Source organism: Faecalicatena orotica (genome assembly GCF_905197545.1).
Taxonomy (GTDB): domain Bacteria; phylum Bacillota; class Clostridia; order Lachnospirales; family Lachnospiraceae; genus Faecalicatena_A; species Faecalicatena_A orotica.
Map to the genome: position 1 here is coordinate 57,672 of NZ_CAJJZH010000012.1, position 57,671 is coordinate 115,342.

Sequence of the window (57,671 nt, forward strand, 5' to 3'; positions counted from 1 at the left end):
AGGACGAGATGGTAGAGCGCGCGATCATGGATATCAGAAGTGCAAATAAAATGGGATGTAAGGTCATCCGCCAGCAGTATCTGTTAAGTCCGAACGGACTGGCAAGAATTGCACCTTATGCAGAGGCATACGGCGTAAAAGTAGGAATAGAGATTCACAATCCGGAGACACCGAATACACCGGTTATTATGCAGTACAGGGAAGCAATTGATAAGAGCGGGTCTGATTATATCGGATTTGTACCGGATTTTGGATGCTTTGCAACGAAACCGAACAAACCACACTGGGATCAGGCACTGAAAGACGGAGCAGATTTAAAACTACTCGAGATGGCAAGAGACATGAGATATGATGCCGTACCAATGGAAGAGGCATATGCAAAGCTGACAGAAGCGGGGGCAACGAACAAAGAACTCGCGATCCTTCAGGAAATGTACGCATTCCTGCAGTTTAAGAAGGACTGCAAAGCAGAACTGGAAGGATTGAAGGAAATCATGCCGCATTGTTTCCATATGCACGGTAAGTTCCATTACCTGTATGAGAATCTGGAAGAGGCAAGCATTCCCTATCAGGAAATCATGAAGGTCATTAAAGAATCAGACTTTAGCGGATATATTGTTTCCGAATATGAAGACCATGAATCAGGTAATGCCTTATTAATGACGAAACGCCATCAGCAAATGATGAGAAATATTCTGAAACAGTAAGAGAGGAAAAGTGAAATGAACGAGATGAAGAGGGCGACAAAAGCGGCAGTTATATGTTATGGATTTGGAGATATGGCATCACAGTTTGTCTGGACATTCGTAGGCTCTTATTTAACTATTTTCTATACAGACGTAGTCGGACTGGCACCGGTTGTGATTTCTACAATTATGCTGGCTGCACGTATCTGGGATGCATTTAATGATCCAATGATGGGGGCGATTGCAGAGCGTTCACGTTCTAAGTTTGGACGGTTCAGGCCGTGGATCGCATTCGGCTGCCCTGTCCTTGCAGTATTCGGGGTACTTACATTTACAAACCCGTTCAGCGGCACATCAACCGCAGGAATACTCTGGGCGGCAGTTACATATATCATTGCCGGAATGCTTTACACATTAGTTAACATCCCTTATGGTGCACTTCCGGCAGTCATGAGTGAGGATGCAGGACAGAGAACAAAAATGAATGTTTCGAGAAACATCGGAATGAATGTCGGTATGTTAATTGTAAATGTAGCTACGGCAGGACTCGCGTTACATTTCTCCCAGGCAGGGGCAAAAGTGGCAGATGGTCATGGGTATATGATGACCGCAGTGGTATATGGCATTGTTTCCATCCCTCTGTTTCTGATTGTATTCTTTACAGCGAAAGAGGTCATTATGCCGACAGAAAAACCGGCAAAATTCTCAATGAAAGATACAGTCGGCAATCTGGTAAAAAATAAGTACCTGATGATTGTTTCCTTAGTTATGCTGCTTGTTATGACTGCTTATATGGGCAGGATTGCCGTAACGGCCTACTATGTAATCTATTGTTTAGGTTCTTATTCCCTGATTGCAGTAATTATGACGATTCCATCCATTGGCAGTATTATCGGTTCGCTGTTTGTCCCGATGCTGACAAAGAAATTCGGTAAGCGGAATATATTTATACTTTCTGCAATCGTAGATGGGATCGCCCTGCTTATTATTTACTTCATCCCATTTGATAATATGCCGCTGATTATCGCCGGCCACTGCCTGTTTGGTATATTTAATTTCGCTATGCCGTTATCTCTTTCAATGGTTGCAGATTCTGTAGATTATATGGAATATAAGACAGGTGTAAGAACGGATGGTACGGCATATGCAACTTACGGGCTGGCAACCAAAGTCGGCAATGCGATCGGAGGGAGCGCGGGTGTACTTTTACTTGCAGCATTTGGATATGTTGCAAATGCAGAACAAACCGTGGCAACTCAAAATGGAATTAATGTCGTTGTAAATCTTGCCCCTGCAATCTTATATTTCCTCGCGGCACTTGCATTGCTGCTTTGGAAGATGACGGATAAAGAGGCGGATGAAATGAGACAGGAATTATCAGAAAGAAGAAATAAGAAAAATGTGGAGGCTGCAAAATGAAATTAGGGTTTGTATCAGCTATTTTAGACCAGTCAACATTTGAAGAAATGATTGATCAGGCATCTGAACTGGGATATGAGTGTGTCGAAGCGGCCTGCTGGCCGGCTGGCAAAGCAGAGAGAAGGTATGCGGGAGTCAGCCATATTGATGTGAATAAAGTTATGGAAGATGATGCTTATGCAAAGTATGTGATGGATTACTGCAAAGAGAAGAACGTGGAGATTTCATCACTTGCATACTACCCGAACACGATGGATGCGGATTTAGAAAAACGCAAAGCAGCGGTGGAACATCTGAAGACATTAATTACCGCCAGCCATAAGCTTGGAATTGATATGGTTACGACGTTTATCGGACGTGACCAGTCAAAAACAGTAGAAGAAAATCTGGAGCTCGTAAAAGAAATCTGGCCGCCGGTCATGGAACTGGCCAAAGAAAACCATGTGAGAGTTGCGATTGAAAATTGCCCGATGTTATTCGGGCAGGACCAGTGGCCGGGTGGACAGAACCTCATGACAACACCGGCTGTCTGGAGAAAAGTGTTTGAGATACTGCCATATGACAATCTGGGTATCAATTATGACCCTTCCCATTTTGTATGGCAGATGATCGATTATATCAAACCGATCTATGAGTTTAAAGACAAGATTTTCCACGTGCATTATAAGGATATCAAGGTTTACAAAGACCGCTTAGACCAGGTAGGAATTATGGGATACCCGTTAGACTTCATGTCACCGAAGCTTCCCGGGTTAGGAGATGTGGACTGGGGAAAATATGTATCTGCACTGACGGATATAGGGTATGACGGATATACATGTATCGAAGTTGAGGATAAGGCTTTCGAGGGTACGGCAGAGGCCGTATTAAAATCATTGAAACTGAGCAAAAAATATATGGAGCAATTTGTGATTTAAGGGAATCCTTAATGATTTCCGATAGTTATGATTTTAGAAAGGAAGAAAAAAGATGAAAAAATTAAAGGTAGCAATCATTGGATGTGGAGGTATTGCCAACCAGAAACACCTCCCGGCACTTAAGAATAATGCGGATATGAACGACATCATTGCATTCTGCGATGTGATTGAAGAAAGAGCAGTAAAAGCTGCAGAGGAATTTGGTGCAGAAGGTGCAAAGGTTTATACTGATTACAACGAACTGCTTGCAAATCCAGATGTTGAGGTTGTACATATCTGTACACCGAATGTGTCACACAGCGAAATTGCAATCGCAGCATTTGCTGCAAAAAAACATGTATATTGTGAAAAGCCGATGTCACACAGCCCGGCCGAAGCAGAAAAGATGGTGGAGGCATGGAAAAAATCTGGCATGCAGTTTACGATCGGCTACCAGAACCGTTTCCGTGCAGAAGTACAGAATTTACATGCTGCATGTGAAAAAGGTGAGCTCGGAGATATTTACTATGGGAAAGCTCATGCAGTCCGCCGCAGGGCCGTTCCGACATGGGGCGTGTTCATGGATAAACAGCAGCAGGGCGGAGGGCCGCTGATTGATATCGGAACACATGCCCTTGATATTACACTCTGGTGTATGGACAACTACGATGTGGACAGTGTATCCGGTTCCGTATTCTATAAACTAGGCAACCTGCCACAGGCAACAGAAGGCAACTTATTCGGGGCATGGGACCCGGAGACATATGAAGTAGAAGACTCCGCGCTTGGCTTCATTAAAATGAAAAACGGGGCCACAATCAATCTGGAAGCAAGCTGGGCATTGAATATGCTGGATTCCAGAGAGGCATCCACGACACTCTGTGGAACAGAGGCCGGAGCAGAGATTCACTCTGGAATGAGCTACCCGAAGAATGAATTGATTTACAACCGCGGCAGAAACGGACAGCTGATGGAGGAGACAATCTCCCCGACGGGAAGTATTGCATACTTTGGCGGCGGCAGCGGTGAAGAAGGAACCATCGACTGCAAACAATGGCTGGAAGCCGTGGCAAATGGAACAGAGCCGCTCGTAAAACCAGAACAGGCACTGGCTGTAACTAAGATTCTGGATGCAATTTATAAATCAGCAGAGGAAAAAAGAGAGATTAAATTCTAATACTTTGTAGAATAGGGGATTGATTATGTTTCATTATGATAGAAAAGGACCGAAACGTGGAGTGGCATTATATAGTTATTCAGCTGAGTATGGCCTTACAAAAACATTGGAGGACTGCTTTGAGGATGTACATGATATGGGGGCCCACGGAATTGAGATTCTGGCAAACACCCACATCGAAAACTATCCGTATCCGACAGATGAATGGGTGGAAAACTGGTCCCGCCTCTGCGATAAATACGAGGTGGTCCCGGTGGAATACGGGAACTGGATTGATTCCCATGTGTTAGGCTTCAGGGACCTTACAACAGAGGAATCCTATGAGATGCTTGCCAGGGACATGCGTCTTGCACACAGGCTTGGATTCACAGTCATGAGAACAAAGATGCCGGTCATTACGGATGCACTCGATCCGGTGGCAAACTGGAAAGAAATTATAAAGATGGCTCTTCCGCTCGCAGAGGAACTGGGAATTCAGATGTGCCCTGAAATCCATACACCAACAAACCTGAAAAGCAAGATGGTAATGGATTATGTAGATTTTATGAAAGAAACCGGTACAAAAAATTTCGGCTTAAATATTGATTTCAGTGTTTTCCGCACAGAGTTTGGTGAAAATGACTATAAAGACCCGAACTATGTGGTGAACACCCCGGAAGACTTAATCCCATTACTCCCATATGTTTACTGCTGCCATGCAAAATTCATTCAGATGAACGACGAGTTCGAAGAGACAACGATCCCATATAAAGAAGTGATTCAAGTACTCAAAGACCATAACTGGGACGGATATCTCCTGAGTGAATATGAAGGGGCAGATAAATATGACCCCGGATATGAGGTTGGGCAGACGCTTCGCAGACAGCACATTATGCTGAAGAACTACATTGGGGATTAGGAGGAAATAAGATGGAACGAGAAGTAATCCAGTCAGTGGGATTTCGCAATATAAAAAAGGACGGGAAGATAACAGGCTTTCAAATGAAGATAAGGCTTCCTTATTACCGTGGAGTATTTTTAAGCCAGTTAAGGCCGGGCACCTTGATTGTAGACGGTCAAAGGTATGAAAAAGAAGACATCATCTGGAATATCAAAGGCGAAGACTATACTTATGAAGAAATGAAAACCAACTATGATACCCATTGGGCGGTTACCACACCTGCGGTATTAAAGGTTCAGAAAGAAGGCGGACTGGCACAGGGCTTTCATGATATTACATATGGCTTCTGTTTTACATCTTCATACATGCCTCCTATGATGCAGGATACACTGGACCCGGATGAAGAAAGTGAGATTTTTATGCCGGAATTCGGGCATCACGTGAACCACAGACATCTTCTGATTGTATAGGGTCAGGCAGCAGCATGCCTTTAACGGACAACATAAAATGATAGAAAGAAGGAAACAAAAATGAGTATAAAATTTGGTATTATCGGACACGGTTTTATGGGACACGAGCACGAGACCATGCTGACTCAGATGGATGGAATTGAAGTAACCGGAATCTGTGATATCCAGCCGAAACAGCTGGAAGATGTAAAGGAAGGAATCATCCGGTACAATTCAGCGGAAGAAATGCTTGCGAATCCGGATATACAGGTAGTGATCATTGCTGCCAACAATAACCAGCATCTTGACCTTGTAACAAAGGCAGCCAATGCGAAAAAAGATATTATCTGTGAAAAGCCGGTCGCTATGAGTGTAGCAGAGCTAGACGAGATGATGAAAGCTGTGAACGAAAATGGTGTGAAATTTACGGTACACCAGCAGAGAAGGTTCGATCCGGATTTCAGGACAATCAAAGAAATCTATGATCAAAAAGCGTTAGGCGATATCTTTACAATTAAGAACCAGTTATATGGATTCAACGGTAACATGCACGACTGGCACGTTTATATTTCAGAAGGCGGCGGAATGTTATTCGACTGGGGTGTTCACTTGTTAGACCAGCTTCTCTGGATGATCGATGCAAAAGTGACTTCTGTGTTTGCCACTATGAAGAATGTAATAAATGAAGAAGTGGACGACTTCTTTAATATTCAGCTTGTATTTGAAAATGGAATCACGGCAGAGGTTGAACTGGGAACTTACTACTTAAAAGATCAGCCGAAATGGTTCGAACGTCACTGGTTCTTGGGCGGAAACGAAGGTTCTGCTTATGTAGACGGGTTCGACCCGGAAGGCAGGATTGTCAGAACAACCGGACTGCTGACGAACGTCAAAGGCTCAAGGACAATGACGGCGGCAGGGCCAACGAGATCATTTGGCAATCCAAGAGAAGGCTTGATTGTAACAGAAGAACTGCCGGAGGTTCATACATGCCATGAAAACTATTTCGAGCAGTTTATAAAGGCTTACCACGGCGAAGAAGAATTTTTCGTGAAGGTTCCTGAAGTGCGGAGAGTGTTAAGGCTGATGGAAGCAGTCAGGGAGTCGGCGAGGACGAAGAAATCGGTTGATTTTGAATAGTGTAAAAAAGTGATAGCTGATCTCTTCCTTGCAAATGCTAAAACTCCAATGTAAAATAAATATAAGCTATTTTACAAAGGAGGCAGATCAATGGCAAAAGAAGACAGACCAATGAAAAATTGTTATGAGATGAAACTTTCTGACAGGAAATTTGGTGATTTATACTTATGCTTTTGCGGTTATGCGGATTGTTCCCCATTACATAGTTTCGGTCCGGCTGTGCGCCCTAACTACATTATTCATTACATATTAAAAGGAAGAGGATGTTATCATATAAGCAATACACGGTATGATTTGAAAGCAGGACAGGGCTTTTTGATTGTGCCTGATATTCAGACATTTTATCAGGCCGATGAAAAAGATCCCTGGTCCTATCTTTGGATTGGATTTGCAGGGAATAATGCGGAGGATTATTTAAGAGATTTGGGGCTGAATAGCAGCCAGCCTGTTTTTAGCTGCAGCAGGGGGGCTGAGTTAAAGCTTACGGTCCTGAATATGCTGAAGAATAACACTTCTACAATATCCAATCAATATCTTTTAGAAAGCCTGCTCTATTCTTTTTTTGCCATTTTGACAAAGGATATCGAAATCCCCTCTGGAAAAAAGGAAAGTAAAGAAAACAGGTATGTACGGCAGGCAATTGAGTATATACAAAATAATTATTCGAACCCGCTCCATATATCAGACATTGCAGACTATGTCTGCATAAACCGCAGTTATCTTTATACCCTGTTTCAGCAAAACCTTGGTATGTCTGTACAGGAGTATCTGACGAATTTCCGACTGACACGCGCAACAGAGCTTCTTGTCCTCACAGAACTTTCAATTGAGGGTGTTGCCATGTCCTGCGGTTACAAGGATGCCCTGATCTTTTCTAAAATGTTCAAAGCCCAAACCGGAATTACGCCTTCAAGCTATCGGCGCAATCACCGGCAGGAGGTCAAGGACAGCCTGATTAAAAATCGTGACAGGCTGGATGAACTGCAGACTCTTTTGTAGTCTGCAGTTATTTAACATTTTGACTGTTTTTCTTAACAAATCATTCTAACCCAATTCTAAAATCCTGTCTATAATTACCTATATCGAAGGAAATATGCGCAGTTTCCCCAATCATAATTTAAGAAATAGGATATGGAGGAAATTTTTATGAGTACAACAGGTAAACAGGCTTCTGTGCCGCAGTATAAACACGTATCTACACGTGAAAAGTTATGTTTCGGCGTCGGTGCCATCGGTAAGGATGCTATAGTGAATATGGTCGGTTCCTTTCTGATGCTATATTTAACGGATACACTGTACCTTGCACCGGCTTTCGTAGGCACACTCTTTTTTGTGGCACGTATCTGGGATGCTGTTAACGACCCGATTATGGGGATGATAGTTGATAATACCCGCACTAGATTCGGAAAATTCAGAATCTGGCTTATCGTCGGAACATTAGTTAATTCCGTAGTTTTTGTATTTTTGTTTACAAGCTGCGGGCTGAAGGGGACTGCCTTGTATGTCTATGTTGCCGTGGTTTATATAGTGTATGGGATGACTTATACCATTATGGATGTCCCTTACTGGTCATGGCTGCCTAATCTGACCAATGACCCCCGTGAACGTGAAAGGGTTTCCGTTATTCCCCGGTTTTTTGCAAGCTTTGCAGGATTTATTGTTGCTACATTTGGACTATATATCATCAATGGACTTAACAAATTGACTGGTAACGACAACCTGTACCATGAACAAGGGTTTACCATATTCGCGATTATCATTGCTGTTATATTTATCATAACCATTGGAATTACTGTTTTTAATGTAAAAGAAGATTCAACATTGGATTCTAACGTCCAAAAAACAAGCCTGCGCCAGGCACTGCACATCATCGTCAAGAATGACCAGCTCCTTGCATTCATCGGTTTGCTGCTGACATATAATCTCTGTACACAGATAGCCAAAGGTTTTGCGGTATATTATTTTAAAAATGTCTGCGGCAATGAATACCTTTACTCCATTTTTGGGTTTGCGATTATTGCAGAAATGCTCGGCCTTATCTGTTTTCCTAAAATCGCGGGGATGATCAGCCGGCAAAAAGTATTCGGACTCGCATGTATATTGCCGATTATTGGTCTTAGTGCCTTAGGAATCATGGGATTTATCGCACCCTCCAGTAAAATTGTAGTCATTATCTGCTGTGCGTTCCTTTTCTTCGGTTCTGGCTTATCTCTGGGAGTTACAACCTGCTGTATGGCCGATGTCATTGACTATGGAGAGGTTAAATTCGGAGTCCGCAATGAAAGCGTTACCTGTTCCACCCAGACTTTTCTCATGAAAGCTGCCATGGCAGCGGCAGGCGGACTTACAGGCATAGGGCTTCAGATCATCGGATACAATGCAAAAGCCGCTGTTCAGACGGCAGGAACACTCCTCGGTATCAGAGTATTGATGATTGTGATACCGATCATACTCATCATAATGAGCTATTGCATTTACAGGAAGTTTTATAAGCTAAAAGGAAAAACAATGGCAGAAGTTACAGAAAAGGTAAATGCCATACATGCAGCACAGAAAAAAATTGGAATGAATGTATAAATTCAGAAGGAGGATCATTATGAGTATCATATACCATGAAGGCACACAGACCTTTCACTTATACAACGACACGATAAGCTATATCACCACCGTACTGCCTAACAGACATATGGGGCAGCTTTATTTTGGCAGAAAAATCCACGACAAGGATAACTTTTCTTATCTGCTTGAGATGTGTCCCCGCCCAATGAGTTCACATCCTTATGAGGGTGACATTTTGTTTTCGCTGGAGCATGTAAAGCAGGAGTACGGTGTGTATGGCACGACGGATTACAGGCATCCGGCCGTTGAAATTACGCAGGAGAACGGCAGCCGCCTCAGTGATTTCCAATATGAAAGTTACCATATCATTCCGGGCAAACCTGCCCTCGCAGGGCTGCCTGCAACCTATACCGAGGATGACGGGGAAGCTGAGACCTTACAATTGGTTTTAAAAGACCCGGTTACCCATATAAAGCTGGAACTCTTTTATACAGTATTTGTCAGAGGCGGTGCTCTGGCCAGAAGCGCCAGACTCACCAATGAGGGCAATGAGCCTGTGCATCTTACACGGGCAATGAGCCTGTGCATGGACCTGCCGGATAAAGACTATGAATGGATCCAGTTCTCAGGAGCCTGGGCGAGGGAACGCCATATGAAAACAAGGAAACTGGAGCAGGGGATTCAGGCCATAGACAGCCTGCGCGGCAATTCCTCCCACGAACATAATCCGTTTCTTATACTAAAACGTCCAAATGCCGATGAATCTCACGGCGAGGCAATTGGATTCAGCCTGATATACAGTGGGAATTTTCTTGCACAGGCAGAAGTGGATACTCATGACACTACCCGTATATTGATGGGAATCAATCCCTGCGGTTTTGACTGGAAACTGGATCTTGGAGAAACCTTCCAGACACCGGAAGCTGTTATGGTATATTCTTCCGACGGACTGAACAAAATGAGCCAGACCTTCCACAAACTCTATCAGAAACGCCTTGTCAGGGGTTATTGGAGAGATAAGGAGCGTCCTATCCTGAATAACAATTGGGAGGCCACTTATTTTGACTTCACAGAGGATAAGCTTGTGACAATTGCAAAAAAAGCGAAAGAAAGCGGCGTGGAGCTCTTTGTTCTGGATGACGGCTGGTTTGGTGCACGCAGCAACGACTATGCGGGTCTTGGAGACTGGGTTGCAAATCTTGAGCGGCTGCCGAATGGAATTACCGGACTTGCCGAGAAGATCGAAAATCTGGGCTTGAAATTCGGCCTGTGGTTTGAGCCGGAGATGGTTAACGCAGATTCTGACCTTTACCGTGCCCATCCTGACTGGATTTTAAAGACTCCCGGACGCAGCATTTCTCACGGAAGGAACCAGTATGTACTTGATTTTTCCAGAAAAGAAGTAGTGGACTGCATCCATGACATGATGGCAAAAATCCTTTCAGAAGCCAAAGTATCCTATATTAAATGGGATATGAACCGGAGCATAACAGAATGCTATAGCGGGGCACTGCCCGCGGACCGTCAGGGAGAGGTCTTCCACCGGTATATACTCGGTGTTTATGATTTGTACGAAAGACTGACCAGTGAATTCCCCCATGTCCTGTTCGAGTCCTGCGCAAGCGGCGGAGGGAGGTTTGATCCCGGAATGCTGTATTATGCACCCCAGGCATGGACAAGTGACGATACCGATGCGGTAGAACGCCTGAAAATACAGTACGGCACCTCTCTGTGCTACCCGATCAGCAGTATGGGAAGCCATGTTTCAGTGACTCCGAACCATCAGGTACTTCGGGAAACCCCTCTTCATACAAGGGCAAATGTGGCTTACTTTGGAACATTTGGATATGAGCTTGACCTCAACAGACTGACTGAAGAAGAACAGGAGGAAGTAAAACAGCAGATTGCTTTCATGAAGGAATACCGGAAATTAATTCAATTCGGTACATTTTACCGCCTGAAGAGCCCGTTTGAAGACAACGTGACAGCATGGATGGCCGTAAGCGAAGACAAGAAAACAGCTGTGGTTGGCTGGTACCGTGTATTAAACGGAGCCAACCTTCCATATAGCCGTATTAGGCTTCAAGGATTGAATCCTGACTGCTGTTATTTAAATCTGACTAACCATACAGAAAATTATGGCGATGAACTGATGAACTTAGGATTGATTACCACAGATGCGTCTTGTGGTGAACTACCTCATGACGGATCTATATGTGGGGACTTTGATTCGAAAATCTTTGTGCTCAAAGCAAGGGAATAGGAGAGTATGCTGATATCCTGAATATACTCCCGAAGACTTTGGGCTCTGTACTTGGTGGTTTTTAATGAGTAGATACAATTATTTTATAAGCACAGTATCCTTTTGATAAGGTTTGGAACAAATGATTGTGCTATAAGTTGGAATGCCGTATAATGTAATCAGTACAGTGGAAAATAAGCAGTATTGGAAAACAGGAGTGTGCAGCATGGGCAAGTATTTTAATACGGAAGGTGTCTGCCTGCCGGATTTACATTACATGGTTGAGGTCAACAGGCAGTTAAGGGAAATTAAGAATCTTGTAGATGCCGGGAAATATTTTACGATCAACAGGGCGAGACAGTATGGGAAAACAACGACTATTCGTCAGCTTGTGCGGGCGCTTTCCCCAGATTATATTGTATTTTCAATTAGTTTTGAGGGGATGGGTGACTTTGTTTACAGGAATGACACCAATTTCTGCAGGGAATTTAGCGGACTCCTATGTGATACGATTGAGTATGGGGAAACAACGGAGGTTCCGAAAGAGACTTTTCAGATCTTATCTGAGTATGCAAAAGGCGAGAAGCAGCTGTCTTTCAGGGAATATTCAAATGTGATTTCACAGATGTGCAGGGATAGCGTAAAGCCGATTATTCTGATAATTGACGAGGTGGATCAGGCGAGTGGAAGCACAACATTTTTAAGTTTTCTTGGAATGTTAAGAGATAAATATCTGAAACGAATTGACCGTCCTACTTTCCAGTCAGTTATTTTAGCAGGAGTACACGACATTAAGAATTTGAAACTAAAGATGCGTGGTGATGAGGAACAGCAATATAATAGTCCTTGGAATATTGCTGCCGATTTCAATGTGGATATGAGCCTGTCAATGGACGGAATTGCAGAGATGCTGGAGAAATATGAAGAAGACTGGCATACAGGTATGGATGTCATGGAGATGGCAGGGATGATATCTAATTATACATCTGGTTATCCTTATTTGGTTTCACGTCTTTGCAAGATTATAGATGAAAGAGTTTCCGGCAGTGAAAAATATCCGGATAAGCGGTCAGCATGGAGCAAATCGGGATTTCTGGAGGCTGAAAGGATTCTTTTGCAGGAAAAGAATACATTGTTCGAATCATTGATTCATAAACTGACGACTTATCCGGAAATGGACGAAATGCTGTATGCCCTGTTGTTTTCAGGCAGAGGGATTGCGTATAATCCAATGAATCCGGCTATTGATATTGCATCAATGTTTGGCTTTGTTAAAAATAGGGATGGAATGGTAGAGCCGGCGAACAGGATATTTGATACATTACTCTATAATTACTACCTATCTGCAAACGAGATGCACGAGAAAGATATCTATAAAGCATCTTTAAAGGACAAAAACCAGTTTATTACAGGTGGACAATTAAATATGCGGCTGATATTAGAGAAGTTTGTGGAGCATTTCACAGAATTGTATGCCGATAGTGATGAAACATTCTTAGAAGAAGAGGGCAGAAAATATTTCCTGCTTTATCTCAGGCCTATAATCAATGGAATTGGGAATTATTATATTGAGTCCAGAACAAGAGGAATGCGGCGTACAGATGTGATTGTTGATTATCGAGGCGAGCAGTTAATCATTGAAATGAAGATATGGCATGGAGATGAGTATAATCGCCGAGGAGAGGAACAATTAGCTGAATATCTGGAGGATTACAAGAAAAGTAAAGGGTATATGATTAGTTTTAACTTTAATAAAAACAAACAGGTTGGTGTACATGAAGTATTCGTTAAGAATAAAGTTTTAGTTGAAGCAGTTGTATAAATATATATCAGAAAGAAAAATATGGGAAACATATCCCCACCTGAAAATTCAATGCTGTCAAGCATTGATTCCGGTGGGGATATTCTTTTTGGGGATTGCAGTGGTTCAGCAGTTAAGTTCAAAATAAAGATGTCCGAATTAACCAACTACAGTTGTCTACTGAAGCCATATTCTGATTCAGTAATAGCCTTTATAATAAAAACCAGTAAATAATTCAGGAGGAAATACAATGATCAAAGGTATATCACACATTGGATTTGATGTGAAAAACATGGAGGCAATGCTGGACTTCTACTGCAATGCGCTGGGGATGAAGAAAAAATTTTCTATGACTTTTTCTCAGGCCCTTAGAAAAATGCAGTCGGAACCACAAGCGGAGATGAATGAAGAACTTACGGGATTTATGCAGTATCTGGGTCAGATGGGGGATAAAGAATGGTTTGTATATCTGGAGATGGCACCAAACCAACTGATAGAGTTATTCTATCAGTACGGGGAAAAAAGGAACTGCCAGATATCAAACAGTATTATGGATATCAGCATTTTAGTCTTGAGGTTGATAATATTCATGAATTGTGGGACAGAGTATGCCAGTATGGAATAAAACCGGACAGTCCCATACGGAAAGGGGTGGATGGGACATACCAGTTCTGGCTGACAGATCCGGATGGCAACCATTTTGAAGTGATGGAGTATACAAAGGAATCATTGCAGATAACAGGAGATGAATAATATGGTAAAAACAGTAAAAACCGCAATCGTAGGATGCGGAACAATCAGTGAGAAGTATATGGAAAATCTAAAGAACAAGTTTTCCATAATAGATCTGGCAGGATGCTGTGATGTGAATGTTTCATTGTCAGAAAAAATGGCCGGGAAATATGGTATTCAACAGATGTCAATGGAAGATATCCTTAATGACAGCAGCATTGAAATGGTGGTGAATCTGACACCTCCCAGTGTACATTATTCAGTCATTAAACAATTGCTGGAAGCTGGCAGGCATGTGTATACAGAAAAAGTCCTGTCAATTGAATATGAACAGGCAAAAGAGCTTACAGAACTTGCTGAAGAAAAAGCCCTGTATCTGGGGGCAGCACCAGATACTTTTCTGGGTGCGGCAATTCAAAATGCAAAAGATATTGCTGACAGTGGGATGATTGGAGAGGTCAAATCATGCCATGCTTTTGTAAACAGAGATTACAAAACACTCGGCGAATTCATCCCCTATTTATCGAAAAAAGGGGGGAGTATCGGTGTAGATGTAGGTATTTATTACCTGACTGCACTTCTTTTTCTATTAGGCCCGGTTTCGGCAGTAACAGGTATGAAAAATAAACCGGTGGAGCGTATGCATAGATTTCCTTTTATGGGGAATTATGGAGAAACATATGAGACAGAAGTTGAAAGCATTCTCACAGGCATGATGGAATTTGAAAATGGTGCACTGGGAACAGTTCATTTCAATTCAGACTGTATTTTTCCGGAAATGCCTGGATTAACGGTCTATGGGACGGAAGGAATTCTAAATATGGCAGATCCAAATGGATTCGGAGGGGAAGTCTCTGTTCTAAGAAAGGGGCAGGATACCCCTGTTATCATTCCATCTAACTATGGATATGCGGAAGAAAGCCGTGGCCTGGGTGCGGCAGAGATGGCATGGGCCATAAGGAATCAAAGAAAGCACAGGGCAAATGCAGGGCTGGCCCTTCATGCAGTAGAAATTCTGCACGGGTTTACGCAAAGCAGTGAGAGTGGGAGGTATTATAGAATGCAGAGCACATTCGAGAAAATACCGGGACTGAAGCCGGGGTATCTGGATAGAAATTATCCCGGAAATAACGCTGAGGGTTCGATTGTTTAAACTATTGGAGTCTTTAAAATGAATGAAGAGATTACATAAGGGGGAAAAGAATGAACAGCAGTAAAATAAAGTTTAGTTTTATGACGACTGCAATGCTTCTTCAGGCATTAAGCAGGGAACATGGTATGGCAGATATTGCGGATTTAAAGAAGCTGTATAAAGAAATATTAAAGACGGTATCCGATGCAGGTATCCATACAGTAGAGATAACAACTCTGGAACTGGAACTGTTTGGAAAGGATTATGTCCGGAAAATACTTGCCGGGAATCATCTTACAGCAGGGGGCATGGTTCATTTTGATACGTTTGCCGCCGTGAATAAAGAAGAGGCAGGGCATATAATTGAAAAAGCATGCAGAGCTGTGGACGAGGCAGAAAGCCTTGGGGTAAAAATAGTGATGCTTGCACTTGCAGTGCAGGAGGATATTTCTGGATATAGTATGGAAGAACTTGCGACTGCATTGGCTGAGAACATCAGACCTATAGCAGTATATGGCAAAACAAAAGGAATCCGGGTATGTGTAGAGGATACACCAGAAGTGACACTTCCCTTATGCAGTATCGATGAAACCAGGGCGCTGCTGGATGCAGTGCCGGAGCTGTATCTGGCCTATGACAGCGGAAATATGCTCATAAAGCATGAAAATCCTGTTTCCTATTATGAAGCATTCAGAGAACGAATATGCCATATTCATTTAAAGGATATGGCATATGTACCGGATGAGGAACCGGGAGATATGGACATCAGTGGAAAGAAGATGCGGGGAGCGATACATGGACAGGGAATTGTCGATTTCTGCACTTTGGCAAACTGTATGGAACAGAATGGGTATCAGGGATATGCAGTGATAGAATATACCGCTTTGGATAACCATTACAGAAATATTAAAGATGCTGTGGCTTATTTTGAAAAATGTTTCGGAAAGAGGGTATAACGGGACAGGGCAAAAGCTGCCTGTTCCAAGGAATACCGTTTCTGTACATTATCAGTAGGGAGAGCTGCACCGATCAGGTGCGGCTTTTCCTGCTTTTTCCTATATTCTTTTACACTGCATCCGAGTTTTTTTATAAACATCTGATTCAAATAACGGCTGCTGGAAAACCCTGTCTCGAGGCAGATATCTAAGATCGGCAAATCCGATTTGTCAACCAGCTGGAAAGCATGCTCAAACCGGATGTTATTCAGATATTCCTGAAAAGAAATTCCAAGCATCTGCGTGATGAAGTGCGAAGCATGATAGGTTGTTATATTTTCCAGACCGGCAATGTCCTGTAAAGAAATATGCTCCCGATAGTGTTCTGAGATGTAGTCTGTAATCCGGTTCAGCCGTTTGGAGTTGTTCTTTGCGGTGGCGGATTCCTGTTCACTCGTAATTGTATAATCCGTATATGTTAACAGCTGGTAAAGCGCGTCCAGAACCAGACTGGAACACTTAATGGCATTATGCGCGGATGAAGAGAAATATATTGCGGCACAGGAAAGGAGCGTCTGGTACAGGCTCTTATGAAGCTCACCGCTTCGTATAATGCTGTTATCCAGACGAAGTAGATCAAGCTGGTAATCGATCCTGCGGTAAAAGTCAGGATGAATTTGAAACGCCAGTATCTGGTTCTGCCCGCCCTTATTTAAGAAAGAATGTATTTGATACCTGTTTATGATATAGATGTCCCCTGCATGCAGTTCAAGCTGCTTAAACTCTGTAAAAAGGGTAAGATCCCCCTCCAGAAGGATGCCGACTTCCAGATCGCCGTGTCCGTGTGGACTGCGGGCAGTCATTTCAACCAGAAAGATTTCCAGATAGTTCATGGTTGTATGCTGTATAATTTCAAACTCTTCTTTTTTACCCATATCGTCATTCTCCTCCAAATAGTTTTGATTTGATGATACACCACACAAGAGCAATAAACAACAAAAATAATCGCAACATTATCATTTTTTGGACCGCTGTTTCTGGTATAAATAAGACATAACAGATAAACGGTGTGTGGTGTTCCGGAAAAAAGTGCTGAGAATACCGAGACAGCCGATTTTTATGAAAGAAAGGAAAAGATTATTATGACAGAATTTAAGTTTTCAGCAGGTCCCTGGAATGTACATACAGGAGCAGATTCTTACGGACCAGCAACAAGAAAGGACATTCCTGCAGAGGAGAAGTACAAAAAGTTTGCAGAACTGGGATTTTCCGCAGTTCAGTTCCATGATGATGATGCAGTGCCGAATATTAATGACTACACGGAAGAGGAAATCAAAGAGAAAGCACGTGAACTGAAAAAGACACTGGACAAGTATAACCTTAAGGCAGAATTTGTGGCACCGCGCCTCTGGATGGATGAACACACACAGGACGGCGGTTTTATGAGTACATCTGCAGAAGACCGTGAGTATGCAACGTGGAGAGCTTACCGCTCAATTGATATTGCCAATGAACTTGGCTGTGACATGGTTGTACTCTGGTTAGCGAGGGAGGGAACGCTTTGCGCAGAATCAAAATCTCCAGTCTGGGCTACAAAGATGCTTGTCGAGGCAATCAACAAGATGCTGGAATATGATCCAAAGATCCGTGTTTGTATTGAGCCGAAGCCAAACGAACCGATTGACAGAAGCATCTGCGGAACTATGGGGCATGTCATGGCGGTTTCAGCCGCAACAATCGATCCATCACGTGTAGGCGGCAATCTGGAGAGCGCACATGCCATTCTGGCAGGACTGGACCCGGCCAATGAGATTGGATTTGCTCTGGCAATGGGGAAGCTGATGACCGTACACCTGAATGACCAGAATGGAATCCGCTATGACCAGGATAAATCTTTTGGGGTGGAGAATCTGCGTGCCGCATTCAATCAGGTAAAGGTCCTGAAGGAAAACGGGTATGGAGAGAACGGAGAATATGTCGGCCTTGATGTAAAGGCAATGAGGACGACAACGGATGAAGACAGCTACAAACATCTGGAAAACAGCCTGAAGATTTTCAAGGCTCTGGAAGAAAAAGTGGATAAGTTTGATTATGATTTCCAGAAAAAGTGTGTTGAGAACAGAGATTTTGAGGCACTGGAAATGTATGTGATGAGTCTTCTGATGGGAATCGAATAAGCTTTGAGGCGGAAAACAGGGAGATCAGAAGGTCTCCCGTTTTCCATATCAGAAAAAAGACAGGAGGCAGTTATGAAGAAAAAAGTAATCGCAGCCGGACATATATGTCTGGATATTACACCGGTATTCCCTGATAAAAAGGTATCCCGGCTGAGCGAGATTCTTTCTCCGGGAAGACTGATACAAATGGGGGAGGCGGATGTGCACACAGGCGGGGCCGTAGCCAATACCGGACTGGCAATGAAAATTCTCGGAGCAGACGTTACTTTAATGGGAAAAATCGGAACGGATGCATTTGGTGAGATGGTCTGTAATATTCTGAGGCAGCATGATGCAGAAAAAGGGATGATTTTATCGGATCAGGAATCTACATCCTACTCTGTCATTCTGGCGGTTCCGGGGATTGACCGCATCTTTCTGCATAATCCAGGGGCAAACCATTCGTTCCGGGCATCGGATATTCCACAGAAAGCTCTGGAAGAAGCGGCATTGTTTCACTTCGGATATCCTCCATTGATGAAATCCATGTATGAACATGACGGAGAGGAACTGGTGGAAATCATGAAGCGGGCAAAGGCTGCAGGTGCAGCAACTTCCCTTGATATGGCGGCCGTAGACCCGGATGCAGAAGCAGGCTCGGCTGACTGGGAGAAGATTCTGGAGCGGGTTATGCCTTATGTGGACTTTTTTGTGCCCAGTGTGGAAGAACTCTGCTATATGCTGGATAAGAAGCGATATACAGAGTGGCAGGAGCGGGCCGGAGGAAGGGATATTACGGAAATGCTGAATATTGAGAAGGATATCATGCCCCTTGGAAAGCAATGTATGGAATTTGGCGCAAAGGTCCTTCTGATTAAATGCGGCGCACCCGGAATGTATTACAAAACAGCAGACAGGCGGACTCTGATGAATATAGGAAGCCGGGCCGGACTGGATCCAAACAACTGGGCTGGCAGGGAGGGATTCGAGGAGAGCTACGTTCCAGAGCGTGTTCTTTCCGGGACCGGCGCAGGAGATACGAGCATTGCGGCGTTTCTGACTGCCATGCTGGAAGGCTACCCACTGGAGAAGACCCTGCAGTTTTCCGCGGCGACCGGTGCATCCTGCGTGGCGGCTTATGATGCACTGAGCGGGCTGAAGTCTTTTGAAGAATTGGAAAAGAAAATAAATGCGGGCTGGTGTAAAAGTGCATGATAGATTATTAAAATATAAGGAGGCAGAATATGTTAGTAAACTTGAATGAAGTATTGATTCCCGCGAAGAGGAATCATTATGCAGTAGGATTATTTAATGCGGTAAATCTGGAGCTGGCAAGAGGAATTATCAGTGCGGCAGAAAGCATAGGTTCCCCTGTAATCATGGGCACGGCCGAGGTGCTGTTCCCTTACGGGCCACTGGAGGAGGTGTCGTATTACCTGATTCCGATGGCAAAGAAGGCGAATGTGCCGGTTGTGATCCATTTGGACCACGGTCTGAATAAGGAAACCTGCCTGAAAGCACTGGAACTAGGCTTTTCATCCATCATGTACGACTGCTCTACAGATTCCTATGAAGAGAATGTAAGGAAAGTTAGAGAAATGGCCGATATCGCCCACTCCTATGGCGCCACAATCGAGGGTGAACTCGGACATGTGGGGAATAATGAAGGATCTCCGGAGGAAAGTTCACATATGACGGACCCAAAGCAGTTTTATACAGAGCCGAACATGGCAAAAGATTATGTAGAGAAGACCAAAGTAGATGCATTGGCGATTGCGGTGGGGAACGCACACGGGGCATACAAACTGCCGCCGAAATTAGATTTTGAACGAATCCGGACCATTGCAAAGACTGTGGATGTTCCACTGGTACTGCATGGAGGATCCGGACTGACGGATTCTGATTTTAGGCAGGCTATTTCAGAAGGAATCCGCAAGGTAAATATTTTTACGGATATAAATATAGCTGCGGTTGAGGCGGAGTTTAAAAAGTTCACAAGTATGAACAAGGGAATTATCGATTTAATACCCGCAGCTGTGGAAGCGGTAAAGCAGGAAACAATGAAAAAGATGAAGCTGTTCGGAAGTGATAAAAAAGCGGGAGATACATACTTCGGCGGGAAAGCGGATGTGGAACGTCTGGTAAAACTGGTTGCTGAAGAAGTAAAGAGAAGTCTGATATAACCAGCGGGAACAGTACGACCAGTTCGCCATTCAGGACCGGGATATCTGAACTAATAACACCTTGTCAAGCAGTTACAACCTGTTTGTCATAACCGTCATCTTTTCTTATACTGAAATCAGACACATGGAAACAAAGATTTCAGAAAGGTGGAGATGAGGTATACATGCTGCAGAAACAGGATTTACAGGCAATTGCAAGATTAATTGATGAAAGGGCGGCGAAGACAGAAGACAAGTTCATAGGCCGTTTGGAAGAGACCGAAGAGTATTTTAACATCAGGCTCGAAGAAATGGAAACTAGATTTGACGCAAAATTCCAGAAGACGGAATAAGGTAGAAAATGACAAGACTACTCCATCCATGCTATAATAAACAATATGAAGTATCCACACATGAGGAGGCATTTTTGAGATGGAGAGTTTTCGGTTTTCTGACAAGGTAAATGATATACAGCCCGGCATTTTTTCCACTTTGAACCAGAAGAAGCAGGAACTGCTGGCACAGGGACGCACGGTCTATAATCTGTCTGTAGGCACGCCGGATTTTCAGCCCGCAGGACATATTATGCGGGCTATGCAGGAGGCATGTGGGAATCCGGATAATTATAAGTATGCACTGGATGATCTGCCGGAACTGGTCGAGGCCGTCCGGTACCGCTATCAAAAGCGGTTTCAGGTTGAACTGGAGAAAGATGAGATCATGTCTGTCTACGGTTCTCAGGAGGGGATGGCCCATATCGGCTTTGTTTTCTGCAACCCCGGAGACACGATTCTGGTACCGAATCCGGGATATCCGATCTTTGAGATGAGCGGTGTGATGGCCGGGGCACGGATTGAGACATACAAGATTGAGGAAAAGAACGGATATCTGCCGGATCTTAAGAATATACCGGAGGAGGTTCTGGAGAGGTCGAAGTATATGATTGTTTCCTATCCGCTGAATCCGGTTTGCGTCTGTGCGCCTGACGAATTTTATGAGGAGCTCATTTTATTTGCAAAGAAGAATCATATTATCATTCTGCATGACAATGCATACTCGGATATCATTTTTACAAGAACACAGGGAAGGTCCTTTTTATCTTTTGATGGGGCAAGAGAGGTTGGCGTGGAATTCTATTCTCTTTCCAAATCCTATAACCTGACAGGGGCAAGAATATCTTTTGTTGTTGGTAACAGAGAGATCGTCAGCAGGTTTAAGGCACTGCGGTCACAGATCGATTATGGTATCTTTCTGCCGGTACAGTATGCTGCCATCGCGGCACTTACGGGGCCGGACGACTTTATCGAGACGCAGAGGCAGGAGTATGCGGCGAGGAATAAGGCTCTTTGCGGCGGCTTAAGGCAGATCGGATGGAATGTCCCGGACAGTCAGGGGACGATGTTTGTGTGGGCAAAAATCCCGGAAGGATATGAGACATCGCTTTCTTTTTGTATGGAGCTTATGGATAAGACCGGACTGATTGTCACGCCGGGAAGTGCATTCGGGAGTGAAGGAGAAGGATATGTGCGGATGGCACTTGTCATAAATAAAGAGAAGATAGCAGAGCTGCTGCGGGTGTTAAAAGAATCAGATATATTTCAGAAGGACAGGCTGTAGTATGGAGAAAAAGAGATTTCATATAAAACGAAAGCCCATTTCCTTCATAAATGTATTTCTTCTTTCCACAGTCTGTCTGGCACTGACATCCTGTAGCCGGCAGGAGAATAACCCGCCTACGGAACTGACCTTTATTCATGGCTGGGGCGGTGCCGTAAAGACACATGTACTGATGCAGGAGATTTACGATGAGTTTGCTGAAGAGAATCCGGACATTGTTTTAAACAGCCAGCCGTCTTCAGACAGCACAATTGCGGTAGAAAAAGCAAATGATATGCTGGCACTCGATGAAATGCCGAATATCGTAAGCACGAACGGCCAGTCTTATTATGTATCAAATGTGGTGAAGCAGGGGAAGGCTCTTAATCTTGCCCCCTATATCGAAGAGGACCCTGAGCTGAAAGCAAGTATCCATCCTTCCGTACTGGAGGTATGGACGAATGAGGACGGCAGTATCTACACGCTGCCTGATGCCCTTGAGGTCATGGGTTACTGGTATAACAAGCAGTACTTTACAGAGGCCGGAATCGTGGATGAACGCGGGGAGGCAGCCCCGCCGGTAACATGGGATGAATTTTATGAGGCGTGTGAGAAGCTGGAGCAGTGGAACCAGAAAACAGGAACCCTGAAAGGTGTCTATGCTTTGGAAAATGTCCAGGTGGCGGAAAATCTGTTTTTAGCACGCCTTGCAGGAGAGAGTGAGGAAGGGTACCAGATGGCGGGAGGGGTCCCTGATACATTTGATCACGATGCATTCCGCAATACGGTAAAGGATTTTTCAAACCTGTACAGATACTCCAGTGATACAGACAGCATCGATAATGCAAGGCAGTACTTTATAGAGGGGAAGACCGCCATGTATTTTAATGGTGTCTGGGAGAGCGAGATATTTCAGGATTCAAAGAACCGGGAGGATATCGCTTGTGCGGATTATCCGACACGCTCAGGAGAGAGCCTGTCCTATATTTCCCCGTCTTCCGGATATGTGGTTTATGACAGTCCCGATAAAAAGCAGAATGAAGCTTCGGTCAGGTTCCTGAAATATATGCTGGGAATCGGTGTGCAGACCCGTCTGGCATTGGAGACCGGACAGGCCCCCTCGAATCCAGATGTAGATAATCAGGTAATTGCAAAGGGGTATCCCATGCTTGGCAATGCACTAAAGACTGCACACGACGCCCAGATTCAGATTAAGACGATCAGCTCTGTTTGGTCCAACAGCCACCTCAACCTGATTGCTGGACACTTAAAAGCTGCCTCTGGAAATGAGGATGAACTGAATGACCTGATCTTACAGTTAGACAGCCTTCAAAAAGGCAACGAAAAGGAAATAAACAGCAGTTATTAAGAAAAAGATGCACTTTTTTTACCGGATGAAAGCTTTAGAAGTGGAATCCGTAAAAAAAGTGCATCTTTTTTTATGCTCTTCTGCATTTTAGTTGAAAAAGTGCAGGAAACCAAGCGCTTTGTTTATTCTTTTGGCTTGCGTGTACTGGTATTATGAAGACATCAATGACAGTCACGAAAAAGGAGGAAAAAGTTTATGAAGAGAAAGGTATTGAGTATTCTGCTCTGCACAGCAATGACAGCTGCCCTGTTTACCGGATGCGGAAAGGGGGATTCATCCTCAGATTCAGCTAAGGACTCAGCGGACAAGGGATCAGAACTGCCGACTATCACGTTCACACATGGTTATTATCACGATGAATCCGAATGGGCGGCAGCGGGAGAGATGAGAAAAATTTACGAGGAATTTGCAGAAATGCACAAGGATGAATTTAACTTTGTGATAAAAGCTGATGAATCCGGGGCAGAAGGAATCTATAATACAGCTTTGAACGATTTAAGTGCGGGCGAATTCTATGACATTGTTGATTTTGGCGGCTGGGACATTACGCTGGTGGCTTCGTCAGCAGATGCGATTCTTGATCTGAAGCCTTATCTGGATGATGATGCAGACTTTAAGGCAGGAGCCGGGGTCTGTTATGACCAGAACCTGACAGAAGATGGAAAGATCTATTCCGTAAGGGAACAGATCGAAGGAGTCGGTTTCTGGTATAATGAAGCCTTATTCAAGGAAGCCGGCGCGGTGGTCCCGGGCGACTGGAAGACATGGGACGATTTCAATGCGGCAGTTGATAAACTGGTGGCAGCAGAAATCACCCCGTTTGGTTTAAACGCAGGCTGGCCGACGAACATTCTTTTGGCTGCTTACAATCAAAGGAGTGCAGATTCCAGAGAGTTTTATGAAGGCGGCAGGACAGTGGAAAGCTTTGATCAGGCATCCTTTAAAGATTCCCTCACATTTATCCAGGAAAAAGCATTACAGAAGATTGATGCTGCAAACTTTGGTCCCGGAGGAGATGACGATGAAGCGTACCGCTCCGATTTCTTTGCGGGCAAAACAGCGATGCTGTTTAATGGCGTATGGGATGCAGGCGGGACCATCGATTGTGAGGCCGGAGCAGAAAATATCAGGCCGGCAGTTTTCCCGACAGATGAATCAGGTAAGACAGCGGCACTCTTATCAGGCGGATGCGGTTATGTAGTTTCTTCAAAGCTTGATGAAAAGCAGACCGAAGCGGCAATTGAATTTATTAAATATATGACGAGTCCTGAGATTGCTTCAAGAATCATTGAAAAAGGAATTGGAATGGCTCCGGGCACAAAGGTAGATTACGATGCACTTGCAGAAAAGGTAGAAACCGATGATGCAAAATTATTGGTTGAAGCATGCAGGCTCTGCCAGAATGCAGATTACAAGGCACTGGGACTGGGAAATACATTCGGAGATGCGGAAGGAGAAATCCAGTCCAAATATGCAGGACTGAAAGATGGTTCCAAGACAGCAGATGATGTGGTCAAGGATCTGGATGACTTTTTAGCGGCAGCAGAGTAGGAAAAAAGAGAATATAAACAGAGGGGACGATCTTGGATGGTCCCCTTTTTAAAAGAGGAGGGCGGATCATGAATGCATCAGATACATACCGTACAAAGAAAAAAATCTTCTCAAAGAAAAATGGGTTCATCCTGGCTTTTCTGCTTCCGGGGATTATATTATTCTGTGCAATTTATGCATATCCACTGATTGAGATTTTTGTCACATCATTTACAAAGTGGAATTATAAGAACTTCCTGCATCCGGAATTTCTAGGATGGGGGCATTTGTTTGACAATTATATTAAGCTGTTCACGATAGACAGAAACTTTCAGGTAGCACTGGTCAACTCAATTAAATGGGTGGTCCTGACGATGGCGGTCCAGATCCCATTCACAGTTCTGGTGGCTCTTGTACTCTCGGGAAAACCAAGAGGATGGAAGTTCACAAGGAATGCATTCATCATTCCGAATATTATATCCACAGCAGCAATTGGTTTGATCTTTTTAAATATTTACAGCCCGTCACGCGGCATAATCACGGAGATCTGTAACTGGTTTTCGCCCGGTTCCAATGTCAGTGTGCTGGCGAATGAAACCTATGCATTCTGGGGTGTCACGTTTGCGTTTATTTTATTCGGGGGTTCTTCCTGCCTGCTTTTGATCACGCAGATATTCTCCATAGATTCCAGCATCTATGAAGCAGCCAAAGTAGACGGTGCCAGCACGCTCCAGACAAATCTGAAGATTACACTGCCCCTGATGCGGCCGATGATCGGGACGGTTTCGGTCATGGCAGCCAATTATGGCCTGCTGCTTTACAACGAAATTGCATTGATTACACAGGGCGGGCCCGATAATGCTACATATAGTCTGAGCTATTATATTTATAAGACCGCGCTGGGAAGTACAAAGCTGAACTTTGCCAGAGGCAATACGGCAGGTGTTATACAGTTCCTGCTGGGGCTTTTGCTTGTCGGGATGATTAATAAAGCATTCCGGACAAATCAGTCGGAATAGGAGGAGAGTCTATATGAAAAAGACAGGAACCAGTAAGAAAAAACTTCCATCCCGGATTGGTCAGTATTTCGTGATGATATTTGTTCTGTTTATATCAGTATATCCGATTCTGTGGGTATTTCTTTCTTCCTTCAAGAAAAATCCGGGAGGACTCTCACTCCCTTCGGAATGGGTGTTTGACGGATATATCACGATATTTACGAAGCTGCACATACAGACTTATTTTTTTAACAGCTTTGTCGTAACAATCATATCCACATTTATCAGTGTTCTGATCGTTGCAATGTCCGCATATGTATCGGCCAGAATCGAGTTCAGGCTGAAGGGCATTGTGACTCTGATGTTTACCACAACCCTGTTCATCCCGTCAATCTCCATCAGTTTCCCGATCTATCAGTTCCTTGGGAAACTCGGACTGAAGGATACAAAAACGGGGCTGATCTTCATCTATTCGGGACTCGGGATCGCGGTCACTTATTTCATTCTCCGCAGCTATTTCCTGAGCATCCCAAAGGAGATGGAAGAGGCTGCTAAGATGGATGGGTGCGGATATGCGGGCACATTTTTCAGGATTATCGTCCCGATTGCAAAGCCCGGCATATCCACAGCGGCAATCATGGCATTTTTAAATAACTGGAATGAATTTTATTTTGCATCGATTCTGCTGAAGAGCAAGGAGAATATGACACTTCCGGCGCTGCTCGGGCAGTTTACGACGGCGTACTCTAAAAATCTGAACGGTATGTTTTCTGCAATTATTGTGGCGGTCGTACCAACTATCATTATATTCTGCCTGCTTTCCGAGACCTTTGTAAAATCTCTGACAGCGGGGGCAGTGAAAGGCTAGGTCGAAATGGGAATTATGGAAGAAAGAGAAGAACGGACAAAATGGTTTATGCATGACAGGTTCGGGATGTTTATACACTGGGGCCTGTATGCGATACCCGGAAGGGGGGAATGGGTACAGAGCGATGAGGAAATACCACAGGATCAATATACCTGCTATTTTGATGAGTGGAATCCAAGCAGGTATGATGCGGCTGAGTGGGCGCGGCTCGCAAAGAGGGCCGGCATGAAATATGCAGTACTGACAACAAAGCACCATGAGGGATTCTGCCTGTGGGACAGCCGGCTTACAGATTTTAAATCTACGAATACGGCATGTGGAAGGGATCTTGTCAGAGAGTTTGTCGATGCATTCCGGGCAGAAGGGCTTAAAATAGGTTTTTATTATTCCCTTCTGGACTGGCACCATCCGGATTATCCGGCCTATGGTGACATGTACCATCCCGACAGGAACCACCTGCAGTATAAAGGAAAATCCCATGACTTCAGTAAATATCTGGACTACATGCACGGCCAGGTCAGGGAACTTCTGACGATGTATGGGAAGATCGACCTGCTCTGGTTTGATTTTTCCTATGAAGGGCACAAAGGGAGTGACTGGAGAGGGGAGGAACTTCTGCACATGGTGCGCTCCCTGCAGCCGGAAATTATTGTAAACGGCAGGCTGGAGGCGAATGGGGAGGATTATGGGTCTGTCATGAGTGATGAACCGGACCTCTATTCGGGAGATTTTGCATGTCCCGAGATGATTATCCCGCCCTGTGGACTGCGTACCCCTTCGGGCAGGGTAATCCCCTGGGAGGCCTGTTTTACACTGAATAATAACTGGGGGTATGCGCCGAATGATAAGCATTATAAGTCGGCTTCCCAGATCATTAAGAAACTGGTAGAATGCACGAGCAAGAACGGAAATATGATTGTAAATGTCTCGCCAAATGCAAAAGGCGAGATTCCGGAAAAACAGGCCGGGATACTGGAACAGGTCGGTGCATGGATGGAAAAAAATGCAGAAAGCATCTACGGTTGCGGTATGTCTGCCTTCGAAAAACCGGAGTGGGGACGTTATACCCAGAATGGGAACAGACTTTATGCCCACATAACGGAAGAGAGTATCGGGGCAGTCGCCCTTCCGGGAGTCAAGGGGAAGGTGAAACGTGCGAGGAGGCTCTCTGACGGTTTTGAAATGCTTATGCTGACCCCTTGGGTGGCAAAAGAGTTCCCGGATTGTGAATTTATGAACTACAGTACCCCGGAATGCTTTTCATTTACAGTGGATGAAAAGACGGACGAGGTCATCGAACTTATATTAAAGGAGTAAATACGGAATATGAAAAAAATTACATTTATCGGTGCAGGAAGCTTTGACTTCACACGAGAGCTTGTTCGGGACATTCTGACCTATGAGGCCTTCGCGGATGCTCATCTCTGCCTGATGGATATCAGCGTGGAACGGCTTTCCTATATTGAGAAAGCATGCAGGAAAATCAAGGCGGCAGGTAATTATCCGGCTGTAATTGAGGCGACAACGGACAGGAAAAAGGCGCTGGAGGGTGCTGACGGGGTGATCATAACAGTGCTGACGGCGGGACCGGACATTTTCAGGACAGATATCGAGATCCCCGGGAAATATGGCGTGGATATCTGCGTCGGGGACACTAGAGGACCGGCGGGCATTTTCCGGTTCCTGCGCAGCGCCCCGGTCCTGCTCGATATCTGCCGTGATATCGAGGCTGTCTGCCCGGATGCCTATGTACTTAATTATACGAACCCAATGGCCCTGAACTGCCGGTACCTTCAGGAAATGACTAATTTAAAGATTACCGGCCTGTGCCACAGTGTCCAGCATACGGCAGCGATGCTGGCCGGCTGGATCGGGGCTGACATGCAGGACATCGAATACCTGTGTGCAGGTATTAACCACATGGCGTTCTATCTGGAATATAAATGGAAGGGAGAGGATGCGTACCCACTGATCAGACAGGAGATGGAACGAAAAGAAGTCTGGGAGGAAGAACTGGTACGCAACGAGCTGTTCCGGCATCTGGATTACTATCCGACGGAAAGTTCCGGACACAACTCAGAATACTACCCCTGGTTCAGGAAGCGTCCGGATTTGATTGAGAAATACTGTACCCATTCCACAGGCTGGAATCCGGGGGAGCATGCCTACATCCTGAAGGAATACTTCCGCAGGCAGGATGAATGGAGGCAGGATATCGAAAAATGGCTGGATGGAGCCGAGCCTGACCTGAAGCGGGGACAGGAGTATGCGGCATGTATCTTCAACGCACTTTTCGGTGACGGGACGCCGTTCGAATTTAATGGGAATATAAGAAATGAAGGCTATCTTGAAAATCTGCCGCAGGGATGCTGCGTAGAAGTGCCGGTGACGGCAGACCCAAACGGGCTTCAAGTGCATCCGGTTGGAAAATTGCCTGACCAGCTTGCGGTTATGGTTAATACTGCCGCCAGATGTGAAGAACTGGCAGTAAAGGGCTGTATTGAGAGAGACCGGCGTGCCATCTTCCACAGTATCCTGTTCGATCCACTGACGGCGGCTGTACTGAGTATGGAAGAAATCCAGCGTATGACAGACGAAATGTTCGAGGCAAACCGGGAATATCTCCCCCAGTTCCCGAAAGCATAGCATTTTATGGTATCATAGTATAAAATGACTTCTTAAGGGGCGGAACAATATGGAAGATAACAAGGGAAAGAAGAGGTATTCTCTTCGCAGGAAAATGATACAGTACAATCTGACGGTCACACTCATCTCACTCATTTTGTGCGGTGTCATTTTCGTCGCATCTGTCAGCATCATCGTAGGAGATTACATCCATTCTGACATTAATTTCTTCCTGTCGGCCATATCAGAAACGATGGAGTCAAAGCTGAGTTACTGCGGGGATACAATCACAAGGCTGCGCGGTTCAACACTTCTGATGGATTATCTTGAAAACACAGGAGAAAGCAGAACTGAAGAGGATGAAGAGTATGTAAGGCAGATCAGGGCCGAATTTGACAAACAGGTTTCCATCAGCTCTCAGTCCAGTCTCGGGGCCGGTGTTCCACCGCTGATCAGGCAGGTATATCTCTTTGATCAGGAGGGACAGCATCTAAGCAGCAGCTATTATGCGATGATGTATGCAGAAATTGCCGGAAGTGACAAGACGTTTGAAGGGATATACAGGCAGTATCTGCAGGATATCAGGAAAGGGAACCATTACGGCTATTACCCGGAGGGGGAGGACAGTATTTTCCTTGCATTTCCCGTTTATGATGATGGGATGGAGCGGCAGGGAAGCATCCTGTTTCAGTTGGACCAGTCGGCAATTGAATATATTATGCAGGATATGGGCAAGTATGAAAATTCCTTCTGGGCGTTTTTTGATACGGAAGGAAACTATGTCTATGGTAAGGACGCGGATGCCATTTTAAAGGAAAAGGAGACTATTTTATATACCTTCAAAACAGAACCATATAAAGCAAAGGCTGGCGGCAGTTCATACCGCATCTTCAAAAAAGAACTGGGACTAAACCTGCAGGTCGTTTTAGGGATACCGGAAAATCAGTCTTTGATTCTGATGTATAATTCTGTCAAAGTATATGTCATAGTGATTGCACTGATTACAGGGGCGGCTTGTCTGATCTTCGTTTATATGATTTACCGGATGACAAGGCCGCTTAAAGAAGTGACAGATAAGCTTCTTGAAGTAAAGGAAGGAAAGTTTGAGGCAAAACTGCCAGACTATGGAAGTGAAGAGTTCCATGAGATCAGCCAGGTATTCAATGATATGACGGCATATATTGACCATCTGGTGAAACAGGTATATGAGAAACAGCTTTCAATCAAGGATATGGAAATGAAATTCCTGCAGACGCAGATGAATCCCCATTTCATGTTTAATGTACTGAATACCATTGCACTGCAGGCGCAGATGGACGGTAACACGGATGTATATAAGATGATCAGTTCCTTCAGCCAGCTGATTCAGGCAAAAATCTACAGGAACAGTTCTGAAAAAGTCCAGATCCGGCAGGAACTGGAATACGTCAATTATTACCTGTATCTGCAGAGCTACCGGTATGGAGACCGGCTGGAGTATGAAATAAAGGTAGAAGATCCCACACTGGCCGAACTGTACATCCCGAAGCTCTGCATCCAGCTCATCGTTGAGAATGCGGTAGTGCATGGGATCGAGCCGAAAACAGAAAACGGGAAAGTAGAGGTACATATATATGCAGAAGATGAATCGCTGTATATCGATACAACAGATAATGGAATCGGATTTGAAAGCGAGGGAATTATCCCCCTTCCCATTTCCCAGGAAGGTGAAAGTAAAAGCCATAACCATGTGGGGCTGAACAATGCCCACCACATCATAAGACTCATGTATGGAGAGGAATACGGAATCAAAATTTACTCGAAACCGGGAGAGGGCACGAGGGTAAGCATCTGCATTCCTTTCGATGACGGTCAGGACAGGAGGGAGTCACCATGTACAGAGTAATGCTGGCGGACGATGAACCAATTATGCGGAAAGCACTGCAGTCACTGATAAAATGGGAAGATCTGGACTGCCAGGTCGTGTATACGGCAGCGAATGGAAATGATGTTATGGAGCATCTTGGGGAGATGGCTCCCGATATTCTCGTAACGGATATTCAGATGCCGGGAAAAGACGGAATAGCTCTGGCAGAATACATATGGGAGAATAAGCTCCCGGTCAAAGTCATCATACTGACTGCATTCGCCGATTTTTCGTATGCACAGTCGGCCATTAAATATAATGTAGTTGAATATGTAACAAAGACCGGTGCATTTGAAGGGCTGATTCAGGCAGTAGAAAACTGCAAGGCTCTGTTAAAGGAAGCCAGGTCGGCAGAAGACCCTGAGGCCAGAAAGGCAAAGGAGGAGAATTTTTTCAAAGGTGTCTTTGACGGAAGTATCTATGAGGATATCCCGAAAAGGTCCCGGGCGCTGGGATTGGAGCTTGATACCTACAGAGTTCTGTTATTTCAGTTTTTGTTGGAAAAAGGGCTGGACCAGAAAAGGAGCCTGCGGATTCAGGACGGACTTTGTAACTTTTTCGCGATGGCCTTTGGAAAAGACCTGATTCAGGGTGTATTTTTAAGAAAAGACCTGTATTGTGCAGTCGTCCGGTGCACAGGGGCACACACGGAAGAATGGCTGAAGATCACTTGTGCAGAAATCATGGATATGACGGATAATTTTATGGAGCTGTATTCTTATATCGGGACCAGCGGGCTCCAAACCGAGATTGAGATGCTGCCAGAAGCTTATGCGCAGGCGTCAGCGGCACTTAAGCACAGTGCCTGTGAGGACAGCGAAAAAATGGTATTCTATACGGATAAGCTGGACGAAAAGGCAATGGATGCGGTCAATCCGGATACCAGACAGGCTCTTGTTAAGGCATGTCTAAGCTATATAGAGGAACATTATCAGGAAGGGATTACTGTTTCGGATATTGCGAGGGCAGTGGGCACAAGCGCCAGCTATTTAAGCCGGGTATTCAAGGAGATTACCGGGGCCACAGTCATACAGAGTATGAACCAGAAGAGGCTTGGGAAGGCAAAAAACTATCTGGATACAACAGACATGAAAATTTATGAAATCGCCGATGCGCTCGGATTTGAAAACATTACCTATTTTTCAAGATTTTTTAAAAAATATACTGGAATGTCACCAAAAGAATATAAAGAATGTCACTAGGAGGAACAGACATGTATTTAACAGAACAGGAAATTATGACACAGCATATTGCCTTAGAAAAGACTTATGCCTATCTCAGCGGAATGCAGGAAAAAATCCGTGGATTCTTCAGCACGGCAAATCATAGGAAATTCGTATTCCTTGGCAGCGGTTCCAGCTACATGCTGGCTAAATCGGGACAGCGTATGTTTGCGGCATGCCCGGATACTGCGGCAGCTGCCATATCTGGAGGGGATTATCTGATCAATTCCGTATATTATGGAGAAACGATAAAAGACAGCATCATCATCACACTTTCCCGCTCAGGGCAGACGAGTGAGATTGTAAGAGATGTGAAACATATAAAAGAATATTATGGCAATCCGGTCATTTCCATATCCATGAAAGACAACAATGATATCATGCCCTATTCTGATTTCAATCTGACTCTGGACTGGTGTTATGACAAAAGTGTATGCCAGACCCGTACAGTAACCAATCTCTATTTATCCCTGCTCATGCTGGCAGCCATATACAGCGGGGATGATGATCTGGTGGCCTCAGGCAGGGCGGCGTCAGAACAGAATCAGGCATTTCGTGAGGCTTACCGGCCTGCTTTGAAATCCATAGCTGAAAAGAACTGGGACAATGCAGTGATTCTGGCAGACAGTGCACTCAACGGCATTGCGGAGGAGGGGGCTCTGGCTTTCACAGAGATATCCATGCTGCCGGGCAGGCAGTTTAACCTGTTGGATTACCGTCATGGCCCGATCGTGCTCAGCGATGAAAAGACACTGACCATTGCAGTCCTGAACCCGGGGGCGGAGAGGCTGCAGTCTGCGATGGTGGAAGATCTGAAAAGCCATAATGGCATTCTTATTACGGTATCTGCTGAAACAGAAAACCAATATGGGGCTGACGCACATATCTGTGTGGACGGGACAGGCAGGTTCGAAGCATGGGGGATCCCGCTCATTGGTATGATACAGATGCTGGCATATGAAAAATCACTGCTGCTTGGAAGAAACCCGGACGCCCCGGCCGGGCTGGATGCGTTTATTACCCTTTGATTTGCGGCCAGGTGAAGGATCTTGCTGAATTACTTCGGAGGTGCTATACTGTCAAAAGATAATACGAAAGAATGAGAGGGTAATAAGATGGAATACAGTGAAGTAATCAAGAATGCAAGAACATGTATCGGACCATACTGCAAGGCGTGTAATGTCTGTAACGGCGCTGTCTGTAAGAATACGATGCCCGGACCCGGCGCAAAAGGTGCCGGCGACCTGGCTGTCAGGAACTATACAAAGTGGCAGGAAGTACGCATCAACATGGATACGATCTGTGAGCAGAAGCCGGTTAATACAGAAATTACACTTTTCGGTAAAAAATTCAGCAGCCCGTTCTTTGCGGGACCAGTCGGAGCCGTAAAGTTACATTATGGTGACAAATATACAGACCAGGAGTATAATGACATTCTTGTGTCTTCCTGTGCACAGAATGGTATTGCAGCCTTCACAGGGGATGGCAAAAACTATCAGGTTATGATTGAAGCCACAAAGGCGATCAGCAATTTTGACGGAATGGGCATTCCGACAGTGAAACCCTGGGATCTTGGAACAATCAGGGAAAAGATGGAGCTGGTAAAGAAATCAGGGGCTTTTGCAGTGGCAATGGATATTGATGCGGCAGGCCTCCCGTTTCTGCAGAATCTGAACCCTCCGGCAGGCAGCAAGTCTGTGGAAGAATTAAAAGAGATCGTAAAAATGGCGGAGATTCCGTTTATTTTAAAAGGAATTATGACTCCGAAGGGCGCCCTGAAAGCAAAAGAAGCCGGAGTACAGGGGATTGTCGTATCGAATCACGGCGGACGCGTTCTGGACCAGTGCCCGTCTACGGCTGAAGTTCTTCCATCTATCGTCAAAGCAGTGGGCAGCGATATGAAGGTTTTCGTTGACGGAGGCATCCGTACGGGAACCGATGTCTTCAAGGCACTGGCACTTGGAGCAGATGCGGTACTGATTGCACGTCCGTTTGTGACAGCTGTTTACGGCGGCCAGGAAGAAGGCGTTGCAGCATATGTACAGAAGATTCAGGCAGAACTGAAAGACACAATGGCGATGTGCGGGGCGTTTTCACTGGATGAGATACAGAAGGATATGATCTGGAAATAAGGGGGAATGGGCCTGATGGTGCGCCAACCCTGCAAAGCATAAAATGACACAAAATGTCACCCTATTTTTTCGCCAAAATTTCGCCTCATTCCTTCTTCCTTTTTTGTGAAAGATTTTGTATTGACTCTTCATGTAAAGTGGTGGTACTATTTACAGTATTGATACATGATATAGTTTGTTGTGGGATAAATACATACTAAATATAGAATACGATCACATTTGAAGGGAGAAATTACTGTATGATGCACGTGGTAAAAAAAGATGGGACAAAAGAGGATTTCAATGTACAGAAAGTGGTAGTGGCGGTGAATAAGTCCGCCTACCGTGCTTTGATAAAGTTTACGGATGAGGAGCTGGACTATATCTGCCAGTTCGTGGAAGATAAAGTGGGCTCTATGCATATCAATGATATCCCAATCGCTGAAATGCACAATGTCGTGGAGGGCGCCCTCGAGAAGGTGAACCCGATCGTCGCAAAAAGTTATCGGGACTACAGGAACTATAAGCAGGACTTCGTCCAGATGCTCGATGAAGTATATAAGAAGAGCCAGTCCATCATGTACATCGGGGACAAGGAAAACAGCAATACCGACAGTGCCCTTGTGTCCACGAAGCGAAGTCTGATTTTTAATGAACTCAACAAAGAATTATATAAGAAATTTTTCCTGACAGTGGAGGAGATTCAGGCAATCCGCGAAGGCTACATCTATATTCATGACATGTCAGCAAGAAGGGATACGATGAACTGCTGTCTGTTCGATGTAAAGAGCGTTCTGAACGGCGGCTTCGAGATGGGGAACCTCTGGTATAACGAACCGAAGACGCTGGATACTGCGTTTGATGTAATTGGTGATATAGTGCTGAGTGCGGCAAGCCAGCAGTATGGCGGGTTCACGGTTCCGAGTGTGGATGAGATTCTGGAACCTTATGCAGAAAAGTCCCACAAGAATCTGATAGAAAAATACAGGGGCTTAGGACTTCCTGAGGAAACGGTACAAAAGGTTGCATGGTCGGATCTGGAAAAAGAGATGGAGCAGGGCTTCCAGGGATGGGAGTATAAGTTCAACTCCGTATCTTCCAGCCGTGGCGACTATCCGTTTATCACAGTTTCTGCCGGAACACGTACAAGCATTTACGGCAAGCTTGCTACAATCAAGATGCTGGAAGTACGCAGGAAAGGACAGGGCAGGGAAGGCCATAAGAAGCCGGTCCTGTTCCCGAAGATTGTTTTCTTATATGATGAAAACCTGCACGGACCGGGCAAGCCGCTCGAGGACGTATTTGAAGCAGGAGTAGAATGCTCCAGAAAAACGATGTATCCTGACTGGCTCAGCCTGACAGGGGAGGGATATGTACCAAGTATTTACAAGAAATATGGCAAAATCATAAGCCCGATGGGATGCCGTGCATTCCTTTCACCGTGGTATGAGAGGGGCGGTATGGAGCCGGCAGACGAAAAGGACACACCTGTCTTCGTGGGACGATTTAATATCGGTGCAATCAGCCTGCACCTTCCAATGATCTATGCGAAGGCACAGCAGGAGAGCAGGCCGTTCCATGACGTGCTGGACTACTACATGAATCTGATCAGGAGGCTTCATCAGAGAACCTATGACTATCTCGGGGAGATGAAGGCATCCACAAATCCGCTTGCATACTGTGAAGGCGGATTCTATGGCGGCCATCTCGGCTTATATGATAAGATTAAGCCACTGCTGAAGTCTGCAACCGCTTCTTTCGGGATCACGGCACTGAATGAACTGCAGCAGCTTCATAACAAGAAGTCTCTGGCAGAAGACGGGGCTTTCGCAGTAGAGACTTTGAATTATATTAATGAAAAAGTGAATGAGTTTAAGAACGAGGACGGGCACCTGTATGCAATCTACGGAACGCCGGCAGAGAATCTGTGCGGCGTCCAGGTACAGCAGTTCCGGAAAAAGTACGGAATCATAGAGAATGTATCTGACAGAGAGTATGTCAGCAACAGTTTCCACTGCCATGTCAGCGAGGATATTACCCCGATCGAGAAACAGGATCTGGAAGGACGTTTCTGGAATCTGAGCAACGGTGGAAAGATCCAGTATGTAAAGTATCCGATCAGCTACAATACAGATGCCATAAAGTCCCTGGTCAGAAGGGCGATGGCAAAAGGATATTATGAGGGCGTGAACCTGTCACTGTCCTACTGTGACGACTGCGGACACGAGGAACTGGATATGGATGTCTGCCCGGTATGCAATAGCACGAACCTGACGAAGATAGACCGGATGAACGGCTATCTGTCTTATTCCAGAGTAAAAGGCGATACAAGACTCAACGATGCTAAAATGGCGGAAATTGCAGAAAGGAAAAGTATGTAACATGCAGTACCATAATATAACAAAAGACGATATGCTCAACGGGGATGGACTGCGCGTAGTCCTCTGGGTGGCAGGATGCTCCCACGGATGTACAAAATGCCATAACCCTGTGACATGGGACCCTGAAGGGGGAATCCCATTTGACGGGGAGGCTAAAAAGGAATTATTTGAACAGCTTGAAAAGGATTATATCAGCGGAATCACATACAGCGGCGGAGACCCTTTATTTATTAATAACAGAGAGAGCATTACTGCGCTTGCAAGAGAAGTCCGGGAGAGATTCCCACAGAAAACACAGTGGCTTTATACGGGTTATGAGTGGGATGAAATCAAAGATCTTCCTGTCATCCCATATCTGGATGTACTTGTTGACGGAAAGTTTGATGTCACGAAGAAGAACACCCAGCTTCATTGGAAAGGAAGCGAGAACCAGAAAGTAATTGACGTACAGAACAGTCTGAAGAAAGGGCTGATCGTCCTGCACGAATCATGATAGAGGAGAAAGACACATGCAGAGAATAGCAAAATTTCATAAAGTAAGCTTAGAACAGTTTACAAAAGACTGGATTGATACCTTCGGACTTGAGGACGAGGCAGATCTGGAGGAAATATACGAGGGAATAAAGCTTCCGAAGAGGGCGACCGCAGGTTCTGCAGGCTATGATTTTTATGCCCCGGTACGGCTCGTTGTGGAGCCGGGACAGACTGTGAAGGTGCCTACCGGTATCCGTGCAGAGATGGAACCTGACTGGGTCCTCAAATGTTATCCGAGGAGCGGGCTTGGATTTAAGTACAGATTACAGCTGAATAATACAGTCGGAATCATCGACAGCGACTATTTTTATTCGGACAATGAAGGGCATATATTTTCAAAAATCACGAATGACACGAACGAAGAGAAGACCGTAGATATCGGCAGGGGCGAAGGCTTCATGCAGGGAATCTTTTCAGAATACGGCATCACAGTAGACGATGATGCCACAGAAACCAGAAACGGCGGTTTTGGCAGCACGACCGTAAAAGGACAGGCTTAGCAGCCATATTGCTATTTGGTTAAAGGTATAAAAACAGGGTTTCGGGAGCGGACCCCTGTTTTTTTGTCCCCTGTTTTTTGTATAATTCAGGAACAACTGGGGATTCTACCCATAGATGTTTTGCTTAGCAGGGTACGAAAACCTGTAAAGGGCAGAGATTAGACAAGAAGGGGTAGACATACTATGATAGAAAAAGATACGAAAAAGGTCAGCAGTTCTTTTCAGGAAAACATTGATTACATGAATCAGGTACTGCCGGTACAGGAGAGTTTCGATATCCTTCAGAGGGACATGCTCATCGGCGGGAAGAGGGCTTCTTTCTATTTTATAGACGGATTCACAAAGGATGAGACAATGCTTAAGATCATGACTTCTTTCTTCGGGGTGACGGCCGAGGCAATGCCGGAAGATGCGACAGCCTTTGCCCGGCAGTGCATACCTTATGTGGAAGTGGATATCATAGCAGATTTTGACCAGGTCATCCGGAACATCCTGTCAGGTGTTACCTGTCTGTTTATCGAAGGGTACGAGGTCTGTATTGCGATAGACTGCCGCACTTATCCTGCAAGAGGCGTGGAGGAACCGGACAAGGATAAATCGCTGCGCGGTTCCAGAGATGGATTCGTCGAAACGATTGTATTCAACACGGCCCTGATGCGCAGGCGTATCCGTGACCCACACCTGATCATGGAAATGATGGAGGCAGGACAGACAAGCAGAACCGATATCGCCCTCTGCTACATGTCCGACCGTGTAGACAAGGAACTCCTTAAAAATGTGCAGAACCGGATCAGCCAGCTTCAGATCGATGATCTCAGGATGAATCAGCAAAGTCTTGCAGAAGCCATGTTTAAGAGAAAATGGTTCAATCCGTTTCCAAAATTCAAATTTACGGAACGCCCGGATACAGCCGCTGCGTGCCTGCTGGAGGGGAAGATCGTAATCATGGTGGACAATTCCCCATCGGCAATGATTCTTCCAACCTCCATTTTGGATATGATCGAGGAGGCAAATGATTATTATTTCCCGACACTGACAGGTATATACCTGAAGGTATCGAGGGCACTGATTACAATACTGACCGTATTCTTAACACCGGTATTCCTGCTTTTTATGCAGAATACAAAATGGATTCCTGATGTTTTTGCATTTGTGGCAGTAAAGGATACCGTGAATATCCCCCTGATCTTCCAGCTGCTGATCCTGGAGCTTGCAATTGACGGACTCAGGCTTGCCGCCCTCAACACACCGAGTATGCTCAGTACACCACTCAGTGTAATTGCCGGCCTTGTCATGGGAGAATTCTCGGTGAAGTCGGGCTGGTTTAACTCAGAGGTCATGCTGTATATGGCATTTGTCGCGGTTGCCAACTATACACAGCCTAATTTTGAGCTTGGATATGCACTAAAATTTATGAGGCTGATGCTTCTTGTCCTGACGGCATGCTTTAACCTCGTTGGTTTCATAGCAGGATGCATATTCATTGTATGCTTTCTTGTATTTAATAAAACGTTGTCAGGACGGAATTACCTGAATGTAAAACTGCAGTAGGAAGTTATAAGTATAAAAAAAGGATGCTCAGGCATCCTTTTTTGCTATAGTGTAAGTTTTGCATCTGCAGTACAAGATAACTTGTTCCTTGCCGCGGCACTTCTCTTATAGAGCAGTAAGCCACCTGCGGTCAGTAAAATGGTGACAGCAAATATTACCATATTGACGAAGGAACTGCTGCTGCCTACAATGAGGAAAACTAAGAACGTTCCCCAGAAATTGAACAGCATATGGAAACCAATCGAGAGATAAATGCTTTTCCCGTAATGGAAGATCAGGCCGCAGAAAATACCTACGAGGAATGCATAAATCCCCTGCACGATGTTCATATGATACACACCGAACAGAAGCGCCTGAAAAAGATTGGCAGCCCAGAACGGCAAAGCTTTTTGTGCATAATACAGCATAACACCGCGGAAGATGAGTTCCTCACAAACCGGCCCGATAATGACCGAATAAAGGACGAGCAGCAGTGTGATATCATTCATTCCGGCTGTCTCAAGCAGGTCGGTATAGGCTTTAAGCCAGTCCGGCTTTAAATACGCAGTAAAATTAATCAAAAAAGAGGACAAGTATTGAAGCGATGCAGCCAGGATAACGAGGGCCGCCAGCATACCCGGCCGTACAACCTGTGAAATCCTGCGTCTCGGAACGCGGCGTGGTGTGGATGCAACCTTATACCATGTTCCAAGCAAAAGGACAGTAATCATCGAGTAAATTACCATGACGGCTGAATTAAACTGCGTACCAAGCAGCACATTATAAAAAAGCTCTGAATTGAAGCTGAGCGGCGACTTCAGATACACAGAAAGGAACAGAAAGAACATCCCTATAAGCGAGGCGGCGACCTGAATTACTAAGGCGGCAATAAAGGGAAGAAATGCGATGAGTATGAATCCTATTTTTTTAAGTGTTTCCCGTGTTTTCATGGGACCTCCTGATTCCGGAAAAGAAAATATCCTGTTATTCATAATACCCAGTATACCACAAGTTAAAAATACGTTCTATATAGAATCCTTATTTAAGTTGTGATATACTGTTGCTGCGCTATATTTTACAGCTGAATAAAAAGGGGAGAAGTATGACAGAAAGACTAGGACATGGAATAAAGACTTTTACCGGTACACAATTAAAATGGATTGCAATGATTTTGATGCTGATTGACCATACGGCCGCGGTCGTATTGGCCAGCTGTATGGCATCATCAGCTTCGCCGGGAACGGCAGCTATCGTGATTTATTATATCATGCGGATACTGGGGCGCCCGGCATTTCCCATTTTCTGTTTCTTACTTGTTGAAGGATTTCATTATTCGCATGACAGGCGGAGATATTTGTTAAATCTCACAATATTTGCACTGGTTTCAGAAATTCCTTTTGATCTGGCAATGGAAGGTACAATACTTGAATTTGGGGGACAGAATGTATTTTTTACGCTTTCCATCGGTCTGGCGGCAATCTGGCTGATCGAGTATTTCGAAGGAAAGAAAATTCTGCAGTTCCTAAGCGTTTTTGTATGTGCTGTGCTGGCGGAACTCTTATCTACGGATTATGCTTCGCTTGGCGTTCTTTTGATAGTCATTTTTTATGAATTCCGGAATCAAAGGTGGAAACTATTTGCAGTGGGTACGGCATGGCTGTGGCTGGGGGCCTGCCTGAATAATCTGATAAATATCCATATTGGACTGTATCCGGAAGAAATGTGGGGGACTGTACTGACTGCAGTGATGAAAAATGGTGTTCTGGAGTTGTTCGGGGCACTGGCATTTTTATTTATCAGCCAGTATAATGGCAAAAGGGGAAAGTCACTCCCCAAATATTTCTTTTACGCATTCTATCCCGGGCACCTTCTGATCCTGTATGGTATAGCAAGGCTGGTTACGGGTACGGGGATGTGAGTGCAGGCTTGGACCGGCATTGTTAAAAATGAACAGAAAAGAGGTAATTTTACTTGGAAGAGAATCAGAAAAATGGAAATGAAAAAGATGTGAAAAACATGAAGCAGGATGAAAAGCTTGGAACTGCACATCTGGGAAAATTGATTGCAGAGATGGCCCTTCCGGCCGTTGCCGCCCAGATCATCAATGTTTTGTATAATATTGTAGACAGAATCTATATCGGGCATATTCACGGATACGGGGATATGGCGCTGACGGGGGTGGGCGTGACATTCCCTATTCTGATGGTAATCTCGGCGTTCAGTGCATTCGCAGGTATGGGAGGGGCCCCTCTGGCATCGATCCAGCTCGGAAAGAAAAACTATAAAGAGGCGGAGAAGATTCTGGGGAACAGTGTCGGCCTGCTGCTGATCTTCTCGGTATTATTAACTGTCCTGTTTTCCGTCTTTAAAACACCTGTTTTATATGCATTCGGAGCCAGTGACCAGACAATCATCTATGCCAGAGAATACATAAGCATCTATCTGCTGGGAACCGTATTTGTACAATTTGCCGTGGGCCTGAATACTTATATCAGCGGGCAGGGAAACGCAAGGACGGCGATGATGTCTGTCCTGATCGGGGCAGTGACCAACATTATACTCGATCCGATCCTGATCTTTGTATTTGGAATGGGTGTGCGCGGGGCCGCTCTGGCTACAATCATTTCGCAGGCAATCAGTGCGGCATGGGTGATCCGGTTCCTGACCTCTAAAAAGAGTGTGATCAGGATCCGCAGAAAATACATACGGCTGAATGCAAAGACGGTGGGCAGCATAGCAGCTCTTGGGGTTTCGCCGTTTATCATGCAGAGTACGGAGAGCCTTGTCATGATCACACTAAATTCAGGTCTGCAGAAATACGGCGGGGACCTCTATGTGGGAACCATGTCCATCATGAGCAGTATCATGCAGCTGATTGTTGTTCCCGTACAGGGAGTGTCACAGGGAGTGCAGCCGATCATGAGTTATAACTATGGTGCCGGAAAACTGGACCGTGTAAAGGGGGCCTTTATCAGGATGGTGTCCGTCTGTCTGGCAGCGACAGTTATACTTGCCGGAATTGCAATTGCCAGACCAGAGATTTATGCCAGAGTATTTACGGGAAATAAAGAACTGATTTCTCTGACCTGCTCCGTCATGCCGGTTTATTTTCTGGGAATTACGATTTTCGGTATCCAGATGGCGTGCCAGTCCACGTTTCTTGCACTTGGTCAGGCGAAGGTATCTCTTGTCATTGCACTGCTGCGTAAAGTGATCCTGCTGATCCCGCTCGCAATTACATTACCGAAATTTATGGGAGTCATGGGAATTTACAGGGCGGAACCGATTGCAGACTTCACTTCTGTGGCCGTCACAGTGATACTCTTTATCATTACTGCAAAAAAAATTTTGCGTAAGGATGAAAAAGATGATATGATAGGAGAAGCTTAAAACACAGGAGGGAAGATATGAGAGAATTTGTAGTAACAGTGAACAGTACCGTAGATTTGCCGAGAGAGTGGGTGGAGGAAAGAAATGTTCCGGTCATCCCTTTAAAATATACAATTGACGGTGAGACATATACGGATATGTATGGTCTTACGGGCAAGGAATTTTTTGCAAAATTGCGGGAAGGCAAGATGTCAGTGACATCACAAGTGAACCCGGATGAGGCAAAAGAGGCCCTTGAACCAATCCTCAGGGAAGGAAAAGATATTCTCCACCTTGGATTTTCTTCGGGTCTTAGCGGCACATATAACAGTATGAGGATCGCAGGCGAAGAACTGGCAGAGGAATATCCGGATGCGAAGATTATCATAATTGATACACTCTGTGCGTGTATGGGAGAAGGGCTGTTGCTTTACAAGGTCCTTCAGATGAAGGATGCAGGAAAAGGAATTGATGAGATCGCACAGTGGGTGGAAGAGAATAAACTCCATGTCTGCCACAATGTTACGGTAGATGACCTGAACCACCTGCACCGTGGCGGCCGTGTTTCAAAGGCATCGGCGATCGTGGGCACTATGGTACAGATCAAGCCGATCATCCACGTGGATAATGAAGGAAAGCTGCAGGTTATCGCAAAAGAGCGCGGAAGAAAGAAATCACTGAACAAGATTGTAGATATGGCTGCGGAACAGTCTAAGGGCTGGGATAACGATATCGTTATGATTACACACGGAGACTGTATTGAGGAAGCAGAATATGTTGCAGGGCTCGTAAGAGAGAAGATGGGTGTGAAAGAGGTTATGATCAATAACATCGGAACCGTAATCGGAAGCCATACAGGCCCCGGCGTTCTCGCAGTATTCTGCATGGGAAATAAAAGATAATCATGCTGCATGGCCCGCTGTCTGCGGGAATTAAAAATGGATGGACATACCTTAGGGGTGTGCCATCCATTTTTTTGCCGTCTGTATTATGACTAAAGCTTGAAAAATTCAAATCCCATTGTGCCTGCCACAGACGTAATCAGAATCGCAATCAGGAAGATAGGGGCGATCCAGCGGATCATAATGGTGAAAAGCCTTTTGCTTTTGAACTTTGCGCCGCCTATAGATGCTTCCTCAATTATTGTCTTCGGCTTGATGACAAATCCCACAAAGATACAGGTAAATAACGCAACGATCGGCATGAGCACACTATTGCTGATAAAGTCCATAAAATCAAGAACGGACATTCCGAGCGGCTGGATGAAGTCCCAAATACCGAATCCAAGTGAAGACGGGATTCCCATCAGCAGTACATAGGCTGTCACAAGAATACAGGTAAACTTTCTGGTCCATTTGAACTTATCCATAAAAATTGATACGATTGTCTCCATCAAAGAGATCGCAGATGTCAGGGCCGCAAAGAATACGAGAACGAAGAATACCGTACCGATAAACCCACCCATCGGCATGCTCGCAAATACTTTCGGGAGTGTGATAAACATAAGTCCCGGACCGGCGCTGAGCGCTGACTGGTCCCCGCCTGAGAATGTAAATACAGCCGGTACGATCATAAGCCCTGCAAAAAATGCAATACCCGTGTCAAAAATCTCAATCTGTCTGACAGAACTTTCCAGATTGGTTGTTTTTTTCATATAGGAACCGTAGGTGATCATGATTCCCATCGCCAGTGACATAGAGTAGAAGAGCTGTCCCATCGCGGCGAGCAGCGTCTTGACAGAGAAATTGGACATGTCAGGCATGATATAGTACTTCAGGCCTTCCATAGCTCCGTCCATTGTCATGACATAGATAGAAATTCCAACCGTCAGGACAACGAGGACCGGCATCAGGAATTTGCTGACATTCTCGATTCCTTTTTCAACACCAAAAATAACAACTACAGCCGTTAAGATAACAAACAGTACAAACCAGATGATCGGACTCTTTACACCGCTGATAAAATCGGTGAAATAAGTATCGCCTGCGGCTGCTTTCGTACCTCCCGTGATGAATGTGCCGAAATACTTGATTACCCATCCGCCGATAACGGAGTAATAAGGAAGAATAATGATTGGCACAATAGATGCCAGAATTCCCAGAAAGCCAAAACGCTTATCCAGTTTCTTGAATGCGCCTATGGCGCTCAGGCCCGTCTTGCGGCCAAGTGCAATCTCGGCCGTCATAAGGGTGAATCCAAAGGTGACGGCAAGAATAATATAACATAGTAAGAATGTTCCCCCGCCATATTTGGCAACAAGGTATGGAAAACGCCATATATTCCCCAAACCTACGGCAGAGCCGGCAGCAGCCAGTATGAAGCCGATTTTGCCAGTAAAATTACTTCTGCTTTCGTTCATGTAGTAAAACCTCCTCAATTTCTGTTCCTTAATAATAGACATTAATAGCTACATTATGACATGAAGAAGCATGAAATACAAGCAAAATCGTTTTTGCGGGGCTCAAATTTCCGACACTTAAAACATAAACCTGTCATTCTATCCTTGACACACTTTTATAAGTGGTATAAAATGACAGAAGTGCAAAAAGTCAAGAAAAAAGGTGATAAGAAATATCTTGACAAAATGCAGATGGTGTGTTAATCTAATATCTGCGTGAGGCAAAAAACAAAGCAGAGTATCCACTCTCACCGTAGCACAATTGGGTGACTACCGGTTTGATATTGAAGCTATCACATGCCTTTAAGAGAAGTATGTGTGTGCAGAGAGTCGGGTGGATGATGTTCACTCGTTTTTTTGTGCTCAATCGCGGAAGAAACCTAAAGGAAATTCAATCAACGGAGGTATACGACAATTAGCGATTTAATGATTAACGAGCAGATCAGAGACAAAGAAGTTCGTCTGGTTAGTGAGGATGGGGAACAATTAGGAATCATGTCATCCCGGGACGCCTTGAAGATGGCGATGGATGCAGAACTTGACTTGGTGAAGATTGCACCAATGGCAAAACCACCGGTCTGCAAAATTATTGATTATGGCAAATTCAAATACGAGCAGACACGCAAAGACAAAGAAGCCAAGAAAAAGCAAAAAACTGTCGAATTGAAGGAAGTACGTCTTTCGCCGAATATTGATACCAATGACTTGAACACTAAGGTTAATAACGCGAAGAAGTTCATTACAAAGGGCAACAAGGTAAAAGTGACATTGCGTTTCCGCGGGAGAGAGATGGCGCACGTACAGCAGAGCAGACATATCTTAGATGATTTTGCGGCTTTACTGGAAGATATTGCAGTCATCGAAAAACCGGCTAAAATGGAAGGCAGAAACATGAGCATGGTTTTAACTGAAAAACGTTAAAAATAAATAATTACGGGTGTTATCACTTACGTAAGCACACAATGAAGGAGGAAATCATCATGCCAAAAATCAAAACTAATAGAGCGGCAGCAAAACGCTTCAAAGTAACAGGTACAGGAAAATTAAAAAGAAACAAAGCATATAAGAGCCATATCTTAACAAAGAAGTCTACAAAGAGAAAAAGAAATCTTAGACACCCGGCTATCACAGATGCTACAAATGTAAAAAACATGAAGAAAGTATTACCATATCTGTAAGATTTGGAAGTTGATGAAGGAGGAATAAGAAATGGCAAGAATTAAAGGCGGAATGAACGCTAAGAAGAGACATAACAGAACATTAAAGTTAGCTAAAGGATACAGAGGAGCACGCTCCAAACAGTACAGAGTTGCAAAACAGTCTGTCATGAGAGCACTTACATCATCTTACGCAGGAAGAAAACAGCGTAAACGTCAGATGAGACAGTTATGGATTGCACGTATCAACGCTGCAGCAAGAATGAACGGACTGTCTTACAGCAAGTTCATGCATGGCCTGAAACTGGCTAATGTTGATATGAACAGAAAGATGCTGGCTGAACTGGCAGTAAGCGATAAAGAAGGATTCGCTACACTGGCAGAGGTTGCAAAAGCTCAGACCGCGTAGTAAAATATAAGTATGAAGCCCAGTCCCCCCGGGGATTCGGGCTTTTTTCCATTATGAAGGAAATACAGTGAGGAGATGTTTATATGAGGAATCATGAGGTTACTTCTAAACAGCCCCTGTTGAAGGCAGACGGAAGCCTTCGCGAACCGGGATGGTCCAGATCACTTTTGCAGGAGTATGACAGAAACAGAATCAGTGCGTCGAAATTCCGCATAAAAGAGTGGGATTACTATCTGGTCCTGAACGAAGACTATGCGGGTGCGTTTACACTATCAGATGACGGTTATATCGGCCTGCAGTCGGTTTCACTTCTGAACTTTAAAGAAGGGTGGGAACACACAGAAACCATTTTAACCCCGTTTCCAATGGGAAGGATGAAGATGCCTGCCACATCGGAGACGGGAGATATCAAGTACAAAGACAAGCGCCTCAGTATGGAGTTTAAAGTGACTGCTGGAAAAAGGACGATCGTCTGTGACTTTAAAAATTTCTGGGAGGGAAAACCATTTCACTGTGAAATCACCTTGTCCCAGCCCCCAATGGATACGATGGTGATCGCAACTCCGTGGAAGGGGAAGAAGTCAGCGTTCTACTATAATCAGAAAATTAACTGCATGCGTGCAGAGGGGTATATGACCTTTGACAATGTGACCTACTGGTTCCGGCCTGAGACAGATTACGGGACACTGGACTGGGGCCGTGGTGTCTGGACCTATGATAACAGATGGTTCTGGGGATCAGGCAACGGGACTATAGGAGGAAAACCTTTTGGCTTTAACATAGGATACGGTTTCGGGGATACCTCAGCAGCTACTGAGAATATACTGTTTTACGATGGGAAATGTCATAAATTGGATGATGTCACATTTCATATTCCGAAGGATGATTATATGAAGCCGTGGAAGTTTACTTCCAGTGACGGCAGGTTTGAAATGGATTTTGAGCCGGTACTGGACCGGGCTGCGAAAATATCCGCGCTGGTCATAGCCTCTGACCAGCATCAGGTATTTGGGAAGATGAGCGGCAGGGCAGTGCTGGACAATGGAATGTTCATCGAGTTGAAAGATTTCATGTGTTTTGCGGAAGATGTACACAACCGCTATTAAAAATTGCATTAAAAATTGACAAAGTAAAAAACTGTTGACATTTGAATTCCAAAGTGGTAAAGTTTTTGTAAACCGTTGAAGAAGAGCAAGTACTTTCTGTACTTACCACACAGAGAGCCGCAGATGGTGGGATTGCGGCAGGAAAAGACAGTCAGGAATGGGCTTCTGAGGGCGAACTGAAAGCATAGTAGGTAAGCCGGAGAGAGTACTCCGTTAAAAAATTCGGCATATGTCAGTATGCAAGAGAGGATGCACTATTTGCATCAAGCTGGGTGGCACCGCAGGAGTTTGAACTTATATACTCTTGTCCCTGCAATAATTTTATTGTGAGGGATAAGAGTTTTTTTGTATTTAAATATCAAAGCTTATCCCGGAAAAAAGAAAGGAGATTAAACAATGAGTGAGAAAAAGATTCCCTACAAAATTTATCTGGAAGAAAGTGAGATGCCGAAGGAATGGTATAATGTGCGCGCCGATATGAAGAATAAACCGGCACCGCTTTTAAATCCCGGAACACTGAAACCAATGACAGAAGAGGAACTTGGAGTTGTATTTTGTGAAGAACTGGTAAAACAGGAGCTGGACAATGACAACAGATTTATTGAGATTCCTGAGAAAATCAGGGATTTCTATAAGATGTACCGTCCGGCACCGCTTGTAAGGGCATATTGTCTGGAGGAGAAGCTGCAGACGCCTGCGAAAATCTACTATAAATTCGAAGGAAATAACACAAGCGGAAGCCACAAACTAAATTCAGCAATTGCACAGGCATACTACGCAAAGGACCAGGGACTGAAAGGTGTAACAACTGAGACAGGGGCCGGACAGTGGGGAACTGCTTTGTCTATGGCATGTTCTTATCTGGATCTGGATTGTCAGGTTTATATGGTAAAATGCTCCTATGAGCAGAAACCTTTCAGAAGAGAAGTAATGAGAACTTATGGAGCAAGTGTGACTCCTTCACCGTCCGAGACAACCGAGATCGGAAAGAAGATACTGGCAGAACATCCGGGAACATCAGGAAGCCTTGGCTGTGCTATTTCAGAAGCTGTTGAAGTGGCTACCCATACAGAGGGCTACAGATATGTTCTTGGAAGTGTATTGAACCAGGTTCTTCTCCACCAGTCAGTGATTGGTGTGGAAACAAAGATCGCGATGGATAAGTACGGGATCAAACCGGATATTATTATCGGCTGTGCGGGCGGTGGTTCCAATCTGGGCGGACTAATTTCTCCGTTTATGGGAGAACAGTTAAGGGGAGAGGCAGAGTATCAGTTTATTGCCGTAGAACCTGCATCCTGCCCGAGCCTGACACGCGGTGTGTTTGCTTATGACTTCTGTGATACCGGGATGGTATGCCCTCTGGCGAAGATGTATACGCTTGGAAGCGGATTTATTCCGTCAGCCAACCATGCAGGCGGCTTAAGATATCACGGAATGAGCTCGACATTATCACAGCTCTACCATGATGGTTACATGGAGGCACGTTCCGTAGAACAGACATCCGTATTTGAAGCAGCAGAACAGTTTGCAAGAGTGGAAGGTATCCTTCCGGCGCCTGAGAGCAGCCATGCAATCAAGGTTGCAATCGACGAGGCTATGAAATGCAAGGAGACAGGAGAAGAGAAAACAATTCTTTTCGGCCTGACAGGAACCGGATATTTTGATATGTATGCGTATGAGAAGTTCCACGACGGCAAGATGACAGACTACATCCCGACAGATGAGGACCTGAAAGCCGGATTTGACGGAATCCCGAGATTCCCGGGAAATATGGAATAAAAGGGCAGTGTAACATTTAACAGAATACGTTTGACAGTACGGGCAGGAAACCCGGGGTACAAAAATCTTTCTTCGGAAAGTGTACTCCGGGTTTCTTTTTAAATCTCTGATAAGGGGAGCATTGATAATTTACATCAAAGACAATGTCTTCAGAGGCCTGAAAAGACGCCGAAAAGAAGAATTTTTCAAATTAAATAAAAAATATACAAAATTCTGTTGACATTTGAGGAAAAAGATAGTATTATACTTCTTGTAGCGCGGGAACAACAAGCGATACAAAATGCGGAAGTGTCGGAACTGGCAGACGAGCAAGACTAAGGATCTTGTGAGCAATGCGCTCGTGTGGGTTCAAGTCCCATCTTCCGCAGTAAATGGAAAGCCTTGCAGATGCAGGGCTTTTTTGTTATTTCTACTTTTGATCCAGTGCTATTGAAGTGTCGAAAATATAAGGTATGATTTGGACAGGATATCTGATATAATTATGAAGAGATCCTGTCCATAGTTTTAGCAGGATCAGAGGAACCCGCTTTTTCTATTATTATGAGATACAAGGCGGCAAAGGAAAAGGGTGGTGAATAAGATGGGATTTTATTTGAATAGCAGAAATGCATATACGATGTATAAAAAGGAGACCACACAGCCTTATTTTGTAGATAAATCAAAATTGTTGGAAGAGCTGTTCCCATTGGTTAGAAATGGGAATAATCAAATCTGCATAACCAGACCAAGACGATTTGGAAAAACAGTTATGGCAAATATGATTTCTTCTTTTTTTTCAAAAGCCTGTGATGCGGATGATATTTTCAAGGGGCTGCAGATTGCAAAATGCGAAGAATACCAGCAATTTCATGGTAAATATTCAGTAATCCACATCCCCTTTAACAAACTGCCAAAAAATTGTAATTCTTATCAGGATTATATTGAACGGATTGAGAGGCTGCTTATTAAAGATTTGATGTCTGAATATCCAAAAGTTCAAATTGATGAATCAGAAGCAGTGTGGGATGTCCTTTTGTCAATTTATGCGATAGATGATACAGCACAATTTATCTTTATACTAGATGAGTGGGATTTTATTTTCCATCAAGATTTTGTAACAAACGAGGATAGAAAAAAATACTTGTCATTTTTACGGGATTTGCTAAAGGATATGCCTTATGTTATGTTTGTTTATATGACAGGCATCCTTCCGATCGCAAAATATTCAAGCGGCTCGGAATTGAATATGTTCGTAGAGTTTACTATGGCAAAATCCCCCGCGTTTTCCGATTATTTTGGTTTTACGGAAGATGAGGTGACAGAGTTATATAACCGGTATCTGACAAGATGTACAAAACCACATATTACTCGGGATGGTCTGAGGCTCTGGTATAATGGTTATCATACAGCAGCGGGAGAACGGGTCTATAATCCCCGTTCTGTAGTGTTTGCATTGCTTTATGATAATCTGGCTAATTATTGGACCAGTGCGGGTCCGTATGATGAAATATACTATTATATTGAGCATAACATTAATGACGTCAAAGATGATTTGGCACTCATAGTATCGGGGGCATCCGTACCCGCGAAAACTCAGGAATATGCGGCAACATCCATGAATCTTCAGACAAAGGATGAAATTTTTTCCGCTATGGTGGTTTATGGCTTTTTGAGCTATGAAGACGGCAGAATTAGTATACCGAATCAGGAATTGATGGAGCAGTTTGTAAATATGCTCCAGAAGCAGCTATCCAACAAATTAAAGACAAAAAATATGCCCTGAAGTTTCTGGGAAAGATAGGAGAGAAGCAAAGATATACAGGCAGGGTGCTTGCAGTAGGTATCAGTTATAACAGGATAGAAAAAAAGCATCACTGTAAAATAGAGGTTTTGACAGATGCGAAGAAGGTGTAAGATTATTTCTTAATATATACAGATAGAATCAGGAGGTACATAATGCCGGGGTTCAATAAAAACATTCTAAAACACAGCCGTATTTATTTTTTTTCAGTAATGCTGCTCTTTTTGCTGTTTACCAATTCTAAGAACGTATTGGCCGAAGAGGATGCTGATGAGAAGGTGCTGCGTGTGCCTTATCCGAAAACGGCTGGTTTTACTGAGACTGATGAGTATGGAAGACGGCACGGCCTTATTGTTGATTATCTGAATGAAATTGCGAAATATACCGGATGGAAATATGAGTACATTGACGTGACTGATGCGGTTGAAATGCTGGAGAGATTTAATGCCGGGGAATTTGACCTGATAAGCGGTCAGTATTATGTGGAGGGTATGGAAGAGTACTATGCTTACCCGGATTATAATATTGGTTTTAGTAAATCTGTTCTTCAGGCTCGCAGAGATGATGAAAGTATCAGGAACTTTGACTGGAACAGCATCAATGGGAAAACGATCGGGGTATATAAAAATGCAAAAGAGAACATCCGGCGTCTTGAAATTATGCTGGAAAGCAATCAGGTGGAGTATACGTTGAAGTATTATGATTACAGTGAACTGAGGGATGGCAGCCTGTTTCCCTATCTGGAAGAAGGAGATATAGATCTGGTGCTGGCAAATAATACAGAGTATGTAGAAGGGTTCCGTGTTGTTCAGGAGTTTGACTCCCAGCCGATTTATATCGTGACATCCCCGGATAAACAGGAGATACTGGACGGGTTGAATATGGCGCTGGGAAAAATTGCGGAATCTAACCCTAATTTTGCCTCGGAGCGGTATAAGGTAAACTTTGAAAATAGCAGAATATCAAGTATCTATCTGACAAAAGAAGAGAAGCAGTATGTAGAAGAAAAAGGAGTGGTCTCTGTAGCCGTGGTCAGGAACTGGCATCCACTATTTTGCATGGAATCTAAGTCTGGTACACATGACGGTGTGATTCCTGATATTTTAAAAAAAGTGGAAGAGTTCTCAGGACTTCAGTTTGAATATATATATGCAGGCAGTTATGCAGAGGCTTTAGACCTTGTGAACCAGGGAAAAGCAGATATGCTTGGCGCATTTCTTGGACAAGACGAGGAAGGGGCCGGGCAGAATCTGGCATTGTCAACACCGTATACGGCACTGAACGACATCATAGCCAGAAATAAAAAAACCAGTTTCCCCTCGAAAGGATTAACAGGTGCTGTCATCAAAGGACGGTCCCTTCCGGCAGAAATAGAGGCCGATGAAGTGAAGTATTTTGATAACGCACTGGACGCACTAAAAGCCGTGAACAGCGGGGAGGTAGATTTTTTTTACGGGGTTTCCTATTATATAGAGCAGGCGATACAGAGGCAGTATCTGGCAAATGTGATCCCTAATACCCTTATTAATGACCAGAACAATATCTGCTTTGCGGTAAAAAGCCCGGCCAGGACAGATCTGCTTCTTATTATGAATAAGGCTATCAGCAGTCTCAGTACAGAGGAAAAAGACATTCTCCTGAGCCAGAATCTGATTACATCGGGGGAGACTTCCTTCTCATTAAAAGCGATGATTTATGCTGACCCGTTTACATTTGTAATTATTATCGGGGGAATCGCGGTTCTCTTTATCGTTCTGGCCGGCATGATTGCGATGTCACGTGTGCGGGCCGCACGGATGCAGAGCAGTCTGGAACGCGCAGAAGCGGAAAATCATGCGAAAGGGGAATTTCTCTCTCGCATGAGCCACGAGATCCGTACTCCGATGAATGCGATTGTGGGATTAAGCGATTTGACGTATATGATGGACGGAGTGCCCGTGAAGGCAAGGGAGAATCTCCAGAAGATCCGCTCCTCGTGCCACTATCTGCTCAGACTGATCAGCGATATTCTGGATATGAGCAGGATAGAAAGCGGGATGATGACAATCACAAAGGATCCATTTTCCATTGGACGTGTTTTGAATGAGATTGAAAGTATGATGACGGCAGATGCCGGAAGACGGCAGATTCACTTCAGCATGGAAATGCAGCTGGAGGAGGAATATCTGATCGGGGATGCGGTCCGGCTGAAACAGGTTCTGACCAATCTGATTTCGAATGCTTTCAAGTTTACACCTGAGGGTGGCACTGTCCGGGTATGTGTGAATAAGACAGGGGGCGACGCATCACATGTGTCGTACTGTTTCCGCGTGATCGACAGTGGAGTAGGGATTTCCAGGGAAAACCAGCAGCGTATTTTTGAGGCATTCGAACAGGTGGGGACGAATTATTCCAAGAGTCAGGGGACGGGACTGGGACTTGCTATCAGTAAGACAATTGTAGAACTGATGGGTGGTGAACTGAAGCTGTCAAGTGAAAAGGGCAAAGGCAGTGAATTCTATTTTACAGCGGAATTTCCTGTCAGTGCAGGCAGGGGGGAAACAGAGGAGACTGCTGAAGTATATGATTTTTCAGGCAGCAAGATCCTTCTGGCAGAGGATAACGACCTGAATGCAGAGATTTCCAAAGAGCTGCTGAAGATGCAGGGCGCAAAAGTGCAGCGTGCGGTAAATGGTGAAGAAGCCGCTGAGATGTTTCAAAACAGCGGGGCGGGAGAATTCCAGATGATTCTGATGGATATCCAGATGCCTGTCATGGATGGACTGGAAGCATGCCGGCGGATCAGGAACATGGAACATGCCGATGCCAAAACAATACCGGTCATTGCAATGACTGCCAATTCCTTTAAGGAGGATGAGGATGCAGCACTTGAGGCGGGGATGAATGATTTTCTTACCAAGCCTGTCGATGTTGCCCGGCTTTATCAGGTTATGAATAAAGCTATAAAGAAATCATAGAAAGATAATAAATGACAAAAGGCGGTGAAGCTGGTCGTATAGCTTCCCGCCTCTTTTATACTCCGCAATTATATTTTAAGTATTTAAGGATTTTTTCATAATTGAAGCATTATACTCTCCTTAACACACAGGAAAGGAAAATTTATCATGATACAACGGATACTAAAAAAAGATATGAAGCGGAGAAAGAGTGTAAATATCATTCTGTTCCTGTTCATAACAATCGCATCCATCTTTCTGTCAAGCAGCATTAATAATATCCTCGTGGTTACTTCGGCAGTGGAATATTACATGGACTATGCGAAGGTTCCTGACATTAATTTTATTGTTTCAGGGACACAGGAAAAAGAGGTGATTGATGACTGGATTGAACACGAATCACCGAACCTGAAATCATGGGGATATAATACGGTAATGTCTGTGAATGAAAAGGATATTAAGATTCACAGGGAGAAGAAAGATTCCGCATTCAAATCAAACGGTGTAACCACATATATTGGAACGATGAATGCCGAATATTGTAAGGTGTATGACATGGATGGCAGGGACTTTACACTCAAACAGGGAGAGGCAGCCATCGGCTACGGCATTGCAGAAGACAATAAACTGTCAGAGGGAGACCAAATCAGGATCAGTGCAGCCGGCGGTGTAAATAAGATTTTTACAATCAAATATCTGGTCAAGGATGCAGCATTTGGAAGTGAAATGGCCGGTATGAGCCGTATTATGTTATCAGAGGAAGATTATAAAGACTATTCTGAGAAAAATGAATCAAATCTGCAGGGACTATATTATGTCAATACGGGCGATCAGAATACTTTTATAAGAGAATACAACGATCAGGAGTTTACCTCAGCATTGAATATGATTACAAGACAGACTTATACGATGGCATATTCGTTTGATATGATCATGGCGGCACTCCTGATACTGATCGGCATCTGCCTGATACTGATTGCCCTGCTTGTACTAAGGTTTACACTGGTATTTACGCTTGAGGAGGAATACCGGGAGATTGGTATTATGAAAGCAGTCGGGCTCAAAGAATTTGCGATAAAGAAAATCTATCTGGTGAAGTATTTCTTTATTGTTACTGCAGGTTCAGCCGTCGGTCTTGCGGCAAGTATCCCTGTCAGTCAGATGATGGTAAAGGGTGTCAGCAGAAATATGATTATGGAGGATACCAGCGCTAATTTCTGGGTTAACATTATCTGTACGTTTCTGATCATCGCTCTGGTTATGCTTTTCTGCTACGGGTGTACGAGAAAACTGAATAAAATCTCTGCAATCAGCGCGATCCGAGGGGGACAGAGCGGGGAACGGTTCCACAGACGATCGGTTCTTAAGATGCACAAGTGCAAGAGAATGCCGGTAGCTGTGTTTCTGGGGCTGAATGACATGGCAAGCCATTTGAAGCGCTATCTTGTTCTGATGGTCACCTTCTGCCTGAGTTTTATACTGATTACGATTCCCCTGAATACCCTGAATACCATGCAGAGCGAGGAAATGGCAGAGAAATTCTGCATGAACCCTGACAGCTCGGTTTATATAGAAACAATCGAAAAGCCCGGCGAGGAGCCCTATAAGACAATCAAAGACCTAAAGGCCGGAATGAACAGAGTGGAAAAGGAACTTAAAGAGAAGGGATATGATGCAAAGCTTACGGCAGTCCCGATATATTTTCTGCGCTTTTATGAAGAAGAACAGGGCGGAAAAAATCATATCATGACAGTACAGATTTTAGGAGAAAATAACGACTTTCTAACATATCTGGAGGGGGAGGCTCCCACGTTGGAAAATGAGATTGCAATTTCCAGAGCGATTCTGGAACAGAATGACTGGCAGATCGGGGATACCGTAGAAGTCGGTCTGACAAACGGGACAAAGAAGATGCTGATTACGGGAACTTATTCGGACTATATGCAGCTTGGAAAGAGTGCCAGAATGAACCCCGAAATAGACTTAAGCAGTGAGATAATGTTCCAGTACTGGAATATTATGGCGGACGTGAAGACAGACCTGACACAGCAGGAGCTGGCAGACAAAATGGAAAAATTATTCCCGGATTATAAATGGACGACGGCACAGGAAGTGGTCGACAGAAATGTAGGCGGCATTCAGGAAAATCTGAAGTCTATGCTGGTCCCAATGACAGGGATGCTCTGTGCCGTGATCATGCTGATTACGCTTCTGATGGAACGCCTTTTCATTGCAAGGGAAAAAGGTGAGATTGCGATGATGAAGAGCATGGGGTATAAAAACAGGACGATCTGCCTGTGGCAGGTCCTGAGAATGGTATGGGTGGCACTTGTATCTATGATTGCGGCGGTTCCGCTGTCTTTCGTGTCAAACCAGTTTATCCTGAAGCCGATCTTTGCGATCATGGGGGCAGAGGTGGAGATCCAGGTTGTTCCCTGGCAGGTCTACGGGCTGTACCCGGGCGTGCTGCTTGTGGGGATCATACTGGCAACGGTAATTGCGGCTGTAAAAGTGAAACAGATTAATATCCGGGAACTCAATAACCTGGAATAGGAGGATAGAAGATGGGGACTTTAAAAGTATCGAATTTATGTAAGACTTACATTATCAATAAACGCCAGAATAATGTGCTGCGCAATGTAAACCTGACAATCAAAGAAGGCGAAATGGTCGGCGTCATGGGGCCGTCCGGATCCGGCAAGACAACACTGCTTTATACTGTCAGCGGCATGGACAGTGCCACTGCAGGCAGGGTGGAGTTTTATGGAAAGGACCTGACCGGTATGAAGGCAAACGAGATGAGTGATATCCGTCTCAATGAGATGGGATTTGTATTTCAGCAGATGTATATGCTGAAAAATCTGACCGTTTATGATAACATTATCCTGCCGGGATACCAGACACCGGAGGGAAAGACGAAAGAAGGCAGAAGGAAGATCAATGACAGGGCCAAAGTGCTGATGCAGACGCTCGGAATCAGCGAGATCGCAGAAAATGATATCAATGAGGTATCCGGCGGACAGCTCCAGAGGGCATGTATCTGCCGCAGCATGATTAACAATCCGAAGATCATCTTTGCCGATGAACCTACGGGAGCGCTGAATAAACAGAACTCAATAGAAGTCATGGAAGAACTGAACTGCATCAATCAGGCAGGAACGGCAGTGCTTCTCGTAACCCATGACATGAAAGTCGCT

General features: G+C 44.6%; 50 protein-coding genes and 1 tRNA gene (2 of these 51 cut by a window edge). 48 read left to right on the top strand and 3 right to left on the bottom strand.

Annotated elements, in window-relative coordinates:
* The 16 genes from ABIN22_RS20470 to ABIN22_RS20540 all read left to right on the top strand — a co-directional run.
* Positions 1 to 707, top strand: partial view of a sugar phosphate isomerase/epimerase family protein gene (locus ABIN22_RS20470; RefSeq protein WP_346910841.1) — the 3' portion only. 271 nt of this gene lie to the left of the window's left edge; only the last 707 of its 978 coding nucleotides appear in the window; the start codon falls outside the window, past its left edge; its stop codon occupies positions 705 to 707.
* A gap of 15 nt (positions 708 to 722) precedes the next feature.
* Positions 723 to 2,105, top strand: a complete 1,383-nt coding sequence (locus tag ABIN22_RS20475; RefSeq protein ID WP_109730505.1) for an MFS transporter — start codon at positions 723 to 725, stop codon at positions 2,103 to 2,105.
* Complete coding sequence (locus ABIN22_RS20480; protein ID WP_109730504.1) at positions 2,102 to 3,022, top strand: sugar phosphate isomerase/epimerase family protein; 921 nt, start codon at positions 2,102 to 2,104, stop codon at positions 3,020 to 3,022. Before ABIN22_RS20475 ends, ABIN22_RS20480 begins: the two co-directional genes overlap by 4 nt.
* Before the next feature lie 52 nt (positions 3,023 to 3,074).
* Complete coding sequence (locus ABIN22_RS20485; protein ID WP_346910844.1) at positions 3,075 to 4,178, top strand: Gfo/Idh/MocA family protein; 1,104 nt, start codon at positions 3,075 to 3,077, stop codon at positions 4,176 to 4,178.
* 25 nt (positions 4,179 to 4,203) lie between these two features.
* Positions 4,204 to 5,076 (top strand): sugar phosphate isomerase/epimerase family protein, encoded by an 873-nt coding sequence (locus tag ABIN22_RS20490; RefSeq protein ID WP_346910846.1) that lies wholly within the window; start codon positions 4,204 to 4,206, stop codon positions 5,074 to 5,076.
* An 11-nt stretch (positions 5,077 to 5,087) separates the two neighbouring features.
* Positions 5,088 to 5,528, top strand: coding sequence for a C-glycoside deglycosidase beta subunit domain-containing protein (locus tag ABIN22_RS20495; protein ID WP_109730501.1), 441 nt, complete (start codon positions 5,088 to 5,090; stop codon positions 5,526 to 5,528).
* A 60-nt stretch (positions 5,529 to 5,588) separates the two neighbouring features.
* Positions 5,589 to 6,647, top strand: a complete 1,059-nt coding sequence (locus tag ABIN22_RS20500; RefSeq protein WP_346910848.1) for a Gfo/Idh/MocA family protein — start codon at positions 5,589 to 5,591, stop codon at positions 6,645 to 6,647.
* 90 nt (positions 6,648 to 6,737) lie between these two features.
* The gene (locus ABIN22_RS20505; protein WP_242995976.1) at positions 6,738 to 7,646 is read left to right on the top strand and encodes an AraC family transcriptional regulator; all 909 of its coding nucleotides are present in this window, start codon (positions 6,738 to 6,740) and stop codon (positions 7,644 to 7,646) included.
* Between the two features lie 147 nt (positions 7,647 to 7,793).
* Positions 7,794 to 9,224 carry a melibiose:sodium transporter MelB gene (gene melB, locus ABIN22_RS20510; RefSeq protein ID WP_118620360.1) on the top strand — a complete coding sequence of 477 codons (1,431 nt, stop codon included), beginning with the start codon at positions 7,794 to 7,796 and terminating at the stop codon, positions 9,222 to 9,224.
* Between the two features lie 19 nt (positions 9,225 to 9,243).
* Positions 9,244 to 11,469 (top strand): alpha-galactosidase, encoded by a 2,226-nt coding sequence (locus ABIN22_RS20515; RefSeq protein WP_346910851.1) that lies wholly within the window; start codon positions 9,244 to 9,246, stop codon positions 11,467 to 11,469.
* 205 nt (positions 11,470 to 11,674) lie between these two features.
* Entirely contained in the window at positions 11,675 to 13,270 is a 1,596-nt protein-coding gene (locus ABIN22_RS20520) for an AAA-like domain-containing protein (RefSeq protein WP_346910853.1), read from the top strand.
* 21 nt (positions 13,271 to 13,291) lie between these two features.
* Positions 13,292 to 13,483, top strand: a complete 192-nt coding sequence (locus ABIN22_RS20525; RefSeq protein ID WP_146203258.1) for a hypothetical protein — start codon at positions 13,292 to 13,294, stop codon at positions 13,481 to 13,483.
* Positions 13,484 to 13,499: 16 nt separating this feature from the next.
* A complete protein-coding gene (locus ABIN22_RS20530) occupies positions 13,500 to 13,874 on the top strand; it encodes a VOC family protein (RefSeq protein ID WP_346910856.1) in 375 nt (124 codons plus the stop codon).
* Positions 13,787 to 14,002, top strand: a complete 216-nt coding sequence (locus ABIN22_RS23365; RefSeq protein WP_430517209.1) for a VOC family protein — start codon at positions 13,787 to 13,789, stop codon at positions 14,000 to 14,002. The genes ABIN22_RS20530 and ABIN22_RS23365 overlap by 88 nt, the downstream gene beginning before the upstream one ends.
* 1 nt (position 14,003) lies before the next feature.
* Positions 14,004 to 15,134 (top strand): Gfo/Idh/MocA family protein, encoded by a 1,131-nt coding sequence (locus tag ABIN22_RS20535; RefSeq protein WP_346910858.1) that lies wholly within the window; start codon positions 14,004 to 14,006, stop codon positions 15,132 to 15,134.
* 50 nt (positions 15,135 to 15,184) lie between these two features.
* Positions 15,185 to 16,069 (top strand): sugar phosphate isomerase/epimerase family protein, encoded by an 885-nt coding sequence (locus ABIN22_RS20540; protein WP_346910860.1) that lies wholly within the window; start codon positions 15,185 to 15,187, stop codon positions 16,067 to 16,069.
* Here the strand turns inward: ABIN22_RS20540 and ABIN22_RS20545 are convergent.
* Entirely contained in the window at positions 16,036 to 16,983 is a 948-nt protein-coding gene (locus ABIN22_RS20545) for a helix-turn-helix domain-containing protein (protein WP_346910862.1), read from the bottom strand. The genes ABIN22_RS20540 and ABIN22_RS20545 overlap by 34 nt on opposite strands.
* A 207-nt stretch (positions 16,984 to 17,190) precedes the next feature.
* Here ABIN22_RS20545 and ABIN22_RS20550 point away from each other — a divergent pair, with 207 nt between their 5' ends.
* The 19 genes from ABIN22_RS20550 to ABIN22_RS20640 all read left to right on the top strand — a co-directional run bounded on the left by ABIN22_RS20550 (position 17,191) and on the right by ABIN22_RS20640 (position 39,558).
* On the top strand, positions 17,191 to 18,225 hold the full coding sequence (locus tag ABIN22_RS20550; protein WP_346910864.1) for a TIM barrel protein: 1,035 nt from the start codon (positions 17,191 to 17,193) through the stop codon (positions 18,223 to 18,225).
* A gap of 72 nt (positions 18,226 to 18,297) precedes the next feature.
* Positions 18,298 to 19,419 carry a carbohydrate kinase family protein gene (locus tag ABIN22_RS20555; protein ID WP_346910866.1) on the top strand — a complete coding sequence of 374 codons (1,122 nt, stop codon included), beginning with the start codon at positions 18,298 to 18,300 and terminating at the stop codon, positions 19,417 to 19,419.
* Between the two features lie 29 nt (positions 19,420 to 19,448).
* A complete protein-coding gene (locus ABIN22_RS20560) occupies positions 19,449 to 20,387 on the top strand; it encodes a class II fructose-bisphosphate aldolase (RefSeq protein WP_346910868.1) in 939 nt (312 codons plus the stop codon).
* Positions 20,388 to 20,551: 164 nt separating this feature from the next.
* Positions 20,552 to 20,719, top strand: a complete 168-nt coding sequence (locus ABIN22_RS20565; protein WP_181368615.1) for a hypothetical protein — start codon at positions 20,552 to 20,554, stop codon at positions 20,717 to 20,719.
* Positions 20,720 to 20,798: 79 nt separating this feature from the next.
* Positions 20,799 to 21,983 (top strand): aminotransferase class I/II-fold pyridoxal phosphate-dependent enzyme, encoded by a 1,185-nt coding sequence (locus ABIN22_RS20570; protein ID WP_346910870.1) that lies wholly within the window; start codon positions 20,799 to 20,801, stop codon positions 21,981 to 21,983.
* Between the two features lies 1 nt (position 21,984).
* A complete protein-coding gene (locus ABIN22_RS20575; protein ID WP_346910872.1) occupies positions 21,985 to 23,331 on the top strand; it encodes an ABC transporter substrate-binding protein in 1,347 nt (448 codons plus the stop codon).
* A gap of 195 nt (positions 23,332 to 23,526) precedes the next feature.
* A complete protein-coding gene (locus ABIN22_RS20580) occupies positions 23,527 to 24,882 on the top strand; it encodes an ABC transporter substrate-binding protein (RefSeq protein WP_346910874.1) in 1,356 nt (451 codons plus the stop codon).
* A 68-nt stretch (positions 24,883 to 24,950) separates the two neighbouring features.
* The gene (locus ABIN22_RS20585) at positions 24,951 to 25,880 is read left to right on the top strand and encodes a carbohydrate ABC transporter permease (protein ID WP_346910876.1); all 930 of its coding nucleotides are present in this window, start codon (positions 24,951 to 24,953) and stop codon (positions 25,878 to 25,880) included.
* A gap of 13 nt (positions 25,881 to 25,893) precedes the next feature.
* The gene (locus ABIN22_RS20590) at positions 25,894 to 26,727 is read left to right on the top strand and encodes a carbohydrate ABC transporter permease (RefSeq protein WP_109730486.1); all 834 of its coding nucleotides are present in this window, start codon (positions 25,894 to 25,896) and stop codon (positions 26,725 to 26,727) included.
* A 12-nt stretch (positions 26,728 to 26,739) separates the two neighbouring features.
* Complete coding sequence (locus tag ABIN22_RS20595; protein ID WP_416388292.1) at positions 26,740 to 28,044, top strand: alpha-L-fucosidase; 1,305 nt, start codon at positions 26,740 to 26,742, stop codon at positions 28,042 to 28,044.
* 9 nt (positions 28,045 to 28,053) lie between these two features.
* The gene (melA, locus tag ABIN22_RS20600; RefSeq protein WP_346910879.1) at positions 28,054 to 29,373 is read left to right on the top strand and encodes an alpha-galactosidase; all 1,320 of its coding nucleotides are present in this window, start codon (positions 28,054 to 28,056) and stop codon (positions 29,371 to 29,373) included.
* A gap of 49 nt (positions 29,374 to 29,422) precedes the next feature.
* Positions 29,423 to 31,237, top strand: a complete 1,815-nt coding sequence (locus ABIN22_RS20605) for a sensor histidine kinase (protein ID WP_346910881.1) — start codon at positions 29,423 to 29,425, stop codon at positions 31,235 to 31,237.
* Entirely contained in the window at positions 31,225 to 32,460 is a 1,236-nt protein-coding gene (locus ABIN22_RS20610; RefSeq protein ID WP_346910883.1) for a response regulator, read from the top strand. The genes ABIN22_RS20605 and ABIN22_RS20610 overlap by 13 nt, the downstream gene beginning before the upstream one ends.
* 11 nt (positions 32,461 to 32,471) lie before the next feature.
* A complete protein-coding gene (locus ABIN22_RS20615) occupies positions 32,472 to 33,509 on the top strand; it encodes an SIS domain-containing protein (protein ID WP_346910885.1) in 1,038 nt (345 codons plus the stop codon).
* Between the two features lie 87 nt (positions 33,510 to 33,596).
* On the top strand, positions 33,597 to 34,613 hold the full coding sequence (locus ABIN22_RS20620) for an alpha-hydroxy-acid oxidizing protein (RefSeq protein ID WP_346910887.1): 1,017 nt from the start codon (positions 33,597 to 33,599) through the stop codon (positions 34,611 to 34,613).
* Between the two features lie 239 nt (positions 34,614 to 34,852).
* The gene (gene nrdD, locus ABIN22_RS20625; RefSeq protein WP_109730479.1) at positions 34,853 to 36,973 is read left to right on the top strand and encodes an anaerobic ribonucleoside-triphosphate reductase; all 2,121 of its coding nucleotides are present in this window, start codon (positions 34,853 to 34,855) and stop codon (positions 36,971 to 36,973) included.
* Position 36,974: 1 nt separating this feature from the next.
* Positions 36,975 to 37,466 (top strand): anaerobic ribonucleoside-triphosphate reductase activating protein, encoded by a 492-nt coding sequence (nrdG, locus tag ABIN22_RS20630; RefSeq protein WP_109730478.1) that lies wholly within the window; start codon positions 36,975 to 36,977, stop codon positions 37,464 to 37,466.
* Between the two features lie 16 nt (positions 37,467 to 37,482).
* A complete protein-coding gene (locus ABIN22_RS20635; RefSeq protein WP_109730477.1) occupies positions 37,483 to 38,007 on the top strand; it encodes a dCTP deaminase/dUTPase family protein in 525 nt (174 codons plus the stop codon).
* Positions 38,008 to 38,190: 183 nt separating this feature from the next.
* A complete protein-coding gene (locus tag ABIN22_RS20640) occupies positions 38,191 to 39,558 on the top strand; it encodes a spore germination protein (protein ID WP_346910890.1) in 1,368 nt (455 codons plus the stop codon).
* 44 nt (positions 39,559 to 39,602) lie between these two features.
* Here ABIN22_RS20640 and ABIN22_RS20645 read toward each other — a convergent pair whose 3' ends face one another.
* Positions 39,603 to 40,487 (bottom strand): CPBP family intramembrane glutamic endopeptidase, encoded by an 885-nt coding sequence (locus ABIN22_RS20645; RefSeq protein WP_346910892.1) that lies wholly within the window; start codon positions 40,485 to 40,487, stop codon positions 39,603 to 39,605.
* A gap of 152 nt (positions 40,488 to 40,639) precedes the next feature.
* On the opposite strand from ABIN22_RS20645, the gene ABIN22_RS20650 reads away from it, so the two are divergent.
* The 3 genes from ABIN22_RS20650 (at position 40,640) to ABIN22_RS20660 (ending at position 43,808) form a co-directional block, all read left to right on the top strand.
* Positions 40,640 to 41,455, top strand: a complete 816-nt coding sequence (locus ABIN22_RS20650; RefSeq protein WP_346910894.1) for a TraX family protein — start codon at positions 40,640 to 40,642, stop codon at positions 41,453 to 41,455.
* Positions 41,456 to 41,553: 98 nt separating this feature from the next.
* On the top strand, positions 41,554 to 42,927 hold the full coding sequence (locus tag ABIN22_RS20655; protein ID WP_118620395.1) for an MATE family efflux transporter: 1,374 nt from the start codon (positions 41,554 to 41,556) through the stop codon (positions 42,925 to 42,927).
* A 17-nt stretch (positions 42,928 to 42,944) separates the two neighbouring features.
* Positions 42,945 to 43,808, top strand: a complete 864-nt coding sequence (locus tag ABIN22_RS20660) for a DegV family protein (protein ID WP_109730473.1) — start codon at positions 42,945 to 42,947, stop codon at positions 43,806 to 43,808.
* Positions 43,809 to 43,900: 92 nt separating this feature from the next.
* Here ABIN22_RS20660 and ABIN22_RS20665 read toward each other — a convergent pair whose 3' ends face one another.
* Entirely contained in the window at positions 43,901 to 45,265 is a 1,365-nt protein-coding gene (locus tag ABIN22_RS20665) for a sodium-dependent transporter (protein ID WP_118620384.1), read from the bottom strand.
* Between the two features lie 465 nt (positions 45,266 to 45,730).
* On the opposite strand from ABIN22_RS20665, the gene infC reads away from it, so the two are divergent.
* The 10 genes from infC to ABIN22_RS20715 all read left to right on the top strand — a co-directional run.
* A complete protein-coding gene (gene infC / locus ABIN22_RS20670) occupies positions 45,731 to 46,225 on the top strand; it encodes a translation initiation factor IF-3 (protein WP_109730471.1) in 495 nt (164 codons plus the stop codon).
* A gap of 59 nt (positions 46,226 to 46,284) precedes the next feature.
* A complete protein-coding gene (rpmI, locus tag ABIN22_RS20675) occupies positions 46,285 to 46,482 on the top strand; it encodes a 50S ribosomal protein L35 (RefSeq protein ID WP_009004123.1) in 198 nt (65 codons plus the stop codon).
* Positions 46,483 to 46,513: 31 nt separating this feature from the next.
* The gene (rplT, locus tag ABIN22_RS20680) at positions 46,514 to 46,870 is read left to right on the top strand and encodes a 50S ribosomal protein L20 (protein ID WP_109730470.1); all 357 of its coding nucleotides are present in this window, start codon (positions 46,514 to 46,516) and stop codon (positions 46,868 to 46,870) included.
* An 83-nt stretch (positions 46,871 to 46,953) separates the two neighbouring features.
* The gene (locus tag ABIN22_RS20685) at positions 46,954 to 47,976 is read left to right on the top strand and encodes a DUF2804 domain-containing protein (RefSeq protein ID WP_346910897.1); all 1,023 of its coding nucleotides are present in this window, start codon (positions 46,954 to 46,956) and stop codon (positions 47,974 to 47,976) included.
* Positions 47,977 to 48,372: 396 nt separating this feature from the next.
* Positions 48,373 to 49,758, top strand: coding sequence for a TrpB-like pyridoxal phosphate-dependent enzyme (locus tag ABIN22_RS20690; protein WP_109730468.1), 1,386 nt, complete (start codon positions 48,373 to 48,375; stop codon positions 49,756 to 49,758).
* A 282-nt stretch (positions 49,759 to 50,040) separates the two neighbouring features.
* A tRNA-Leu gene (locus tag ABIN22_RS20695) sits at positions 50,041 to 50,125 on the top strand.
* Positions 50,126 to 50,338: 213 nt separating this feature from the next.
* Positions 50,339 to 51,520: an AAA family ATPase gene (locus ABIN22_RS20700; RefSeq protein ID WP_346910899.1), complete on the top strand. Its 1,182-nt coding sequence runs from the start codon at positions 50,339 to 50,341 to the stop codon at positions 51,518 to 51,520.
* Between the two features lie 173 nt (positions 51,521 to 51,693).
* A complete protein-coding gene (locus tag ABIN22_RS20705; protein WP_346910901.1) occupies positions 51,694 to 54,495 on the top strand; it encodes an ATP-binding protein in 2,802 nt (933 codons plus the stop codon).
* A gap of 147 nt (positions 54,496 to 54,642) precedes the next feature.
* Positions 54,643 to 57,027, top strand: a complete 2,385-nt coding sequence (locus ABIN22_RS20710) for an ABC transporter permease (protein ID WP_109730465.1) — start codon at positions 54,643 to 54,645, stop codon at positions 57,025 to 57,027.
* Between the two features lie 11 nt (positions 57,028 to 57,038).
* A protein-coding gene (locus ABIN22_RS20715; protein WP_346910903.1) for an ABC transporter ATP-binding protein crosses the window boundary here: on the top strand, positions 57,039 to 57,671 show its 5' portion. 138 nt of this gene lie beyond the right edge of the window; only the first 633 of its 771 coding nucleotides appear in the window; its start codon is at positions 57,039 to 57,041; its stop codon lies beyond the right edge, outside the window.

What these genes read in the sequence shown, in the direction of transcription:
- ABIN22_RS20550 (WP_346910864.1), top strand. Translation starts at nt 17,191, where the DNA reads ATGACAGAATTTAAGTTTTCAGCAGGTCCCTGGAATGTACATACAGGA.
- ABIN22_RS20710 (WP_109730465.1), top strand. Translation starts at nt 54,643, where the DNA reads ATGATACAACGGATACTAAAAAAAGATATGAAGCGGAGAAAGAGTGTA.
- ABIN22_RS20500 (WP_346910848.1), top strand. Translation starts at nt 5,589, where the DNA reads ATGAGTATAAAATTTGGTATTATCGGACACGGTTTTATGGGACACGAG.
- melB (WP_118620360.1), top strand. Translation starts at nt 7,794, where the DNA reads ATGAGTACAACAGGTAAACAGGCTTCTGTGCCGCAGTATAAACACGTA.
- ABIN22_RS20490 (WP_346910846.1), top strand. Translation starts at nt 4,204, where the DNA reads ATGTTTCATTATGATAGAAAAGGACCGAAACGTGGAGTGGCATTATAT.
- ABIN22_RS20640 (WP_346910890.1), top strand. Translation starts at nt 38,191, where the DNA reads ATGATAGAAAAAGATACGAAAAAGGTCAGCAGTTCTTTTCAGGAAAAC.
- ABIN22_RS20585 (WP_346910876.1), top strand. Translation starts at nt 24,951, where the DNA reads ATGAATGCATCAGATACATACCGTACAAAGAAAAAAATCTTCTCAAAG.
- melA (WP_346910879.1), top strand. Translation starts at nt 28,054, where the DNA reads ATGAAAAAAATTACATTTATCGGTGCAGGAAGCTTTGACTTCACACGA.
- ABIN22_RS20540 (WP_346910860.1), top strand. Translation starts at nt 15,185, where the DNA reads ATGAACAGCAGTAAAATAAAGTTTAGTTTTATGACGACTGCAATGCTT.
- ABIN22_RS20555 (WP_346910866.1), top strand. Translation starts at nt 18,298, where the DNA reads ATGAAGAAAAAAGTAATCGCAGCCGGACATATATGTCTGGATATTACA.
- ABIN22_RS20620 (WP_346910887.1), top strand. Translation starts at nt 33,597, where the DNA reads ATGGAATACAGTGAAGTAATCAAGAATGCAAGAACATGTATCGGACCA.
- ABIN22_RS20660 (WP_109730473.1), top strand. Translation starts at nt 42,945, where the DNA reads ATGAGAGAATTTGTAGTAACAGTGAACAGTACCGTAGATTTGCCGAGA.
- ABIN22_RS20520 (WP_346910853.1), top strand. Translation starts at nt 11,675, where the DNA reads ATGGGCAAGTATTTTAATACGGAAGGTGTCTGCCTGCCGGATTTACAT.
- ABIN22_RS20700 (WP_346910899.1), top strand. Translation starts at nt 50,339, where the DNA reads ATGGGATTTTATTTGAATAGCAGAAATGCATATACGATGTATAAAAAG.
- ABIN22_RS20525 (WP_146203258.1), top strand. Translation starts at nt 13,292, where the DNA reads ATGGGAAACATATCCCCACCTGAAAATTCAATGCTGTCAAGCATTGAT.
- ABIN22_RS20560 (WP_346910868.1), top strand. Translation starts at nt 19,449, where the DNA reads ATGTTAGTAAACTTGAATGAAGTATTGATTCCCGCGAAGAGGAATCAT.
- rpmI (WP_009004123.1), top strand. Translation starts at nt 46,285, where the DNA reads ATGCCAAAAATCAAAACTAATAGAGCGGCAGCAAAACGCTTCAAAGTA.
- ABIN22_RS20505 (WP_242995976.1), top strand. Translation starts at nt 6,738, where the DNA reads ATGGCAAAAGAAGACAGACCAATGAAAAATTGTTATGAGATGAAACTT.
- nrdG (WP_109730478.1), top strand. Translation starts at nt 36,975, where the DNA reads ATGCAGTACCATAATATAACAAAAGACGATATGCTCAACGGGGATGGA.
- ABIN22_RS20575 (WP_346910872.1), top strand. Translation starts at nt 21,985, where the DNA reads ATGGAGAAAAAGAGATTTCATATAAAACGAAAGCCCATTTCCTTCATA.
- ABIN22_RS20495 (WP_109730501.1), top strand. Translation starts at nt 5,088, where the DNA reads ATGGAACGAGAAGTAATCCAGTCAGTGGGATTTCGCAATATAAAAAAG.
- ABIN22_RS20570 (WP_346910870.1), top strand. Translation starts at nt 20,799, where the DNA reads ATGGAGAGTTTTCGGTTTTCTGACAAGGTAAATGATATACAGCCCGGC.
- ABIN22_RS20530 (WP_346910856.1), top strand. Translation starts at nt 13,500, where the DNA reads ATGATCAAAGGTATATCACACATTGGATTTGATGTGAAAAACATGGAG.
- ABIN22_RS20535 (WP_346910858.1), top strand. Translation starts at nt 14,004, where the DNA reads ATGGTAAAAACAGTAAAAACCGCAATCGTAGGATGCGGAACAATCAGT.
- ABIN22_RS20565 (WP_181368615.1), top strand. Translation starts at nt 20,552, where the DNA reads ATGCTGCAGAAACAGGATTTACAGGCAATTGCAAGATTAATTGATGAA.
- ABIN22_RS20605 (WP_346910881.1), top strand. Translation starts at nt 29,423, where the DNA reads ATGGAAGATAACAAGGGAAAGAAGAGGTATTCTCTTCGCAGGAAAATG.
- infC (WP_109730471.1), top strand. Translation starts at nt 45,731, where the DNA reads ATGATTAACGAGCAGATCAGAGACAAAGAAGTTCGTCTGGTTAGTGAG.
- ABIN22_RS20475 (WP_109730505.1), top strand. Translation starts at nt 723, where the DNA reads ATGAACGAGATGAAGAGGGCGACAAAAGCGGCAGTTATATGTTATGGA.
- ABIN22_RS20705 (WP_346910901.1), top strand. Translation starts at nt 51,694, where the DNA reads ATGCCGGGGTTCAATAAAAACATTCTAAAACACAGCCGTATTTATTTT.
- nrdD (WP_109730479.1), top strand. Translation starts at nt 34,853, where the DNA reads ATGATGCACGTGGTAAAAAAAGATGGGACAAAAGAGGATTTCAATGTA.
- ABIN22_RS20645 (WP_346910892.1), bottom strand. Translation starts at nt 40,487, where the DNA reads ATGAAAACACGGGAAACACTTAAAAAAATAGGATTCATACTCATCGCA.
- ABIN22_RS20655 (WP_118620395.1), top strand. Translation starts at nt 41,554, where the DNA reads ATGAAGCAGGATGAAAAGCTTGGAACTGCACATCTGGGAAAATTGATT.
- ABIN22_RS20635 (WP_109730477.1), top strand. Translation starts at nt 37,483, where the DNA reads ATGCAGAGAATAGCAAAATTTCATAAAGTAAGCTTAGAACAGTTTACA.
- ABIN22_RS20480 (WP_109730504.1), top strand. Translation starts at nt 2,102, where the DNA reads ATGAAATTAGGGTTTGTATCAGCTATTTTAGACCAGTCAACATTTGAA.
- ABIN22_RS20685 (WP_346910897.1), top strand. Translation starts at nt 46,954, where the DNA reads ATGAGGAATCATGAGGTTACTTCTAAACAGCCCCTGTTGAAGGCAGAC.
- ABIN22_RS20690 (WP_109730468.1), top strand. Translation starts at nt 48,373, where the DNA reads ATGAGTGAGAAAAAGATTCCCTACAAAATTTATCTGGAAGAAAGTGAG.
- ABIN22_RS20590 (WP_109730486.1), top strand. Translation starts at nt 25,894, where the DNA reads ATGAAAAAGACAGGAACCAGTAAGAAAAAACTTCCATCCCGGATTGGT.
- rplT (WP_109730470.1), top strand. Translation starts at nt 46,514, where the DNA reads ATGGCAAGAATTAAAGGCGGAATGAACGCTAAGAAGAGACATAACAGA.
- ABIN22_RS20610 (WP_346910883.1), top strand. Translation starts at nt 31,225, where the DNA reads ATGTACAGAGTAATGCTGGCGGACGATGAACCAATTATGCGGAAAGCA.
- ABIN22_RS20650 (WP_346910894.1), top strand. Translation starts at nt 40,640, where the DNA reads ATGACAGAAAGACTAGGACATGGAATAAAGACTTTTACCGGTACACAA.
- ABIN22_RS20580 (WP_346910874.1), top strand. Translation starts at nt 23,527, where the DNA reads ATGAAGAGAAAGGTATTGAGTATTCTGCTCTGCACAGCAATGACAGCT.
- ABIN22_RS20515 (WP_346910851.1), top strand. Translation starts at nt 9,244, where the DNA reads ATGAGTATCATATACCATGAAGGCACACAGACCTTTCACTTATACAAC.
- ABIN22_RS20665 (WP_118620384.1), bottom strand. Translation starts at nt 45,265, where the DNA reads ATGAACGAAAGCAGAAGTAATTTTACTGGCAAAATCGGCTTCATACTG.
- ABIN22_RS20485 (WP_346910844.1), top strand. Translation starts at nt 3,075, where the DNA reads ATGAAAAAATTAAAGGTAGCAATCATTGGATGTGGAGGTATTGCCAAC.
- ABIN22_RS20615 (WP_346910885.1), top strand. Translation starts at nt 32,472, where the DNA reads ATGTATTTAACAGAACAGGAAATTATGACACAGCATATTGCCTTAGAA.
- ABIN22_RS20545 (WP_346910862.1), bottom strand. Translation starts at nt 16,983, where the DNA reads ATGGGTAAAAAAGAAGAGTTTGAAATTATACAGCATACAACCATGAAC.